The organism is Streptomyces sp. 1114.5, assembly GCF_003635085.1.
Lineage (GTDB): Bacteria > Actinomycetota > Actinomycetes > Streptomycetales > Streptomycetaceae > Kitasatospora.
The window spans coordinates 744102-801772 of record NZ_RBXE01000002.1; the positions used below are offsets into that span (position 1 = coordinate 744102).

At 72.5% G+C, this 57671-nt stretch carries 28 protein-coding genes and 2 pseudogenes (2 of these 30 cut by a window edge); 16 read left to right on the forward strand and 14 right to left on the reverse strand.

The genetic code is table 11. The features are described 5' to 3' along the window. From BX285_RS26705 to BX285_RS26720, 4 genes are all read left to right on the forward strand, one after another. Positions 1 to 1975: the 3' portion of an AMP-binding protein gene (locus BX285_RS26705; RefSeq protein WP_121178449.1), read on the forward strand. Its footprint begins 1049 nt before the window's first position; only the last 1975 of its 3024 coding nucleotides appear in the window; its start codon lies beyond the left edge, outside the window; the stop codon is at positions 1973 to 1975. A gap of 158 nt (positions 1976 to 2133) precedes the next feature. After that, complete coding sequence (locus BX285_RS26710; protein ID WP_179852700.1) at positions 2134 to 2931, forward strand: alpha/beta fold hydrolase; 798 nt, start codon at positions 2134 to 2136, stop codon at positions 2929 to 2931. Between the two features lie 58 nt (positions 2932 to 2989). Then, a complete protein-coding gene (locus tag BX285_RS26715; RefSeq protein ID WP_121178451.1) occupies positions 2990 to 8905 on the forward strand; it encodes a type I polyketide synthase in 5916 nt (1971 codons plus the stop codon). An 8-nt stretch (positions 8906 to 8913) separates the two neighbouring features. Then, positions 8914 to 14061, forward strand: a complete 5148-nt coding sequence (locus BX285_RS26720; protein WP_121178452.1) for a non-ribosomal peptide synthetase — start codon at positions 8914 to 8916, stop codon at positions 14059 to 14061. 56 nt (positions 14062 to 14117) lie between these two features. Here the strand turns inward: BX285_RS26720 and BX285_RS26725 are convergent. Next, positions 14118 to 14427: pseudogene (locus tag BX285_RS26725) on the reverse strand (alpha/beta hydrolase fold domain-containing protein); the annotation flags it as partial. Positions 14428 to 14446: 19 nt separating this feature from the next. Continuing rightward, a complete protein-coding gene (locus tag BX285_RS36905; RefSeq protein WP_147465236.1) occupies positions 14447 to 14647 on the reverse strand; it encodes a hypothetical protein in 201 nt (66 codons plus the stop codon). Between the two features lie 725 nt (positions 14648 to 15372). Between BX285_RS36905 and BX285_RS26730 the strand changes: the two genes are divergently transcribed. The 5 genes from BX285_RS26730 to BX285_RS26750 all read left to right on the forward strand — a co-directional run bounded on the left by BX285_RS26730 (position 15373) and on the right by BX285_RS26750 (position 28244). Continuing rightward, a complete protein-coding gene (locus BX285_RS26730) occupies positions 15373 to 20070 on the forward strand; it encodes a helicase-related protein (RefSeq protein WP_147465237.1) in 4698 nt (1565 codons plus the stop codon). Beyond that, positions 20055 to 21968, forward strand: a complete 1914-nt coding sequence (locus BX285_RS26735) for a UvrD-helicase domain-containing protein (RefSeq protein ID WP_147465238.1) — start codon at positions 20055 to 20057, stop codon at positions 21966 to 21968. The genes BX285_RS26730 and BX285_RS26735 overlap by 16 nt, the downstream gene beginning before the upstream one ends. Next, entirely contained in the window at positions 21965 to 25204 is a 3240-nt protein-coding gene (locus tag BX285_RS26740; RefSeq protein WP_121178455.1) for a helicase-related protein, read from the forward strand. Before BX285_RS26735 ends, BX285_RS26740 begins: the two co-directional genes overlap by 4 nt. 1 nt (position 25205) lies before the next feature. Then, positions 25206 to 27044 carry a DUF1998 domain-containing protein gene (gene drmB / locus BX285_RS26745; RefSeq protein ID WP_121178456.1) on the forward strand — a complete coding sequence of 613 codons (1839 nt, stop codon included), beginning with the start codon at positions 25206 to 25208 and terminating at the stop codon, positions 27042 to 27044. 186 nt (positions 27045 to 27230) lie between these two features. Then, positions 27231 to 28244 carry a DNA cytosine methyltransferase gene (locus BX285_RS26750; protein ID WP_259470802.1) on the forward strand — a complete coding sequence of 338 codons (1014 nt, stop codon included), beginning with the start codon at positions 27231 to 27233 and terminating at the stop codon, positions 28242 to 28244. An 83-nt stretch (positions 28245 to 28327) separates the two neighbouring features. Here BX285_RS26750 and drmB (BX285_RS26755) read toward each other — a convergent pair whose 3' ends face one another. From drmB (BX285_RS26755) to BX285_RS26770, 4 genes are read right to left on the reverse strand one after another with little or no spacing between them, the layout of a single operon-like run. Further along, the gene (drmB, locus tag BX285_RS26755; protein ID WP_121178458.1) at positions 28328 to 30193 is read right to left on the reverse strand and encodes a DUF1998 domain-containing protein; all 1866 of its coding nucleotides are present in this window, start codon (positions 30191 to 30193) and stop codon (positions 28328 to 28330) included. Beyond that, positions 30190 to 33462 (reverse strand): helicase-related protein, encoded by a 3273-nt coding sequence (locus BX285_RS26760; RefSeq protein WP_121178459.1) that lies wholly within the window; start codon positions 33460 to 33462, stop codon positions 30190 to 30192. Before BX285_RS26760 ends, drmB (BX285_RS26755) begins: the two co-directional genes overlap by 4 nt. Next, a complete protein-coding gene (locus BX285_RS26765) occupies positions 33459 to 35375 on the reverse strand; it encodes a UvrD-helicase domain-containing protein (RefSeq protein WP_183107235.1) in 1917 nt (638 codons plus the stop codon). Before BX285_RS26765 ends, BX285_RS26760 begins: the two co-directional genes overlap by 4 nt. Then, a complete protein-coding gene (locus BX285_RS26770; RefSeq protein WP_121178461.1) occupies positions 35372 to 40135 on the reverse strand; it encodes a DEAD/DEAH box helicase in 4764 nt (1587 codons plus the stop codon). The genes BX285_RS26765 and BX285_RS26770 overlap by 4 nt, the downstream gene beginning before the upstream one ends. A 432-nt stretch (positions 40136 to 40567) precedes the next feature. Here BX285_RS26770 and BX285_RS26775 point away from each other — a divergent pair, with 432 nt between their 5' ends. The 3 genes from BX285_RS26775 to BX285_RS26785 are packed head-to-tail and all read left to right on the forward strand — an operon-like array spanning position 40568 to position 44582. Continuing rightward, positions 40568 to 42709, forward strand: coding sequence for a helix-turn-helix domain-containing protein (locus BX285_RS26775; RefSeq protein ID WP_121178462.1), 2142 nt, complete (start codon positions 40568 to 40570; stop codon positions 42707 to 42709). Further along, complete coding sequence (locus BX285_RS26780) at positions 42706 to 43710, forward strand: hypothetical protein (RefSeq protein WP_121178463.1); 1005 nt, start codon at positions 42706 to 42708, stop codon at positions 43708 to 43710. The genes BX285_RS26775 and BX285_RS26780 overlap by 4 nt, the downstream gene beginning before the upstream one ends. Next, entirely contained in the window at positions 43707 to 44582 is an 876-nt protein-coding gene (locus BX285_RS26785) for a DUF6339 family protein (protein ID WP_121178464.1), read from the forward strand. The genes BX285_RS26780 and BX285_RS26785 overlap by 4 nt, the downstream gene beginning before the upstream one ends. Before the next feature lie 214 nt (positions 44583 to 44796). Here the strand turns inward: BX285_RS26785 and BX285_RS26790 are convergent. From BX285_RS26790 to pstS, 3 genes and pseudogenes are all read right to left on the reverse strand, one after another. Continuing rightward, a pseudogene (locus tag BX285_RS26790) lies at positions 44797 to 45840 on the reverse strand (DNA cytosine methyltransferase); the annotation flags it as partial. Between the two features lie 11 nt (positions 45841 to 45851). After that, entirely contained in the window at positions 45852 to 46328 is a 477-nt protein-coding gene (locus tag BX285_RS26795; protein WP_121178465.1) for a very short patch repair endonuclease, read from the reverse strand. Positions 46329 to 46449: 121 nt separating this feature from the next. Then, positions 46450 to 47577: a phosphate ABC transporter substrate-binding protein PstS gene (gene pstS, locus BX285_RS26800; protein WP_121178466.1), complete on the reverse strand. Its 1128-nt coding sequence runs from the start codon at positions 47575 to 47577 to the stop codon at positions 46450 to 46452. 351 nt (positions 47578 to 47928) lie between these two features. Between pstS and BX285_RS26805 the strand changes: the two genes are divergently transcribed. Further along, positions 47929 to 49389: an APC family permease gene (locus BX285_RS26805; RefSeq protein ID WP_121178467.1), complete on the forward strand. Its 1461-nt coding sequence runs from the start codon at positions 47929 to 47931 to the stop codon at positions 49387 to 49389. Between the two features lie 70 nt (positions 49390 to 49459). Continuing rightward, on the forward strand, positions 49460 to 51097 hold the full coding sequence (locus BX285_RS26810; protein WP_097235548.1) for an amidohydrolase: 1638 nt from the start codon (positions 49460 to 49462) through the stop codon (positions 51095 to 51097). Between the two features lie 212 nt (positions 51098 to 51309). Here BX285_RS26810 and BX285_RS26815 read toward each other — a convergent pair whose 3' ends face one another. From BX285_RS26815 to BX285_RS26825, 3 genes are all read right to left on the reverse strand, one after another. Next, the gene (locus BX285_RS26815) at positions 51310 to 52029 is read right to left on the reverse strand and encodes a TetR/AcrR family transcriptional regulator (RefSeq protein WP_121178468.1); all 720 of its coding nucleotides are present in this window, start codon (positions 52027 to 52029) and stop codon (positions 51310 to 51312) included. An 86-nt stretch (positions 52030 to 52115) separates the two neighbouring features. Next, complete coding sequence (locus BX285_RS26820) at positions 52116 to 53456, reverse strand: helix-turn-helix transcriptional regulator (protein WP_121178469.1); 1341 nt, start codon at positions 53454 to 53456, stop codon at positions 52116 to 52118. 125 nt (positions 53457 to 53581) lie between these two features. Continuing rightward, positions 53582 to 54319 carry a DUF4232 domain-containing protein gene (locus BX285_RS26825; RefSeq protein WP_121178470.1) on the reverse strand — a complete coding sequence of 246 codons (738 nt, stop codon included), beginning with the start codon at positions 54317 to 54319 and terminating at the stop codon, positions 53582 to 53584. Between the two features lie 149 nt (positions 54320 to 54468). Between BX285_RS26825 and BX285_RS39555 the strand changes: the two genes are divergently transcribed. Then, the gene (locus BX285_RS39555) at positions 54469 to 54864 is read left to right on the forward strand and encodes a response regulator transcription factor (protein ID WP_398901552.1); all 396 of its coding nucleotides are present in this window, start codon (positions 54469 to 54471) and stop codon (positions 54862 to 54864) included. 92 nt (positions 54865 to 54956) lie between these two features. On the opposite strand, the gene BX285_RS26840 is transcribed toward BX285_RS39555, so the two are convergent. Next, entirely contained in the window at positions 54957 to 55523 is a 567-nt protein-coding gene (locus tag BX285_RS26840; protein ID WP_259470803.1) for a nucleoside deaminase, read from the reverse strand. A 243-nt stretch (positions 55524 to 55766) separates the two neighbouring features. Here BX285_RS26840 and BX285_RS26845 point away from each other — a divergent pair, with 243 nt between their 5' ends. Continuing rightward, a complete protein-coding gene (locus BX285_RS26845; RefSeq protein WP_121178472.1) occupies positions 55767 to 57086 on the forward strand; it encodes a YhgE/Pip domain-containing protein in 1320 nt (439 codons plus the stop codon). A 188-nt stretch (positions 57087 to 57274) separates the two neighbouring features. On the opposite strand, the gene BX285_RS26850 is transcribed toward BX285_RS26845, so the two are convergent. Then, positions 57275 to 57671 carry the 3' end of an FdhF/YdeP family oxidoreductase gene (locus tag BX285_RS26850; RefSeq protein ID WP_183107272.1) on the reverse strand. 1871 nt of this gene lie beyond the right edge of the window, so the window shows 397 of its 2268 coding nt (coding positions 1872-2268); its start codon lies off the right edge, out of view; it ends in the stop codon at positions 57275 to 57277.

Consider the following 57671-nt stretch of genomic DNA (forward strand, 5'->3'; position numbering starts at 1 on the left):
CGCGGCCTCGCTGCACGTCGAGAGCGCCGGCCCGGAGCAGCAGGACCGCCTCGCCGCGGTCCTCGCGATGTGGAGCGCCCTGCTCACCGACCTGGTCCACCGGACCGACGCCCCGCTCGCCGCACTGCGGCTGCTCCCGGAGCAGGACGCGGCCGAGCTCGCCGAGCGCCTGCAGGCCGGTCTGGCCGCCCCGGCCGCCGACGGCCTGGTCGCCCGCTTCCGCGCGCACGCCGCCGCCAAGCCCGGGGCACCCGCCTGCCGACAGGGCGACCGGGTGTGGACGTACGCCGAACTCGACGCCCGGGCCGCCGCGATCGCGGGCCGACTGGACGGCCTGCCGGTGGGCGGCGTCGTCGCCGTCCTCGCCGATCTGGACGCCGACCTGCTCGCCGCACTGCTGGCCGTCAACGCGCTCGGCGGGGCCTTCCTGCCGCTCTCGCCGCAGGAGCCCGCCGCGCGGATCGCGGACGCCCTCACGCGCTCCGGGGCGCACACCGTCGTGGTCGGCGCCGGCGCCGAGCCCGCGCTGCTCCCGGCGGACTGCCGGGCGCTGGTGCTGAGCGAACTGCCGGGCGAGCCGGCGGACTCCGTGACGGCCGGCGCGACGGGCGAGGTGACCACCGGGGCGACGGCCGGCCTGGCCGAGCCCGTCGCCACCGGGCCCGACGCCCTCGCCTACCTCCTGCGCACCTCCGGCTCCACCGGTGTGCCGAAGCTGGTCGGCGTGCGCCGGAGCAGCCTGGAGAACTACCTGCGCTGGGCGGACGAGGACCTGCGCGTCGCCGCCACCCCGCTGCCGGTCGTCTCCAGCCCGCTGTTCGACGCCTCGTTCAAGCAGACCCTCGGCGTGCTGTACGCCGGCGGCTGCGTCCGGCTGCCGGCCGCGGACCGCCTGGACCTCGCCGCGGTGCGCGCCGAACTGGCCGCCTCGGCCGAGCCGGTCACCCTCAACTGCGTGCCCAGCTACCTCTCCGCGCTGCTCGCCGAAGAGGAGAGCGCCGGCCCGGACACCCGGATGAACCTCGCCCGGGTGCTGCTCGGCGGCGAGCCGCTGGACACCGACCTGCTCCGGCGGATCTGGACCCGGCACCCGCAGGCCGAGGTGTGGAACCTCTACGGCCCCACCGAGGCCACCGCCACCGCCACCGCGGGCCGGATGACCCCGGGCGGCGGCGTGCACGTCGGCACCGGCGTCGCCGGTGCCGGGCTCGCCGTGGTCGACGAGCAGGGCATGCCGGTGCCCGACGGCGTCCTGGGCGAGGTCGTGGTGACCGGTCCCGGCCTGGCCGTCGGCTACCTCTCCGGCCACCAGGGCGACTCGCCGTTCCGGACGCTGGAGATCGCCGGCCGCCGCGTCGACTGCTACCACACCGGCGACCTCGGCGTGCTCGGAGCGGACGGCACGCTGCGGCTCTTCGGCCGCGGCGACAGCCAGATCAAGCTCAACGGCTGGCGGATCGACCTGCACGAGATCGAGCACGCCGCCCGGCGCGGCGACGGGGTGCGCGACGCCGTGGTCGTCCTGGACCGGCGGGCCGAACGGCCCTGCCTGCGGGCCTTCGTCACCGGCACCGCCGACGCGGACCAGGTGCGCGCGGAGATCGCCGCGATCCTGCCGCAGCCGATGGTGCCCGACTCCGTCACCGTCCTGGAGCGCTTCGACCTCACCGCCACCGGCAAGGTCGACCGTACGGCGCTGCTCGCCCGGGCCGTGACCGCGGCCGAGGCCGACCCGAAGGACTACGACGCCGAGCAGCTGGTCGTGGCCACGGCCTGGCGCGAGGTGATCGGCGGCGGCTGGCCGCGCCCGGACGACGAGTTCTTCGCCTGCGGCGGCCACTCGCTGCTGCTGGCCCGGCTGGTCAACCTGCTGCGCGCCCAGGGGTACGAGCAGCTGTCGCTGCGTCAGGTGGTGCGCCGGCCCACCGTGCAGTCGATCGCGGGCTACCTGCGCCCGCAGTCGAACAGCGCCTGATCAAGGCCGTCCGACCAGGCCGTCCGATCCGGGCCGCCTGATCCGGGCCGCCTGATCAAGGCCGTCCGACCAAGGCCGCCGGGCAGTTGGCCCGGCGGCCTTCCGGCACCCCGGGGGCGCGCCCCGCGCCCCGGGCCCCCGACCACGAGAGGAACACCGTGATACGCGGCAATCTGCTCAGCCTGCGTGCCGCGGGCCCCAGCGGCGACTCGATCGCCTTCGTCCACCCGGCCGGCGGCAGCGCCGGAGGCTTCCGCAGGCTGTTGCCGCACCTGCCCCCCGGCCCGGGCGTCCTCGCCTTCGAGGCCGATGCGGACGCCCCCGCCGACCGCTGCTCGATCGGCGCCATCGCCGCCGACTACCTCGAAGAACTGGCACCGCAGGCCGACCTGCGCCGGACGGTGCTGGTCGGCTGGTCGCTCGGCGGCGCGGTCGCGGTGGAGATGGCCCGGCTCTCCGAGCAGGCCGGCGCCGCGCCGCGCGCCGTGCTGCTGCTCGACAGCGCGACCCCGGCCGTCCTCGGCGTCCGCCCCCGCCGGCCGGCCGCGGAGATCGCCGCACTGTTCGGCGTCGCGGAACCCGACCTGCCCGCCGACGCCGACGACGCGCAGATCCTCGCGGCCGTCGCCCGGGCCCTGGAGGAGCGCTCCCCGGGAGCCGGGTTCACCCCCGCCGACCTGGAGCCGTACGCGGCCACCTACCGCTGGCACCTGCGCGCCGCCCGCGCCGAGTTCACCGTACGGCCCTGCGCCGCGCCCGTCGTCCTGGTCCGCGCGCTGGACGAGAGCGGCTGGGGCGACGCACCGCAGGACCTCGGCTGGTCCGCGGTGTTCGGGCGTGCCGTCCCGCAGCGCTGGACCCCGGGCACCCACCACACCCTGCTCGACCCCGCGCACGTGGCCGCCGCCGCGGCGCTGATCGAGGACTGCATACCGACCGAGCGGGTCGGCGGCTGAGCCCGACCGCCGGACCATTCCCGCCCCGACTCGGCAGAACCCCAGGAGCCACCCCATCATGTCGCTGACCCCGCCGGACCACCGACCGGACCACGAACCCTACGACGGGCCCGACCACGGGCCCTACCAGGACTCGGACATCGCCGTGGTCGGCATGGCCGGCCGCTTCCCCGGCTCGGCCGACCTCGCCGAGTTCTGGCGGCACTGCCTCGACGGCGAGGACCGGGTGACCCGCTGGGAGCCGGGCGCCGGGTCCGGCGGTGCGTCCGGCGGTGCGTCCGGCGCGCGGGTGCCGGCCGGTGGGCTGCTGGCGGACCCGGACCGGTTCGACGCCCCCTTCTTCGGACTCACCCCGCACGAGGCGGAGTTGCTCGACCCGCAGCACCGCGTCTTCCTGGAGGTGGCCTGGCACGCCTTCGAGGACGCCGCCGTCGTCCCGGGCGAGGCCGAGCGGACCGTCTCGGTGTACGCGGCGGCCGCGCCGAGCCGCTACCGGATCTCCGGCCCGGTGGACGGGCTGGACGAGAACGAGCGCTACCGGCGCATGATCGCCAACAGCCCCGACTTCCTGGCCACCCGCGTCGCCTACCTGCTCGACCTGCGCGGCGAGGCGGTCAACGTGCAGACGGCCTGCTCCTCCTCGCTGGTCGCCGTGCACCTGGCGGTGCAGAGCCTGCGCGGCGGCCTGACCGACGTGGCCCTGGCCGGCGGCGTCTCGCTCGACCCGGACCAGGACCTCGGCTACGTGTACCAGGAGGGCATGATCGCCTCCCCGGACGGGCGCTGCCGCCCCTTCGGCGCCGCCGCCAACGGCACCGTGCCCGCCAACGGCGCCGGCGCCGTGGTGCTGCAGCGGCTCGGCGACGCGCTGGCGCAGGGCCGCACCGTGCACGCCGTGATCCGGGCCACCGCGACCAACAACGACGGCCGCGCCAAGAGCAGCTTCATGGCCCCGAACGTCCAGGGACAGGCCGAGCTGATCGCCACCGCGCTCGCCCTGGCCGACGTCCCCGCCGAGACCATCGGGTACTTCGAGGCGCACGGCACCGGCACCCGCCTGGGCGACCCGATCGAGATCGAGGCGGTGCGCCAGGCGTACGAGCTGTTCACCGAGCGGACCGGCTTCTGCGCCCTGGGCTCGCTCAAGGCCAACTTCGGACACCTCGACCGCGCCGCCGGCGTCGCCGGGCTGATCAAGGCGGTGTGCGCGGTCCGCGAAGGGCTGCTGCCGCCGCTGGCCGGCCACGAAGCCCTCAACCCCGACCTGGACCTGGCCGCCACGCCGTTCCGGATCCCGCAGGCCGCCGAGCGGTGGACCGAGCCGGTGCGCCGCGCCGCGGTCAGCTCCTTCGGTGTCGGTGGCACCAACGCCCATGCCATCGTCGAGAGTTACGCGGCCGAACCGGCCCGCCCGGCGGCCGACCGACCGCTCGCCCTACCGCTCTGCGCCCCCGACCGGGCCGGGCTCGAACGCCACGCCCGGGCGCTCGCCGACAGCCCCGACCTCGCCGCGGCCGCCCTCGCCGACACCGTGCACACCCTGGCCCGGGGCCGCTTCGCCCACACCGGCGCGCGGACGGTGCTCGTCGCCGCCGACGCCGAGCAGGCCCGCAAGTCGCTGCGCGCGCTGCCGGCGGTCGCGGACCGGCTGTCCGCCGACCGGTACGGCGGTGACGCCCCGGTGGTGTTCAGCTTCCCCGGGCAGGCGGGCCGGGCCGGCGGGCACGCCGCCGACCTCTACCGGGCCCACCCCGTCTTCCGCGCCGAGATCGACCGGTGCGCCGAGGCCCTGGACCTGACCGGGCCGGACCTGCTGGAGCAGCTGCTCGGCCGCGGCAACGGCTACGGCAACGGTGATGGCGAGGGGCCGGCGACCGCGGGCAACCCGTACCAGCCGGCGCTGGTGGCCGTGGAGATCGCCTACGCCCGGCTGCTCGAACACCTCGGCGTGCACGCCGACACGTACCTCGGCAGCAGCCTCGGCGAGTACGCCGCCGCCCACCTGTCCGGAGTCTTCGAGCGCGCCGCGGTGATGCGGCTGCTGCACACCAGGGACACCCTGATGCGCGGCTGCGAGCCGGGCGCGATGCTCACCGCCAACTGCGCACCGCGGGACGTGGCCGAACTGCTGGGCGAGCGCCTGGCCTTGGCCGGACACAACGCGACCGACCGGCTGGTGCTCTCCGGCGGCGTCGCGGAAGTGGAGGCCGCACAGCGGGAGTTGACCGCCCGCGGGATCAACTGCCGGATCCTGCCCGGTGCGATCGCCTTCCACTCGCCACTGATGGACCCGATCCTGGACGCCTACCGGCAGGCCGTCGCCGCCGCCGACCCGCGACCGGCCCGCGCCGCGATGCCCTCCACCCTGACCGGAACCTGGGCCGAACCGGAGGAGTGGGCGGCCCCCGACTACTGGGTGCGCCACCTGCGCGAGCCGATCCGGTTCGCCTCCGCCGCCGGGTGCCTGCTGGAGGCCGACCGGCTGCGCTTCTGCGAACTCGGCCCCGGCACCGCACTCACGGCACTCGTCTCCCGTGCCACCGCGGAGGGCACCGGCCGCACGGCCGAGCTCGCGGTCGCTGTCTCGGCCGGCGCCGACGACGGCTTCGAAGCGCTGGCCACCGCGCTCGGCCGGCTCTGGGCGCTCGGCACCCCGGTCGACTGGGACGCGCTGAACCAGACCGCCGACCGTGCCTTCGTCCGCCTCCCCGGCTACCCCTTCGCCGCACACCGCTACTGGCGGCACGAGCGCACCACCGCCACCGCCCCCGCCGCCGAAGGGCTGCGCGGCGCCGAAGAGTTGAGCCTGCCGGTCGCGCGGATCTCCCCGCGCGGCGCCCTCACCCCGCCGGCCGAGGCACTGCGCGTCGCGCTCCTCGTACCGGCGGCTGCCGCCGGCTCGCCGTCCTCCTCACTGGTTGCCGAACTGGCGGCCCGGATCGAGCGGGCCGGCCACCAGGTCGAGCTGCTGGCGCCCGGAGACTCCCCGCGCTCCCCGGCCCAGCACGTCGTCGACCTCACCCTCGCGGTGGCCGCCACCGGCGTACCCGCCGACCCCGCCGAGCCTGCCGAGCCCGCCGGGCCTGCCGAGCCTGCCGGGCCCGAGGCGCTGGCCGCCTGGCTCGAACGAGGCCTGCTCGCCCCGGCCCGCGCCCTCGCCGCCCACGGCACCACCGTGCGCTCGGTGCACCTCGTCACCCGGGGCCTGCTCCCGGTCACCGCCGGCGAGCAGCCGGACGCCTCGGCCGCGGCCATCCTCGGCCTGGTCCGCTGCGCCCCGCACGAGCTGCCCGGCGTCTCCGCGCACCTGGTGGACCTGGACCCGGCCCCGGACGCCCGCACCGAAGCGGCCGACGACCTCGACGCGCTCGTGACCGAGATCCTCGCCCCGAGCCCGGAGGACGTCGCCCTGCGCGCCGGCCACCGCTACACCGTGCGCTACGAGCCCGCCCCGGCCGACCGGCCCACGCCGGTCCGGCGCGGCGGCGTCTACCTGCTGCTCGGCGGCAACGGCCGGATCGGCGCCGCCGCCGCCCGGGCGCTGAGCGAGGAGGCCCCCTGCACGCTGGTGCTCGCCGGCCGTACGGTGGGCCGCCCGGCCGCCCCCGAACACGCGGCGATCCTCGCCCAGGTGACCGAACTCGGCTCCACCGTCGAGGAGTTGGTCCTGGACGTCACCGACGCCACCGCCGTCCGGGCCGCCGTCGCCGAGCTCGTCGCGCGGCACGGACGCCTGGACGGGGTGCTGCACCTCGCCGGGCACACCGACACCAGCGAGTTCCGCGAACTGACCGACACCAGCGCGGAGAACGCGCTCGCCATCACCGCCGCCAAGGTCCGCGGCGCGGCGATCCTCGCCGAGGCGCTGCACGGCACGGACTGCGACTTCGTCCTGCTGTACTCCTCGATCTCCACCGTGCTCGGCGGATTCCGGTTCGGCGCGTACGCGGCGGGCAACGCCTACCTGGACGCCCTGGCGGCCCGCCCGCGGCCCGCGGACGGCCCGGTGTGGCGCAGCGTGCGCTGGGACGGCTGGAGCGCCGACGGCACGCCGGGGCCCGACGCGCTGGGCACCGACGCGGGCGTCCGGCTGCTGCGCCGGGCGCTGCGCTCCGACGCCCCGGTGCTGGTGGCCGCCGCCGGAGACCTCGCGGCGCGCCGCCGCCGGGTCGCCGCCGGGCTGGCCGAGGTGGCCGGTGCGGCCGGGACGGGCGCCGCCCTCGACGGCGGATCCGTGCTCGCCGCGGTGGCCGCCACCGTCGCCGAGGTCACCGGTCAGGCCTGCGCCGACCCGGAGCAGAGCCTCGCCGGCCTCGGCGTCGACTCGCTGCAGATGATGCAGATCGCCGCCCGGCTGCGCACCGCCCTGGGCACCGCGGCCTCGCTGGCCGAGATGCTGCGCGCGAGCACGCTCGGCGCGCTCGCCGAGCTCTGCGCCGACGGCACCGCCACCGGCCCGTCCGGCCCGTCCGCCACCGGCCCCGCGACCCCCGCCTTCGAGCCCTCGGACGCGCTCTCCACCATGCAGCAACGCCTCTGGTACCTCTGGCAGTTCGACCCGGACTCGAGCCACTACAACGTCCCGTTCGGCTGGCGGCTGCCGCAGCTGGACGAGGCCGGTGCCCGCGCCGCCGTGGCGGCCCTCCTGCAGCGGCACACCGAACTGCGCACCCGGTACCTGCCCGGGCCGGACGGCGCACCGCTGCGCGTCACGGCCCCGGTGGACGCGGTGCCCGTCGACACGGTCGACCTGGGGGCCGACGGGGGCGCGTCCGCGGGCGCGGACGAGGCGGAGCTGGAAGCCGCCTTCCAGCGCGCGGCGCTGCCGTTCGTCCGCCGGCCCTTCGACCTCGAACAGCACGCCGTCCGGGTCCTGATCGCCACCGAGCCCGCAGCCGTACGCGTCCTGCTGGTCTGCCACCACGTCACCATGGACGCCTGGTCGGTGGACATCCTCCGGCGCGACCTCCTCGCCCTGGCCGACGGCACGGCGCCGGAACGACTCGCCCTCCCGCCGGCGGACTACAGCGACTTCGTCGGCTGGGAGCGTTCCCTCGCCGCAGAGGTCCGCGAACGCGACCTCGCCTACTGGCAGGAGGTCATCCGCGGGCTCGACCCGTCCGCCCCCGTCGCCGACAGCGCGGCCGAGGGCGTGCCCGGCGAGGCCGCCGCGCTGCGCCGGCTGCTGCCCACCGAGCTGACCCGGCAGCTGCGCCGGGTCGCGAGCGAACAGGGCACCACGCTGTACGCGCTGGCGCTCACCGCCGCCTCGGTGGCCCTGGCGGAGTGGTCGGGCCGCGCGGAGGTGGTCGTCGGATCGAACCTCGCCAACCGCGCGCTGCCCGCCTTCGAGTCGGTCGTCGGCATGTTCGTCGACCCGGTGGTGCTGCGGCTGCGCCCGCACGCCGCGGGCGGACGGCTGCGCGACGCCGTCGGCCATGTGCGCGAGGTCTTCCTCGGCGCCCTGGAGCACGCCTCGACCCCGTACCAGGAGGTGGTGAACCGCTCCGGGCTCGGCGGCCAGGAGCAGCGCAACCCGCTCTTCTCCGTCGTCGTCACGATGTTCGACGGCGAGCAGCACCCGGCCGGCCCGGACGAGGTGACGGCCTTGCGGCTGCCGCCGCCCGGCGCGGTCAAGTTCGACCTGTGCATCGAGTTCCTGCCCCACCCGGACGGGCTGACCATCCACCTCCTCTACGCGCCCGACCGCTACCTGCGCGCCACCGTCGAACGCTTCACCACGCGGCTGGCCGAGCTGCTGACCGCGCTCGCCGAGGGCCGGGACGACGAACCGCTGCCCGCGCCGCAGACCGCGCGGTTCGCGGACGGCAACCGCTTCGCCCGCCGCTTCGCCCTGGCCGCCGCTCCCGCTGCTGCCCCCGCGGCCCCTGCGACTGCCCCGGCCCCCGCGACCGTCCCCGACCTCGCGACCGCCCCCGCGACCGTCCCCGCCCAGACCTCTTCCGTCTCGTGAGGCACGCCATGACCACCACACCCGACACACTGGCCGCCGTCCTCGCCGCGCGAGCCGCCGAGGCCCCCGACCACCCGGCGCTCACCGACCGGTCGCGCCGGTGGACCTGGGCCGAACTCGACCGCAGGGCCCGGCAACTGGCCCGGGCCCTGCGGGAGGCCGGAGTCCGGCCGCGCGACCGCGTCGCCGTGGTCGGCGGCCGCAGCGCCGAGACCGTGCTCGGGCTCCTCGGCATCCTGTACGCGGGCGCCGCCTACTGCGTCGTCGACACCGCGTTCCCGGCCGGGCGCCGCGCCGCGGTGCTCGCCCGACTGCGGCCCGCCGCCGTCGTGGAGGCCGCCCCGGGCGAAACCCCCGGCGGCCTCGACTGCCCGATCGTCCCGCTCGACGCGCACACCGTGCTGTCCGAGGCCCCGGCCGTGGACGGGCCCGCCGAGGTGGACCCGCAGGACCTCGCCTACGTGCTCTTCACCTCCGGCTCCACCGGCACCCCCAAGGGCGTGCAGATCGAGCAGCACTCGGTGCTCAACATGGTGCGTGCCGTCAACGAGTTGGCGCCGTGCCTGAACCGGCCGGTCGGGACCATGGTCGGCAGCCCCGGATTCGACGTCACGGTCTGGGAGGTGTTCAACACCCTCGTCAACGGCGGCACCGTCCACGTCCCCGACGACGAGGTGGTGCGCGACCCGGAACGGCTCTGGGACGAGCTCTGCGAGCGCCGGGTCAACCACGCCTACCTCCCCGCCGGGATGCTGGCGGAGCTGGTCGACATCGTCGAGCAGCGGGCCGCGGGTGGCGAGCGGGTCTCCGGCGGTGACCAGGCCTCCGGCGGTGACCAGGGCGCCCGGGCCTGCGTGCTGGACCGCGTGCTGGTCGGCGTCGAACCGCTGCCCCAGCAGCTGCTCGGCCGACTGGTGGCGGCCGTACCGGGCCTGCGCCTGATCAACGGCTACGGCCCCACCGAGTCCACCGTCGTCGGCGCGATGCACCTGTTCGACCGGGTCGAGGACCCCTGGCGCCGCACGCCCATCGGCCGCGCGGTCGCCGGCATGGCCGTCCACCTGCTCGACGACGAGCTGCGCCCGGTGCCCGCCGGCGAGGTCGGCCAGATCGTCCTCACCGGCGCGGGCCTGGCCCGCGGCTACCTCGACGCGCCGGAGCTCACCGCGGCGGCCTTCGTCCACCTGCCGGACTCCGGCGAACGCGCCTACCTGACCGGCGACTACGGCAGGCTGCTGCCCGACGGGGCCCTGGAGTTCGCCGGCCGCCGCGACAGCCAGCTCAAGATCGACGGGGTCCGGGTCGAACTCGGCGAGACCGAGGCCGTGCTCGGCGCGCACCCCGCGGTGCGCCGCGCCCTGGCGATCGTCACCCCCACCCCCGTCGGCCCACGGCTCGCCGCCGCGATGGAGGTCGAGGATCCCGAAGCCCCCGGCCTCGCCGAGGAGTTGGGCTCCTGGGCCGCCGACCGGCTGCCCGCCGCCGCCCGCCCCACCCGGATCATCCTGACCGCGGCCTTCCCGCTCACCGCGAACGGCAAGGTCGACACCGCAGCCCTGCTCGCCGACCGCTCCCGGCCCACCGCGCTCGGCCCGGCCACCGCCGCCGAGGGCGAGCGCGAGCAGCTGGTCCTCGACGTCTGGCGGGAGGTCCTGGACGCCCCCTGGCTGGGCGTGACGGACCCGTTCCCGGCCGTCGGCGGCGGCTCGCTGGCGGCCATGCACATCGCCTCCCGGCTGCGCCGGCACGGCCTGGCCGTCGGCGCGACCGACACCCTGACCGCCGGGACGGTGCGCGAGCTCGCCCGGAGGACCGCCACCGAGCAGCCCACCGACGAGCCCGAGGCACCCGGCAGGGCGACGCAGCCCGGTGCCCGCCTGGGCCGCAAGCCGGCCGCCCGCAGCCAGGAAGGGCTCTGGGCCTGGCGCGAACTGCACCCGGAGAGCTCCGACACCACCGTCGTGCACGCCGTCCGGCTCGACGGCGCGTACGACCGGGACCGCCTGCGGCGCGCCGTGGCCCGGGTCGCCGCCCGGCACGAGGCACTGCGCACCGTCTTCGCCGCCGGCGAGGACGGCCGGCCCGTCCAGCTCGTCCAGCCCGCCCCCGGCGCGGACCCTGCCCCGTCCGGCGCGGACCAGGTCCCGTTCGGCGTCCACGCGGCGGCCGACCGGGACGCGGTGCAGGCCCGGATCGACCACTGGCTGCGCCACCGCTTCGACGTCTCCCGAGCCTGCTGGCACGCCGAGCTGGTCACCGCGCCCGGCACCGCGGCACTCGTCCTGGCCGCCGACCACCTGGTGTTCGACGGCTGGTCGGCGGAGCTCTTCGAGGCCCACCTCGCCGAGGCCTACCAGGACCCCGACGCGGAACCCGCCCTCGCCCCCGGCGCCCACCCCGCCGATGCCGCCGAGGCGCAGCGGCGCCTGCTCGCCGGGCCGCAGGGCACGACGCTGCGTCAGTACTGGTCCCAGGCACTGGACGGCTTCACCGACACGATGCTGCTGCCGGAGCCCTTCACCGCGGGGCCCGCGCCGGCCCGCCGCACCAGCGTGCTGGAGCAGCGCCTGGACGCCACCGCCACCGCCGCGCTGGGCCGGCTCGCGGCCGCGGCGGGCACCACCCGCTTCACCGCCGTCACCGCCGCCTTCAAGGCCTACCTGCACCTGCGCGGCCTGGGCCCGGACAACACCGTGAGCATCGCGGCCTCCACCCGGGACACCTTCGACGCGCACAGCGCCATCGGCTACTTCGTCAACCTCGTGCCGCTGCGCGACCGCGTCCGCGAGGACCAGTCGTTCCCCGCGTACCTGCGCGAGCTGGCCGCCCTGGCCGGCCGGGCGCTCGACCACGCGGCGCTGCCGTTCGAGGAGATCATCCAGTCCCTCGACTTCACCGGCGGCACCCCCGGACCGGCACGCGTCGTCGTCGCGCAGCACGTCGCGCCCGCCGGCCCGCGCACCGCCGCCGGGCTCACCTTCGGCCGCTGGCCGTCGATCCCGAGCAACGCCGTGTACGACCTCGCGCTGTTCGTCGAGGACGGTCACGTGGCCGAGGGTTTCGGGGACGAGGACGAGCGGATCCGGCTGCGCTGGCTGTGCGACCCGGCGCAGTTCCTCGACGGCACCCGCGAACGGCTCGCCGACGGCTTCGCGGCCTTCCTCGCGGCGCTCGCCGAGCACCCCGAACTGCCGCTCGGCGAACTGCCCGCGATGGGCGCCGCCGAGCAGCTGACCGTCCTCGGCGGGCCGGGCCGGCCCCTGCCGCCGCCGGCGCCGCGGGAGACCCTGACCGCCCTGGTCGACGGCCACGCGGCCCGCGACCCGCAGGCCACCGCCGTCATCGACGGGGACCGCCGGCTCGGCTACGCGGAGCTGGTGCGCCGGGCCGAGGCCATCGCGGCCGGACTCGGCGCCGACGCGGACCAGCAGCACCCGGTCGCGGTGGTGCTGGAGAAGTCGGCGGACCTCGTCGCGGGCCTGCTGGCCGTGCTCAAGGCGGGCTCCTGCTACCTCCCGCTGGCCCCCGAGCACGCCGCCACCCGGCTGGCCGACCTCGCCGGCCGCTCCGGCGCCCGGGTCGTGCTGACCCGCGAGGGCCTGCTCGACCCCGCCGAACTGCCGGACGGGATGTCGCTCGTCCTGGTCGACCGCGTCGCCGACCGCGTCGCCGACAGCGCCGCCGGTGCCGCCCGGGTCGCCGACAGCCCCGCGCACGACGCGCTGGCCTACGTGATGCCGACCTCCGGCTCCACCGGCGTCCCCAAGCTCGTCGGCATCCCGCACCACGCCGTCGTGCGGCTCGTCCGCGAGAGCAGCACGCTGCCGCTGGGCCCGCAGGACCGCACCCTGCTGGTGGCCAACTCGTCCTTCGACGCGGCCACCCTCGAAGTCTGGGGCGCACTGGCCAACGGCGGCACGGTCGTGGTGCCGACGGCGCGCGAGCTCAAGGACCCGCTGCTGCTGTGCCGGGCCATCGAGCGCCACCGGATCACCGCGGGCTTCTTCACCGTCACCCTGTTCGCGCGGATGGTGGAGGCCGCACCGCAGGCCCTGGCCGGGATGCGCCACCTGCTGGTCGGCGGCGAGGCGGTTCCGCCCGAGCTGTTCGCCGAGGCCGCCCGCTCGGTGCCGCGCTCCGTCCTGATGAACGGTTACGGCCCCACCGAGAACACCACGTTCTCCTGCTGCCACCGGCTGGACCGGGATCCCGCCGCCGGTCGCTCGGTGCCGATCGGCCGCGCGATCCACGGGTCCACGGCGCACGTCATGGACGAACGGCTCCGGCCGCTGCCGGTCGGGGCCGTCGGCGAGATCGTGGTCGGCGGCCCGGGCCTGGCCGTCGGCTACCTCAACGACCCGGAGCTGACCGCGCAGCGGTTCCCCGCCCACCCCTGGGCGCCCGGTGAGCGGGTCTACCGCACCGGCGACTACGGCCGGGTGCTGCCGGACGGCGCCCTGGAGTACCTGGGCCGCCGGGACAAGCAGCTGAAGATCCGCGGTTTCCGGATCGAGGCCGGCGAGGTCGAGACCGCCCTCGCCGCCCACCCCGCCGTGCGCCACGCCGTCGCCTTCGCCGTGGACTCGCCCACCGGCCGCCAACTCGCGGCCGCCGTCGAGACCGTGGCCGACTCCGCCGTGACGCCCGAGGACCTGCGCGACTGGCTCGGCAGCCGGCTGCCCGGGTACCTGGTGCCCGCCCGGGTGGGCGTCCACCGGGACCTGCCGCTCACCGTCAACGGCAAGGTCGACACCGGCGCACTGGCCCGGCAGCTGCAGGGCGCGGGCCCGACGGGGGCGGGAGGCCGGCGCCCCGCCGAGCGGGCCGGGACGCCCGTCGAGGCGGTGGTCCTCGACGTCCTCGGCGACGTCCTGGCCGCGCAACTGGGCCCCGACGACAACGTGTTCCACCACGGCGCCGACTCCATGGCCGTCCTGGCCCTGTGTGCCCGCCTCGCCAAGCGCCTGGACCGGCCGGTGCCGTCGCACGTCGTCTTCGAGTACCCCACCGCCCGTTCCCTGGCCGCCCGCCTCACCCCGCCGGCCGAGACCCCGAAGGCCTCGCCCGGCTCGCGGACTCCTCAGCCCGAGGACCCACAACGCCGCGCCCTGCTCCGACGGGTGGCCGCCGCCCGGGCGGTGCGAACGCCACGCTGAGCCCCGCGCCGGCACGCCCTGCACGGCCCGGTTCTCACCAGCCGTGCAGGGCGTCGCGCGTCGCGCAGGGTGTCGCCGGCGAGCTTGAGGGCGACGTGGTTGGCGGCGGTGTCGCGCAGGCTGTCCGGCATCATGAAGTCGTGGACCATGCCGAGCACGCGCACGGCGGTGACCCGCACGCCTGCGGCGCGCAGCGTCGCGGCGTGGGCCTCGCCCTCTTCGCAGAGCACGTCCGCCTCGTCGGTGATGACCAGGGTCGGCGGCAGCGCCGCGAGTTGTTCCGGCGAGGCGTACGGGTGGGGCGCGCTCGGCCGGGCCGGTGGTGTATTCGTCCCAGAACCACTGCCCCTCGCGGGTGAGGAAATGAGTCGACCGGCCGATCCGGCTACGTCAGGTCGTCCCAGACGTGGTGGCCGACCGTTCCGCTTCCTTTGCTCCTCGCGCGTGTGCGGGCGGCATCGAGATCGAGGATGGCGCGGTTCCTCGGATCCCCGAGCAGCTTCTTGAGGTGGGCCTTCAGCTCGCGTTGCCGTTTCTCTGCGGTGGCGGCGTCCACCGTGCGTCGTGGTGCGCGACGCTTGTTCATGACGGCCGTCCCTTCGGATCGTTGTGGAACGGGTCGTTCAGGGGCTGGTCCCGCGGCTCCCAGAGTCGAGGCCAAGGACCCGGGACCGGAATTCGCCCCGTTCCGGACCGTTTGCTTCCGCTCCGAATCTCTCCCGATTCCCCTCGGCGCAGTGAATTCTTCGTCTCTCGCAAGATCGACATCACCTCTCGAATGCGATCGGCCATGGGTACGGAGCCGCTTGGGATCGAGAGTCCCATCGGTATCGAGTGATGGCAAATCAATCCCCGGTAATTCCCATTGCTCTTCGCGGGTGTCGGTCTTGTGGTATGGCGATTCTTGTCGAGGGCATTTCAATCGAGACTGGCGGATCAGAGCGGGGACGATCTTCTCGATCGTCACCAATGCCGTAGCATCGGCAAAGGTGTCGATTCCCCGGTGAACAGGCAAATCGGGCTGGTCGTCGCAAAGGGCGCAATTCGGCGAAGGTGGCGATCCGGTGGGGTTTGCGTCGGTCGGCCCGCTGTCCACCGGTTTCCTTGTGCGGCCCTGTGGGGCTGGCTATCGTGTGCATCCTGGACTCCGACTTCGACCGGCGAGTCGACCACGGGTCGGGGGGTTTGCTGCGCGGATGTGTCCGTGCGGATGTTCGACGGTCGGGGAATCGCCCCGGCGATCGCGGTCCGGGCCGTCGTCTCCGTGTCGATATTTGTCGCAGCAATGTCAATCGGAGGGGTGTCCTGTCCATGCCTGTCTCGCGGCCACACGAAAACGACGTCGTCGCCGTCGTGGAAGACCTCTCGCGTCGGGTGCTCGACGTCTACCGGGTCGATCCCGGTCACGTTCGGGAGCACGCGAACAACGAACGCCGCATCACGCAGGGCGGCTACGGAGAGCGCCAACTGTACGAGTTGGTCCAGAACGGCGCCGACGAGAATCTGGAGTGGGAGACCGGCGCCGACACGAAGATCCATGTGCTGCTGACGGAGACGCACCTCTACTGTGCGAACACCGGTACGCCCATGACGCCGGACGGCGCCGACACAATCCTGCGCATGGCCGTGTCGAGGAAGCGCACCGGCAAGATCGGGCGCTTCGGTGTCGGCGTCAAGTCCGTCCTGAGCGTGTCGGACACGCCGCGTTTCTACAGCTCCACGGGATCCTTCGGCTTCGACAAGCAATGGTCGGCGCAAAAGATCCGCGATACCGTTCCGGAACTCACCGATTTCGACCCGACTCCGGTTCTCCGGATGGCGCAGCCACTCGACCTGGAGGCGGACCGGAGTTCGGACAGGTATCTCGACGGGCTCATGCAGTGGGCGTCGACCGTCGTGATGCTGCCCCTGAACGAGGGCGCACACGAGCGCCTCGGGCGGGACATCGTGAATTTTCCCGCGCATTTCATGCTCTTCTCGGCGCACCTCGACCGATTGGTGCTGGAGGATTCGCGTCCTGGGCACGAACTGCGAAGGGAACTGACCCAGGCGGTCGATCGGGGTGAACATCGCCTCGTCGAGCGTTGCAATGACGATCCGCGTCCCGGTGAGCGGTGGTCAGTCTTCAGTTGGGACCACCGGCCGAGCGAGGAGGCTGCTGCGGCCGCCGGCGAACTCCACGACCGGCCGGTCGTCACCATTTCCTGGGCCGTTCCCGCCAAGGGGCACCCACTGCGCCTGAAGCGCGGTAATTTCTGGGCGTACTTTCCGACGCACTACGACACGACTCTCACAGGAATCCTGAACGCGCCGTGGCGTACACCGGAGGACCGTCAGAATCTCACCAAGAGCATATTCAACGAGGAACTGGTCCGGAAAGCCGCCGAACTCGTCGTCACTTCGATTCCGGAATTGATCGAGCCGACGGACCCCGGTTCGTACCTCAGCCTCCTGACCGCGCGAGGCCGTGAGGCGTCCCAGTGGGGCGATGCCCTGCTGAGCGATCGTGTGCTGGCGACCGCGGCTCGCCTCCCGTCCCTGCCGGACCAGGAGGGCATGCTTCGGCTCCCGCGCGAACTCAAGCTCCATCCGGAGGGTCTCGACCCGGAGTGGTTGCGAATGTGGGCCGACCACCCCGGACGTCCCCGGAACTGGTGCCACCACAGTGTCGAGAACCGTGAGCGGCGCTCTCGCGCCAGGGACATCCTCGTCGAGGCCGGCGGTGCAGTGGCCTCGCTGCGCGAGTGGTTGGAGGCCCTGGTGGAGGACCGATCCGTCGACGGGGCGAAGCGCGCCCTGGCGATCGCGGCCGCCGTCACCGAGGGCGGCAACGCGGCGCAGGCCACCGACGCCCGCGCGGCGGAGATCCTCCTCACCGAACGAGGGGACTTCCGGTCCGCGGCCGACGGGACGGTCTACCGCCGGCACGGCGGCACGCGCCTGCCGTACGAGAGCACCGTCTACCTGCACCCGTCGATCGCCGAAGACCCCGATCTGCTCGAAGCGCTCGGGCACCTGGGCATCCAGGAGGCGAACGCGGCAGGGCGCCTCAGGGCTGCCGCGATCACGGGCTTCACCCGCTACCGCAACGGCGACTGGGAGGAGTTCTGGCAGCTGGTCCGCACCGTGGATGCCGGCAGTGCGGCCGAGATCCTCCGGGAGATCCTGCCGGACCCGCTCAGGTTGCTGAAGGTCCGCACCGCTTCCGGGGTGTTCCGGCCCGTCCACCAGACCCTGCTGGCCGGCCCGGTCGTCCCCGCGGACGGGCAGCGCGACCGGACCCTGCTGGTCGACCCCGTCTTCCACACCGGCGACGTCGAGCTGTTGCGCGCGCTGGGTGCAGTCGACCGCCCCATGGCGAACACGGCGCCCCACGCGGCGGAGTGCTACGGCGAGTACAGCAAGGTCATGTACCACCAGTACTGTGCGTCCCTGCCCGCGGACAGCACCCGTCCCCGTTCGGGGTCGGTCAGCCTCATGGGGACGTACCCGCCCGGCCCCATCGACCTGCTGCGGGACCTGTCACGCGAGGGGAAGGCGGCGTTCGCCCGGGAGCTGCCGCCGGAGGGCAACACGGCGGACTGGTCCTGCGCCCGCACCAACGGTACTGGTCGACGGCTGAGCGTCGACTCCCCGTTGATCTGGATGCTCCGCCAGGAGGGCTGGTTGGCGACGACGTTGTCCCACCGCCGCCCGGGCGACTGCGTCAGCCCGGAACTGGACGTCGACGGCGCCTTCCTGCCCAAGGCCGACCTCCCGGTCCGGTACGCCCGCGCCCTCGGTCTCCCCGCGCGGCTCACGGACGTGCCCCCGGCGCTCTGGAACGAACTCGTCGAGCGGATCGATGCCGCGACCGACGCCCTCTTCGTCGGGGCGGCCTACACCTTCCTGTTGCGGTCCGCGCCCGCGGGCATCGTGGACAGCGTCACCCACGCATTCCGGTGCGGGGCCGGGGACGAGACGGCCACGAGCAGCGACATCGCGGTCACCGCAGACCGTGGACAGTACGACGTGCTGGTGCGTGAGAGGGTCCCCGCACTCCTCGTCCCCACCGACGAGGACGCGGCGTTCCTGATCGATCGCCATCGCTTCCGGCTCCCCTCCGACCTGTTGGTCGAGGAGATCCACGCGGTGCTGTCGGAGACCCCGGTCCCGCTCACCGACCTGTTCCCGCGCCTTCGTCAGGTGCTCCCCCGCGGGACCGCCTGGAAGCTGGCGCACTGCTCGGACCTGATCAAGATCGTACGAGGGCGGCCCGAGGGACGGCGCGAGGAGCCGCTGTCCGAGGCGCTCGACGGCTACACCGTGCTGCTGGCGGAGGAGCAGGACGAGGAGGCGACCCTGCAGGCCGTCGACCGCCTGGTGGGGTTGCGCCTCGGTGCGGAGGGCTGCCGGGACCTGCTGCGCCAGCAGGCCAAGGACCGGGAAGGCGAGCGGTTCCTGCGAGTGCGTCAGGAGGATGACCAAGCCAGAAAGTTGCTTCTGGCCCTCGGGGAAAGGCGGCTCCTCGACGAGCTCCCCCCGGGGCTCGCCCTCGCGGATGCGGAGATCGGAGGCGTCCCCATGGACGGTCTCCGCGCCGCACAGCTGCTCATCGAGGCGCACGGCGAGGACGTCCTGCGAGTCCTCTCCTCGGCGTTGACCGAAGCCGGCTTCCAGGTGCCGCACTCCTGGACCGGCGGTGCGACCGCGCAGCGGTTCGTCAGCTCCTACGGTTTCCCCGAGGCCTGGGCCGGCGACCCGGAGACGCCCGCCTCGCCCGCGCCGTACGAGACGGTTCCCGGCCCCCGTCGGCCGCTCGCCCTGCACGACTACCAAGCGGCCCTGGTGGAACGGATGTACGCGCATCTCGCCCAGCACGAGGAGAAGCGCGCCATGCTCCAGGTCCCGACCGGCTCGGGCAAGACCCGGATCGCCGCCGAGGCCGGTGTCCGGGCGATCCGCGACGGCCTGTTGAAGGGGCCGGTGCTGTGGATCGCCCAGAGCCAGGAGCTGGCCGAGCAGGCGATCGAGACGTGGGCCTACGTCTGGCAGACCGAAGGATCCTCGCAGCCGCTGCGGATCACCCGCATGTGGGGCGGTCTCCCGGCGGCCGTCCCGGTCGCCGACGGGCCGCAGGTCGTGGTGGCGATCGACGACACGGCCGTGACGAGGCTGCCGCAGGAGAACTACGCCTGGCTACGGGACTGCTCGCTGGTCGTCGTCGACGAGGCCCACTTCGCCGTACCCCGCACGTACACCCGGATCTTCGACGCCCTGGGCATCGATCAGCGTCGGACCTCGCGGCACCTCGTGGGCCTGACCGCCACCGCCTTCCGCGGTGACAACGAGGAGGAGACCAAGACCCTGGCCTCCCGCTTCGGGCACAAGCGCCTCGACCAAGGCGTCTTCGAGGACGACGATGCCTACACTCACCTGCAGTCGATTCGCGTGCTGGCCAAGGTCGAGCACGAGGAACTGCTCGGCGCCTCCTGCGTACTGGACGAGTCCCAGGTGCGCGAGATGGAGCGCACCCACGCGATGGCGCTGCCGGCGGAGGTCGTCCGACGCCTGGCGCAGGACGTGGAGCGCACGCGTCGCATCGTCGACCGGATCGGGCGGCTTCCGGTGGACTGGCCGGTCCTGGTCTTCGCCACCTCGGTCGAACACGCGCAGGTGCTGGCCGCGTTGCTCCAGGACCGTGGCATCACGGCCGCGTCCATCGACGGCCAGACACCCCCGAGCACCCGCCGCAGGCGCATCGCGGCCTTCCGGGACGGGCGCATCCGGGTCCTCACCAACTTCAAGGTGCTGACGCAGGGCTTCGACGCACCCGCGGTGCGTGCCGTGGTGGTCGCTCGTCCGACGTTCAGCCCCAACACCTACATCCAGATGATCGGTCGCGGCCTGCGAGGCGAGCTCAACGGTGGCAAGGACTCCTGCCTGATCCTCAACGTTGCCGACAACATCGAGAACTTCGGCCGCGGACTGGCGTACACGCGCATGGAGCACCTGTGGCACAAGGCATGACGGCGTCGATCGCGGGGCCCACCGTGGTCCAGCAACAGGTGATCGAGCAGCCGGTCGACCGGAAGACGCTCGTCACCGCCGGCGCGGGCACCGGCAAGACGTTCACGCTGGTGCGACGGATCGAGCATCTCCTCGCCGAGCGGCTGGACAGCGGAGCCCTGCTCGTCCTCACCTTCTCCCGAGCCGCGTTCGCCGAGTTGCGGGGGCGGCTGCATGCCGCGGGTGGTGGCGCCGCCCACGTGCGGGTCGCCACCTTCGACGCGTGGGCGCTGCAACTCCTGCGGGAGGGAACGGGCGACGAAGCGTGGACCGGACGGACCTTCGACGAGAGGATCACGGCGGCCACCGGACTGGTCGAGGACGAGAGCACCGCGCCCGAATCGCTGGAGGACGTCCTCCACGTGGTGATCGACGAGGTGCAGGACCTGGTCGGCGTGCGACGGCAGCTCGTGCAGACCTTCCTGGACGCCTACGAGTGCGGGTTCACGGTCGTCGGCGATCCTGCCCAGGCCATCTACGGGTTCCAGGTGCCGGATCCGCAGGAGCGGGCCGCCGAGACGGCGCGCTTCTTCTCCTGGCTCCGTACCCGTTTCGAGGGCGAGCTGACGGAGTTCACCCTGGACGACGACTTCCGTGCCGTCACCGACGAAGCCCGCTGCGCCCGCCCCCATGAGGCCGCGGTACGGTCCGCCGCCACCTCGGCGCAGGGCCGGGACGCGTACGAGGAACTGCGTCTGGAACTCGCGGCCCGCATGGATTTCGGCGATCCGCAGGTGGCGTACGTGCGCAGGGCGCTCGAATCGCCGGACCTCGAAACCGCGGTGCTGTGCGCGACGAACGGCCAGGCACTGCTCGTCTCACGGTGGCTCGCCGATCTCGGTGTCCACCACGTCGTCCGCCGCGGGGCCCGTGAGCTGGCTGCCCCGAGCTGGATCGCGCTCGTCGCCCGAGCCCTGGGAGGAGCGCGTACGGCGACGCAGGGCGACTTCCTCCGGGCCTGGGCGGCCGTGCACGGCCCCGCCGCGCCCGAGGACGGCGAACGGGCGTGGCGGCAACTGCTGCGCGTGGCGGGGGACCGGGGGCGTCGTGGCGTCGACCTGAGCCGGCTCCACCGGGCGGTGGCCTTCGGCGACCTGCCCGACGAGCTCGGTGCACAGGCCCCTGGTGCCCTCGTCGTCTCGACCTTCCACCGTGCCAAGGGTCTCGAATTCGACCGGGTGCTGATCGTCGATCCGGGACAGCCGGACGACCGCCCCGAGACGGTCGCCGCCGAGCGTTGCGATGCCGCACGGGCGCTGTACGTCGCGATGACCCGTGCCCGCGAGGAGCTCTACCGACTGACACCACCGGAGGAGTACCTCACCCGGCCCGGCGGGTTCGCCCTCGTCCGAAAGGTCAAGGGCAGCGAGCGCTGGGGCCGCTACGGCTACAAGGCGTACCAACGGTCGGGCCTGTCCGCCCTTGAGGGTGACGTCCACCGGGCCCACCCCGCCGGACTGGAACAGATCGACTGCGACCCGCAGGAGACACAGGACTATCTGGCCGGTCGGGTCGGGCCCGGAGACGAGATCGTGTGGAGCCGACTGGACGACACACCTGTCGACCACGACGACCGTACGGCGCCCGGGTACGCGCTCCTGCACGAAGGTCGGGCGATCGGGGTCGCCTCCGAGACGTTCCGGCGGGGCCTCTACGGCTTCATGCAACAGCGGTACACGAGCCGGCCGTCCGGTTGGCCCCGCACCATCAGCGGCCTGCGCGTCGACGTCGTGGAGACAGTCGCCGGAGAGCACGCCGCCGCCTCCCGGGCCGGTCTCGGACCCCGGGGACTCTGGCTGGCCCCCCGGCCGACGGGGATCGGCCGATTCGCCTACGACCGCGAGGACAAGGACGCATGACGGACGACCACTCCCGGCACTACGACTTCCGGGCCGGGCTCGCCGAGAGGCTCAAGTCCGACCTCCTGGGCCCCCAGGGCGGGGCCGACGAGCTCCTCGACGACTGGCCGGCCGGCACGTACGCGACCGGTGTCCTCTTCCCCCGGACGCTCCGCCGGTCCGCCGAGGAGCCCGAGGACTTGGATCGACTCGCCCTCGACCACGACGAAGCCGACACGACGACCGCCGTCGACGAGAGCCCCGACCCGGGCGTCGCCCTGGCCAGGTCCGCCCGGCCCTCGGCGACCGGCATCACCTTCGCCGTCGACCCGGCCCGCAGCCGGCACATCGTCATCCAGGCCCGCGCGGCGGTGTACGAGCCGTTCAACACGGCCGGCGACCCCGTCGTGCCCGAGCGCGTCGAACAGCGCAGCACCGAGCAGCCGGACCTGCAGTGGCGCCGCAGATGCCTGGAGCTCCGTCCGGTCCCCCTCGACGTGCTGGCCCCGCCGGACACGAAGGAGGGCCTCCGGCTCGCCGAGGGGCTGAAGCTCCGCCTGCAGGTACGGCCGGCCGGCCCGCGGGGGGCCGTCGCCGTGACGGCGACGCTCGTCAACGGGCACAGCGTGGCGGCGCAGGACCTCAAGGACCCCAAGTGCTTCTTCCAGGTCGGGCTCCACGTCTCCGTCCCCGACGGGATCCCGGCGCTCGTGGAAAGGCCGTCGGTCCGCGACCTCGACGACGAGAGCGGACTCACGCGTCTGTTGTACCGCCACGCGCCGACGTTCGCGGTCGGCCACGGCTGCGCGGCCGATTGGTCCTGGACGCCCACGCCCGTCGGTAGCCCGGACCGGCTTGAGGTGCCGGAGGGCGTCGCCGCCGTGTGGACCGAGCACGTGCCGGTCAGCGAGGTCCTCCTCGCCGACTCGAACCCCGACATCCCGGTCACCGGATTCGGCATGCAACGCCTCGCCGAGGCATCGACCCCGGAACTCCTCCACACCCTGAGGGAGTTCGTCGCCGGATACGAGCAGTGGATCGCGGCGCGGGTCCGAGACGCGGAGCTGCTCCGCGGAGGAGTCCACGGTGACGACCGGTCCATGAGGCTGGCGGCGGAGCAGGTCGAGCGCTGCCGGACGGCGCAGGCACGGATGAGCGCCGGGATCGACCTGCTGGAGCGCGACGCGCAGGCCCTGGAGGCGTTCCGGCTGGCCAACCACGTCATGGCCCTGCAGCGCGGCAGAGGACTCTGGATACGACGAGGGCGTGCCGGCACGCCCGCCCCCGAGGGCGAGTGGCGCCCGTTCCAGCTCGGGTTCGTCCTGCTGTGCCTGAACGGCATCGTGGACGCCGACCACCCCGAGCGCGACATCGCCGACCTCCTCTGGTTCCCGACCGGTGGCGGGAAGACCGAGGCCTACCTCGGTCTCATCGCCTTCACCACCTTCCACCGCAGGCTGCGTCTCGGTTCCGAAGGAGGTGGGGTGACCGTGCTCATGCGCTACACCCTGCGGCTCCTCACCCTCCAACAGTTCGAGCGTGCGGCCCTGTTGATCTGTGCGATGGAGCGCGTGCGGGCACGACACCCACAGCGTCTGGGCAGCGAACCGATCTCGATCGGCATGTGGGTGGGGAAGGCGGCCACCCCGAACACGCTCAAGGACGCCGAGGGGTCGCTGGCACGGCTTCGAAGGGGGGAGACGCTGCAGGAAGAGAACCCCGTCCAGCTCAAACACTGCCCCTGGTGCGGAACCCCGTTGATGGTCCGCAACCACGAGGCCGACGCATCCCGCAGGCGGATGGTCATCGGCTGCGACGACGACGGATGCGACTTCGCCGATGGTCTCCCGGTGCACGTCGTCGACACCGAGATCTACCGGATCCGACCCACGCTGGTCATCGCGACCGCCGACAAGTTCGCCCGCGTCGCCTGGCGCGAGGACACGGCTGCCCTGTTCAACCGCGACGAGGCGAGGCTCGCCGGGCGCACGCCGCCACCGGAGTTGGTCATCCAGGACGAGCTCCATCTGATCTCCGGACCGCTCGGCACGCTCGCCGGCCTCTACGAGGCGGCCGTCGACATCGCCTGCGCCCGACCGAAGGTCATCGCCTCCACAGCGACGATCCGCCGCGCGCAGGACCAGGGTCGAGCGCTCTTCGACCGCGCCGTGGAGCAGTTCCCGCCGTCGGGTCTGGACGCCCGCGACTCGTGGTTCGCGGTCGAGGCCCCCGCGGATCGGAAGCCGTCCCGCCTCTACGTCGGACTTCTCGCGCCGGGCCTCTCACAGGCGACGCTGCTCATCCGTGCCTATGCCACGCTGCTCCACAACGCCAAGCACCTCGAATGCGCCGACGACGAGGTGCGTGACACCTATTGGACGCTGCTCGGCTACTTCAACAGCCTCCGTCTGCTGGGGGCAGCCGAACTGCAGGTCCACGCCGACGTCAACGAGCGGCTGCGGACCCTGGCGGTGCGGGACGCAGTGGAACCGCGACAGGTCCTCCCCACCGAGATCACCAGCCGCGTCCCGTCCAGTGCCCTGCCGGACCTGATGGCCGCCCTCGGTCTGCAGGCCGGAACCCCGGGGGTTCTGGACGTCGCACTCGCGACCAACATCATTTCCGTGGGCGTCGACTTCGACCGCCTCGGCCTGATGGCCGTCACCGGCCAGCCCCAGACCACGGCCGAATACATCCAGGCCACCAGCCGGGTCGGCCGCGCCCACCCCGGCCTCGTCGTCACCCTCTTCAACGCGGCCCGGTCCCGCGACCTCTCCCACTACGAGGGTTTCGTCAGCTACCACAGCGCCCTCTACCGGCAGGTCGAATCCACCAGCGTGACACCCTTCTCGCCCCGCGCCCGCGACAAGGCCCTGCACGCCGCGTTCGTCGGGCTGCTGCGCCTCCTCCACCCCGAGACCCGGAAGAACTCGGCAGCCAACCGGCCTGCCGAGTTCCGAGCCCGGCTCGACTCGGTGCGCGAGCAGTTGGTCGAACGCATCCGACGGATCTCACCCGAGGAGGCCGATCACGCGGACGAGGAGATCCGCGCCTTCGTCCGGAAGTGGCACCGACTCGCGGTAACGAACGGGGACTTGGTGTACGAGGCGCCGTACGAGTTCAAGGCCGCCCCCAGGCGCAGGGCCGACTTCGCGCTGCTGCGCACCCATACGGATCGCGACCTCACCGAGGGCCGCTCCACCCTGTGGAGCCTGCGTGACGTCGACGTCGAGTCCCACCTCTACCTGGAGAGCTGACATGCCCCGCAGAACGTCCACCGATTCGGCCGCGCCCGTCGACGCGCGCAAGCGTCCGGCCGTCGGCTCCGTCCGCCGGGCACAACTGATCACCACGTACGGCGTGGGCGGACTCATCGCCGTCGCCGACCAGTCGTACATCGTCAGCGGCCTCGACAGCTGGGACGTTCCCGCCGAGCCGAGTCTCCGGGACCAGCGGCTCGAACCGCTGCTCGGTGTCAGGGGTTTCCACCGCCCGCCCGCCACACGTGTTCCCACGGGGCGGGGTGTGCGGGTCCGACGCTTCCCGGTGACGTACTCCTGCCCGGAGTGCCTGACGCTCGACGGTTTCCGTCGACTGACCGGAGGTCGGGACGACAACAGATGTGCCCGGTGTGCCGGACCGTTGGTCCCCTCCCGCTTCATGGTCGCCTGCGAGGACGGACACCTCGACGAGTTCCCCTACTGGGACTGGGTCCACCGGGACCCGAAGGGGCGCCGCGGTACCGGCGGTTCCTGCACCCGGGACGGGGCCGAGCTGACGATCGAGGCCGACGGGCGGACGGCGAGCCTTCGCGGCATCGTCATCAAGTGCAGCTGCCGTCGGGAGGCTTCCATGGAGGGGGCCTTCGGCAGGACGGCCTTGCTCACCCTCGGTATCGGCTGCCGGGGCCGACGTCCCTGGCTCGGACGCGATGCCGCGGAGAGCGGCTGCGCCCGTCTGCTGCGGACGCTTCAGCGTGGTTCCTCCGCGGCCTGGTTCGCCGACCTCAAGTCGGCGCTGTCGATCCCGCCGTGGCACACCGAACTCATGGAACTCGTCGATGCGGACCGTCGACACCTGATCGGGAAGAGCGACCTCCGGGTCGAGGAGTTCGCCGAGGACGAGGGCTGGTTGGCACCGGGGCGTTACAGCCTCGACCAGGTGCTCCGGACCGTGCGCGCCCTGGAGAACGTTCGAGCCGTCGAGCCCGACGAGAACGGGGACGAGGAGTTCCGCTTCGTGGCGGGTGACGTGCTGCGACAGGAGGAGTACGAGCAACTTCGCAAGGTCACCGAGGACTCTCCCGAGAACAAGCACTTCGTCTGCGAGCCGCCCGTGGGAGACTCCCCGGACATCCCAGGAGTCGACCGGGTGATGCTGGTCAAACGACTCCGCGAGGTGCGCGCGCTGGCCGGCTTCACCCGGATCCGGCCGTCGCAGGGGTCGAAGGCGGACCGTGACCGGGTGGCACGCCTGAGCACCGATCGGGAGATCGGCTGGTTGCCGGCGATCGACGTCGTCGGCGAGGGCGTCTTCCTGGCCCTGGACCGGGAGTCCCTGACTGCGTGGGAGGACGCGGTCCGTGCGGTGCCCGACCGCGTCGCCGGGATGCGGGCTGCCCACGAGGATCTGCTGCGCGACCAGGGCTGGGAGAGCCCCCGTTCACCGCTGACCTCGCGCTTCGTCCTCCTGCACACGCTCGCGCACGTCCTGATCAACGAGTGGAGTCTGGACTGCGGCTACCCTGCGGCATCGCTGAGGGAACGCCTCTACGTGAACGACAGGATGGCCGGAGTCCTCCTCTACACGGCCACCAGCGACTCCGCGGGCAGTCTGGGCGGCATCGTCGCCCAGGGCGAACGGGCGCGACTCGCGAGTTCCCTCGCCCAGGCCCTCGAACGGGCGTCGTGGTGCTCTGCCGATCCCCTGTGCATGGAGGCGGAAGCGGGAGGGACCGACGGCCTCAACCTCGCGGCCTGCCACAGTTGCGTCCTCCTGCCCGAGACCAGTTGCGAGCTGAACAACACCTTCCTCGACCGTGCCCACCTGGTCGGCACACCGGACGGGGACTTCCCGGGCTTCTTCACCGTCACCTGAAACCCGGCGACCCGGTGCGGTTCGGGGTGGGCGTGGCCGGTCGGCCCCTCACCCCGGACCTGCCGTGACGGGGTGGTGCGCTGCCGTGCGTATCCTGACCATCGACTCGGGCGGGTGGGGATGCGATCATCGATGGCTCAAGGCCTCGGCCCTCGCCGAGTTTTCCGACAAGCCCAAATGGTGATCATGGAAGAGTCCCGCCACGAACGCCTGAGCTGCCTCGCCGTGTGCGCCGGGGCGGGCGGCCTCGCGCTCGGCCTCGAACAGGCCGGTTTCGATCCGGTGCTGCTCCTGGACAACAGGCCCGTGGCCTGCGAGACGTTGCGGCTGAACCGCCCGGACTGGAACGTCCTCGAAACCGACCTTCTCGACTTCGTTCCCGAGGAGCACCGGGAGGTCTACGACGTGGATCTCCTCGCCGCCGGTCTCCCTCGTGTGAAGGCGAGTGCCGCACGGGTGCGCGAGAACAGCGCCGAGGAACTCCGGCTGCTCGAAGCGACCGTCATGCTCCTGCACGGTGTGCAACCACGTGCCCTGCTCGTCGAGAACCTCTCCGAATTGGCCGACAGACCCGCTTACGAGCCCATCCGCACGGAGATCGAGACCGAGCTGGAGCACCTCGGGTACCAGCACCGTTGGTTCGTCGTCAATGCGATGGAGCACGGTGTGCCCCAGGACCGCAAGCAGGGGATCCTGGTGGCGTTCAAGGGGGACGTCATCCACGACTTCGTCCCACCGCTGCCCGATACCGGGCCGCCGTTGACGGTGGGCGAGGTGTTGGGTCCTTCGATGGCCGCCCGAGGCTGGCCGCACGCCGCGGCGTGGGCCGCCCAGGCCGATCGCGTCGCCCCGACCCTGGTCGGGGGCTCCTGGAACCGCGGCGGGCCGGATCTGGGGATGACCGGGTCGAAGCGCTCCTGGGCCCGGATGCGGGTCAACGGCGCCACCGTCGCCGATGTGGTTCCCGGGCCGGAGGACCCGTGGGACGCGTCACCGGACGGTACCGAGATGGTGAAGCTGACCGTGGAACAGGCGGCACGGCTGCAGGGCTTCCCGGACGATTGGTCCTTCGCCGGGACCAAGACCTCCCGTTACCGCCAGGTGGGCCACGCGACGCCGCCTCCGGTGGGTCGGGTCCTGGGATTCGCGATCCGCGCCGCCCTGGGCCGTCCGGCTCCCGCACCGCCGGTCCGGCGGTGATCTGGGCGGCGGTGCGCAGCGTGTGACGCCGGGGCGGGACGGCACCGGGTGTGTCGTTCCGCCCCGGCGGCACAGGCCGCCGCTCAGGGGGCGAGCAGGTGGGAGAGGAAACCGATCGAGGGATCCTCCGGGGTGCCGACGATCAGGGCCCGGTCGAGCAGTCCGTTGTTGTGCTCGCAGCTGGTCTCCGGGAGCATCACGCAGGCGTGACAGGCGGCCAGGTTGGTGCCGCCCGCCCCGGAGACCTCACTTTCGATGCAGAGCGGGTCGGCGGAGCACCACTCGGCGCGGTGGACGGCCGAGCGCACGGCCCGATCGAGGCGGTCGATCTCGCCCTGGGCGACCAGGCCGCCGAGGCTGCCGGCCGAGTCGCTGGTGGCGGTGTAGATCAACACCCCGGCCATGTCGTCGCCCGCGTAGATCCGTTCGCGCAGCGATGCGGCCGGGTAGCCGGAGTCCAGGCTCCACTCGTTGATCATCACGTGCGCGAAGGTGTGCAGCAGGGCCATGCGCGGGGTGGCGGGGGAGAGCGGGATCCGGGTCGGGTCGGAAGCCCGATCGGCGAGGACCCGCTGGTGGCGCTCGCGGATGCGCGCCGCGCGGGCGGCGACGGCGGGCAGTTCGGCCCAGGCGTCCACGAGTTCCTCGTCGAACCGGAGGAACACGCCCTCGCCGTGGACCTCCATCGCCGGCAGCCAGTCGGTGGGAGCGAGTGACAACGCCGCCTCGTGGCTCTCGGAGGAGGTCTCGGGATCGACGACCCGGGTGAAGGACGTGAGGGCACGGACCTCACGGAGCTTCTTCACCAGCATCGGGGTGACCAGACCCAGCCCGGTCAGGGGCTTCTCGTCGCCGATCGGCGGTTCACAGACGAACTCCTCGGTGTGCCGACCGGAGTCCTCCGGGTTGCCCGCGCACAGGCGCCGGTACTCCAGGTCGCGCAGGGCCCGGTAGCGCTGTTCCTGGTCGCGGTCGGGAGAGTCCTCCCCGGACGGATCCTCGGCGTCCATCGCGGCGATCAGGTCCAACACCTGCTGCGGGCTCACCGGGGAGGGAGCCCCGTCGAAGATGTACTTCAGGTGGATCTCCACCTCCGCGAGGCCGGTGCAACCACGGAGCTTGTCCCAGTGCCGGTCCAGGGCGTGCACCCGGGTGTCGCTCCAGGGCGGGATGGACAGGGCCGAGCGCAGCACCGGCTGCCAGACGGCGGAGGAACCGCGCTGGAGGGTACGGGGCGTCAGAGAGCAAGAGAGCCTGGGGGCGTCCTTCAGCCAGGGACGCTCGCCCCGGCAGCCGATGTTCAGCTCCCGGAGGGCACCGGCCCGGAAGGAACCCTCCATGGACACCTCGGGCACTCCACAGGAGCAGGACAGGACCACCGAACGGAGCGAGGAAGTGTGGCCCGACGAGCGGAGACTCATCCGGCCGTCGCAGGAGAAGGACACGCCCTCGCCGCGCCGCCGCCGGTGCAACCAGTCCCGATAGGGGAAGTCGGAGATGTGCCCGTCCTCGCAGGCGACCACGAAGCGGGACGGCACCAGGGACTCGCGGCACTCGCCGCACTCGTTGCGGCCGGGCGGAGAATTGAACTTCGCCACGTGGTCCAGCGCGTGGCACCCGGGGCAGTGGTGCCAGAGCGGGAAGCGGCGCACCCGGATACCGTCCCGACTGTCGTCGCCAGAGGCGGGCGGCAGACGGAAGTGCCGCACCCCCAGCACCCGGGCGAGGCGGGGCTCGCGGATCACGGGAGCCTCGTCGAGGGGCCACTGCTCCGCCGCGGAATCGATGCCCGCCACGATGAAGGACTCCTGGTCCACGGCGACCAGCGACCCCACGCCGTAGGTGGTGATGGCCTGGGCCCGACGGACCGCACCGCGGCGGGGCAGGTTGCGGGTCGGTGCGGCGGACCCGGTGGTGCCGCGCCGGCGACGGGACGGGGGCGGGGTCATCGGGATGCCTCCATGAACAGGGCGGACTCGGCGTCGACGTCGCGGAGGGACCACAGGGTCTCCCACGCCTCGACGTCCTCCAGGGCGTCGTTGTAGGGCTTGAGCAGCGAGGGGACGGAACGCCCGCGCCTAGGTTCGTAGTACAGGCCGCCGTGCGCTTCGGCCTCGTCGTGCCACCAGTCGACGAACTCGTCGAAGGCGGCGGCGACGTGGGCGACCTCCTTGGCGGCGGTCTCCTCCGGGGACACGCTCTCGACCCGGGAGAGGATCAGCGGGCGGATCACCGTCCGCAGCTCGTCCCGGAAGTGGCCGATCCTTCCCGCGTCCTCGTCCCTGCGGGCCGCAGGGATCATGATGCGGGCCAGGGCGACGATCACGGCGTGCAGACCGCGGGCACGGGCCCGGGCCGAGAACGGGGTCACCGAGGTGGACTCGACCTCGCGGTACAGCGCGGAGTGGAAGTGCTGGAAGTTCTCGTAGTGCGAACGGTCCCGGGGGCGGACCGCGTTGAGCATCACCGCGACCAGGCCCGGGTGGGCACGGCCCACCCGGCTGGTGGCCTGGATGTACTCGGCGGTGGTCTGCGGCTGGCCCATGACGGCCATCAGGCCGAGCCGGTCCACGTCCACACCGACGGCGATCATGTTCGTGGCCAGGAGCACGTCCGTCACGTCGGCCGCGTCACCGTCCGTCAGCCTGCGCTCGATCTGCTTCAGGCGGGCCGGGATGTCACTGGCGTCGACCCGGCTCGTCAGCTCGGACTGATTGCCGACGGAGCGCGGATCGCAGCCGTCGCGTTCGGCCAGGTGTTCCAAGTGGGCGACGACGTCGTCGTGGACCTGGAGTTCGGCGGCGGACAGCAGTCGAAGACTGTTGAAGTAGCCCACCAGCGTCCAGTACGCGTCGCGGACCTCCGGGCCCGCGTCGCCGCGCAGTGCCTGATGGAGCAGTGTGGCGTAGGTGCGGACCAGCAGGGTGGACTGGCTGGTGCCCGGGGCGAGCAGGCCGACGTAGCGGCGGGACGCCTTCTCGCTCGCCGGGGTCTCCACGGCGAACCAGGAATCGCGGGCGTCCAGACCGGCGGGCGGGAACTGTCGTACCTCCCGGGAGAACAGGGCCTTGCCCTGGTCGGCGGCCCGGCGGATGGTCGCGGTGGAGGCGATCACCTTGGGGCGGTCGGCGAGCACGTCGACGGCCGTCTCGTACAGGCCGGTCAGGGTGCCAAGCGGTCCGGAGATCAGGTGCAGCTCGTCCTGGACGATCAACTCCGGAGGAGGGGTGGAGTCCTCACGGTCCCGGTTGAACAAAGCGGCGGTCCGCTCGCGCCACGGCATCGAGGCGAACTTGTCGACGGTCGCAATCACCACGGTGGGCCGGGCCGCGTACACGGCCTGGTCGACCAGGTGCACAGGCAGCCCGTCGGAGAACGCACAGTCCGTGCCGGGGCAGCGCACGTCCATCCGGTCGGCCTCCTCGTCCACCGCGTAGTGGTGGGCGTCGAGGGCGGTCCCGCACCACGGGCAGGCGTGCAGCTGGACGGGGTTCTCCTTCTGGAGCACCCGGCCGGAGCGGGCCGCGGCGAGCTGCCGGGAGGCGACGTCCAGGGTGTTCGGGGTGGCGGAACGTCCCACCCACATGCCGATGGAGATCTCCTCGTGGCCCAGTTCCCCGGGGTTCTCCAGACGCAGCCGTTCCATGGCGCAGATCAGGATCGCGGCACGCTCGAACTGCTGGAGGGTCAGGAGGCGCAGCGTGTAGCGCATCAGGACGGTCACTCCACCGCCCGCCGCTCCGAGCCGCATCCGGCGCAGGAAGATGGTCAGCGCGATCAGGCCCAGGTACGCCTCGGTCTTGCCGCCACCGGTGGGGAACCACAGCAGGTCGGAGACGCCACGGTCGGCATGCTTCGGGTCGTCCACCCCGGCCAGGCACAGCAGCACGAAGGCGATCTGGAAGGGACGCCAGCGCGCCGAGGTCGGGTCCGGCTCGCCGATCCGACCGCCCTTGACCCAGGCACTGCGCGCCCGCTGGCTCGCCATAGCCCGGTTGGCCAGACGGAACGCGCGCATCAGATCGGGCTTGTCGCGCAACAGTGTGATGCCTTCCCGGATCCGCTCCAGGGCCTCGCCGCACGCGCGGACCCGGTCGGCTGCGGCCGCCTCGTACGAGGTGCCGAGGAGCGCGTCGGCCTCGTCCCGCTTCCGTTCGATCCACCGCTCGTAGCCCTGGGCCAGCCCCTCCAGGGCGGCGATCACCGCGGAGTCGTCGGCCTCGGCGAGGCCGAGCATGGTGAGGGCACTTGCGTCGATCGTCGGGTTGGAATCGGTGAGCAGCACCTCGTGCGTGGGCACGAACTCGGTGCGTACCTCGGCCACGCCCGCCCGCACCACGTCGGTGAGGCCGATCGGGGGCGGGGTCCAGTCCCACACCGCCGCGCAGCCGTGTCCGGCCGCGAAGGTGGGGGCGTGCCGGTGCAGCAGCCGGCTGCTCTCCAGCTCGGCGTCCACGGCGGACAGGGAGGTCGGGCGCTCCACGAAGGCGCTCGACCCGTTGGCGGCACGGACCGTCAGCCCGCTCTGGAAGAGTGCGAAGGCATCCTGGAGCTCCCGTTCTCCCACCTTCTGGATGTTCACCAGGGTGACCGTGACGGTGACCGTGCCGGTTTCCGGTGACGGGCGGCGTACGTGCACCTCCAATCGGGCCGTGCGATCGATCAGGTCGCGCGAGGCTCCCCGCCCCGGGTACCTGAGGTCGACCGTCGTGTCCGGCAGGTCAAGCTCCACCCGGCGCCAGCGTTCCCGCTGGTCGGAGGTGGTGCGGGCCTCGCTGCGCCGGGCCGAGACGGTGCGCCCCTCGGCGTCCTGCGGTTCGTACACGGCGGCGCGGGCCGAGACCACGATCTCCTGGCACACGGCGAGGTCGACCGCGAAGGTCAGGCCGACACCGGACGGCCGTCGGTCGCCGGAGCCGGCGCGGTCGGCGGTCGGGCCGGCCTCGTCGAGGCTGTCAGCCCTGGTCAGGGGCTCCTCGTCGAGACCCTCCTGCTCGGCGACGTCCTCCCGGAAACGAAGGCCGGCTTCGGCATCCGCCGGACGCGGGTAGAGCACGCCGACGGGATAGCGGGTGATGGGAGCGTCCTGGTCCAGGACCTCGGCGCGGCCCTCCGCGGAAGCTTCGGCGTCCGGGCCCAGCAGCTCCCTGCGGAGCCGGGCCACCAGGTCCTCACGGACCGCGTAGTGCGCGGCGTGCCGCCCTGCGTGGATGGTCATTCCTGTTCCTCCTCGATTCCGGTGATGCGCCGGAACCGTCCGATTCCGCCGATGCGTGGGGCGATCCACACTCCGTGGTCGCTCAGGCCGGCGTTGGCCCCGGCGGCCGGGCTGCCCGCGACCGACTCCAGACAGTCGATCCGCAGACCGGAGATCTCCTCGGGCCAGTGGATCTCCCAGGTCGCGCCGACCTTCAGGACGGCGTGCAGTTGGCTGCGGAACGTCTCGGAGGCCTCGCCGATCTCCCGTCCCTCGTGCAGCAGCGCGTACCGGGGGCTCTGCTCGGCGCCCATCGGGAGGGTGTCGCGCAGCCGGAAGGTCACTGCGTCCCCCGGCCGCACCCGTTCCAGCAGGTACGCCTGAGCGGCCTGGGCGTCGATCGGGGCGTCGGCCGGTTCCAGGGTGTCCACGTCGCCGGCCCGTACTTCGACTCCGTCGCGCCGCCACCGGTGGCGCGGGTTCGGGACGCCCCGGTACCACCGGCCGGTCGGATTGTGCCGGAGCACCGTCACCGTGTCGGGGGCGGGGATCCGGTACAGGTCCTCCCTGGCCCGGGTCATCGCCACGTAGAGGGCGCGGGCCTCGGCGGGTACGTCGAGGTCGTCGGTGCGACGACGCAGTTCGGTGGTGGTCGGCGGAGTGAGCAGGACCACCCGGTCGAACTCCAGTCCCTTGGACCGGTGCACCGTGGACACGACGAGCCGGGCCGGTTCCGGATCGGCCAGCTCGTCGGGGAACCGGCGCTCGGCCACCAGCCTGCGCAGCCGTGCGACGTCGAGCGTGCCCCGACCGGCGCCGCGCGCCGCAGGTCGCAGGGATCGCCACACCCGGTCGAGGTCCGTGCCCTCGGGCAGCGGGATCGAGGCGAGCAGCTCGCGCAGCCGCTCCTCGGCGAGTGTGGCGGCCCGGGTCCGGCGCAACACCTCGGCCACCCAGTACGGCACGGGCCGGTCCTGGAGCGAGCGTCGCAGGGCGTGCGGGACCCCCTCGGTGTGCAACAGCTCCGAGACGACCAGGGCCTGGCGGTTGTCCCGGCACAGGATCGCGCAGGTGCCGGGGAAGGACCGCAGCGTGTCCAGGGTGAACGCGTCGGTGAGCGCACCCAGGTCGGGAAGGTCGAGGAGCAGCGCGCGCAGCTCCTCGTGGAGGCGGGCGGCGGTCGTGTCCGCGCCCTCGGGCGCGCTGCCGATGCCCTGGACTGCCGGGCCGAGCGCGAGTGCGGTGCGCGCCTCGGGGGTGACGGCCCGGAAGTTCCGGGTCAGGCGCAGTTCCACCAGGTCGTCGGCGTAGGAGATCCGCACCCACCGGAGGAAGAGGTCGGCGCGGTCGGCGTACTCCTCCGGATCGCGGATCTGGAAGTCGTAGACGGCCTGCGCCGGGTCGCCGACCAGGGTGAACCCGCACGAGTCCTGGAGCCGGTCCAGGAGCGACTCCACCATCTCCCGGCGTGCGCCCACCAGGTCCTGGACCTCGTCGACGATCACGTGCGTGGGCGGGCCGGACTCCAGGGACTCCAGCGCGCCCTTCTCGATCGCCTCGGTGGCCGCACGGATGCGCTCCTCGAAGGAGAGCGCCGACCACTGCCCGTCCGGGTACGCCTGCAGCAGCAGGGAGTGCGCCCAGGAGTCGAAGGTCTGCACCCGCACCCGCCGCGCGTGCTCGCCGTACCGGGCGATCCGGTCCCGCAGCTCGCGGACCGCGGCCCGGGAGAAGCTGAGGACCAGCAGCTCGGAGGCTTCCAGCGCCTCGTCCGGGTCGGTGTGGCCGACGAGCGCGTCCATGCGGCGCACCAGGGTGTGGGTTTTGCCCGTCCCCGCCCCGGCGGTGACCAACAGCCGGGTGTCCCACGGCCGGTCCACGACGGCCTGCTGTTCGGCCGTGAGGACGGGGCCGTCATCGGCGGAAAAGGTCACGAGGCGCTCCACAGGTGCTCGAACCGGGTGAAGGCCAGGGCGGTGTCGAAGTTCCGGATGTTGTCCCGGACGTTGAGGATGAGGCAGGTGTCCTTGCCGCCGTTGCGGGGGCCGCGCAGGCCGCGTCCGATCATCTGCTGATACACGTTCGGGCTGTAGACGGGCCGAGCGACGACCACCGCGCGGGTGGCCGGGGCATCGAAACCCTGGGTGAGGACGCCGTAGTTGGTGAGCACCCGCACCCGGCCGTCGCGGAACTCCCGGACCCGAGCCCGGCGGTCGTTGTCGGAGGTGGTGGAATCCACCGAGGACGCGGAGATGCCGTGGTCCTTCAGTCGGGCCGCCAGGTACTTGGCGTGCTCCACGGAGGTGGCGAACACCAGCACCGGCCAGCTCTCGTCCATCGCCGCGATCTCCGAGACGATGCGACGACTGCGGTCGTGGTCGTCGGCCAGCCGCTGCTCGGCCGCCTTGGACAGCAGACTGAACTGTTCGGCGTTCTCCCGCTCCTGGCGGGACAACTCGATGGTGCCACCGGTCAGTTCCCGGTGTTCGACCCGCGCCAGCACGCCGATCTCCTGGAGGTGCCCGTAGGCGTCGTCGGCAGGGAAGACGCCCTCGTCCAGGCGGCGTGCTCCGAACCTGTTGACCAGCCGGCGCGTCTGCTCGTCGCTGCTGCGGAACGGGGTGGCGGTGAGGCCCAGAAGGTGTCGTTCGGTCCGGTGTTGGGTCAGTCCGAGCAGGCCCAGGATCTCGGTGTAACGCGTGCCGTCCGTCAGGTGGGCTTCGTCCCACACGACCAGCGCCGCCTCCCGCAGCCAGGCGTACCGGTCGGTGCCCAGACATGCCTGGAGCTTGGCATCGGTGGCCACGACGAGCTGCGGCCCGTCGGTGACCGGAGCCGCCTCGTTCGAGGTCCACAGCCGGTTGATCGTCAGCCGCGCCTTCGCGCCGGCCTTGCTCCAGACGAATTGCCAGCTCTGTACGGCCTGTTCGCACAGCTCCTCGGTCTGGGCGATCCACAGGATCGGGCCCTTGGGTGTACCGGTCTGCTTGACCCAGCGGATGACGGCCTCGGCCGTCACCCGCGTCTTGCCGGCACCGGTGGGCAGGGACAGCATCGCGCGCTGCGGAGTGAAGCGGTCCAACATCTCGAAGATGTTGACGGCGAGCCGCTCCTGGTAGTCGTGCAGGTGGGGGAAGTCCCGGGGGCCCTCGACGGTCAGGCTCTGTTCGAGCGTCGGGGCCCGGTACCCGGCGAAGGGGGCGGGCAGGCCGAGCTCGGCGACGAAGGAGACGGCCGCCGAACCGCCGGTATAGGACGACGGGGCGCTCGGGAAACGCTCCTGGATGTCACGGACGTGGGTCTTGAGCACGGTGTCGCCGTGCGCGTTGAATGCCATCTGGGCGATCCGGCGGCCGGTGGGCTCCTGCCCGTCCGAATCCTGGCGCTCGGCGTCCAGCAGCCCGGCGGGGAGCCGGTCGCGCAGGGCCTGCGCGCCGATCAGCAGCTCCAGCTTGGCCGTCACGTCGGTGGCATCGCGGATCTCCTTCAGCGCCGACCGGACCTTCTCGTCCTGCTCCTGGCGGGTCTGGGCCTCCAGGGCCGCCCGGCAGCCGGCCTCTCCCATGCGCAGACCCAACTCGCGGTCCACGGCCCGGAGCGCGCCCAGCCGGTCCAGCGAGTCCACGACCTTGATCACGTTGCCCTGGCGGGCGCTCTCCAGGGACCTGGCCCGAGCGCCGTTCGGAGTGCGGACGACCTCCTCCAGCGTGGAGCAGCGCAGCAGGGAGTAGGTGGCCACGGAGCTGCCCATCTTCTGCCGCAACGTGGGGAATTCCTCGACCAGCGGGACCGGTTCCACGGTCGATTCGTGCCGGGTCTCCCGGCTGACGACGTCGTCGTGCCGCAGCATGCCCCACTGTTCGACCATGAGGTCGGCGGCTTCCTGGTCCGGCATCAGCAGCGCGGGAACTCGCTCGGCCTGCAGGGAGCGGTATTCCTCCGGGTTCGCTGCTACGGCGATCTCGCCGTCCGCTCGGGTGTCCCAGCCGTCGCCGATCCGGCAGCGAGTCAGCGAGTCCTCGGGGAAGGAGATCTCCAACCGGGTCAGCAGAGCGTAGGTGGAGCCGACGAACGCGTCGTCCTCGCTCTCCTGAAGCTTCTCCAGGAGCCGGCTCCACTGCTGCGGGCGGACCTTCTCGACGCTCTCCGCGAGCCCCAGCTTCCGGGCCTTCTCCGCGCTGAGCGAAGCCACCGGGAGCACGTCACGGTAAGCGTCGAGCTGGGGCCCCACGGCCTCCTTCAGGGGCTTGAGGCCCTGCGAGGTCTCGACCCGGCCGTGACGGGCGAGCATCCAACGGATCGGGGAGGACACCGATTGGCGTGTGTTGGCCTGCACCCCGATCTGCAACGTCCAACTCTGGACCACCGCCTCCTCGGGCAACACCCGGAGGAAAGCCGCGCGGGCTTCCTCCGAGAGCCGTGGCAGCAGGTGCAGCGGCCCACCGACAGGTGAGCCGTCGATCCGGGTCCTGTTCAGGGCCGGCCGGCTCGCCCGGTCGTCGAGAGTGCGGCAGTACGCCTTGTGCATGGCTTCGCGGTACTCCTGGAACCAGGCCTCCTCCTCCGGCCTGTGACGAGCGGTCGGAAGGTCATGCAGACCCAAGTCGCGGAAGAATCCCGCGTCGTCGGAGTGGAAACGCATGTCCACCGCGATCTCGGGGTCGCTCTCCGCGGTGACGACCATCCCGGGCATCATGCAGTCGCGCATGAGACGGAAGCGGCCGTCCTCGGTCCGCACCATCAGGGTGCGGGTCGGCTCGGGCACCCGCTCGGTCACCTCGTGGCCCACCACCGAAGCGCCCGCCCGGTGGAACAGCTCCCAGAAATGCGTCCACTCCTGGGGGCCGTACGCGTCGAAGCCCTGGTCGATGACGCTCACGAAACGGCCCCGGACGTCTGCTTCCCGGATGCCGAGCGCGGTGAGGGCTGAGGAGAGCGACCGGTCGTCGGACAGGGCGCGGTCGACGTAGACCAGCGACTCCGGCAGACCGTCCTCCTCGGTGCGTCGGTACACGACGCTGCGCAGTGGGGCGACCAGACCGTGCTCCTCGGTGAGCACGATCCTGGCCTTGCGGGCCTCGTCGGAGGAAGGGGCCTTCGCGGCGATCATGTCCGCGACGATCCGGATGGCGGCCGCAGAGGCCTCCGCCGAGCCGTCGGAGACCAGCGCTTCCAACCACTCGACCACCGAGGCTCGCTGCCGGCCGGCGGCGGCCAGGATGTGCTGGACCTTGCCCGCCCGCAGGTCGGTGGCCTCGACGGCGGGGTGCACCCAGTCACGGGGACGGCCGGCGTAGGAGTGCCACGTCCGCAGCAGACGGTTGACGGTGGTGCCGTCCTTCCCCAGATCCGGGTGGATGTTCAGCTCGCCGGGGGTGCGCAGGATGCCGTCCTGGTCGGGCAGCGACGGGCGCACCGCGGTGGCGGCCCAGATCTGCTCGGTAAGCAGGCGGTCGGCCCAACTGATCGTCTCCACGCCCTTGGCGCGACCGGGCAGCAGCGGGAGGTACGCGCCGGGATCCTCGGCCGGGGCGAGCTCGGGCAGCGACTCGACCACGAGCCGGGCCGCGACCTGGATCATCTCGATGTTGAACGGCGAGGAGTCCAGCAGGTTCTGACGGTCCTCGTTGGTCTTCCAGGCACCGTTCAGGATGCCGCTGAGGGTCATCTCGTACTTGGTCGGGAAGAAGGACCAGAACCTGCCGCGGCCGCGGGCGTCGGTGGCGGCCAGCAGGCCGGTCCGCTCGTCCTCGCGGTAGGCGGGCACCGCCCACGCCACGTCGACGGACAGTCGGTCGTGCAGTTCGCCGGCGTCGCGACGGGCGGCGTCGGTGGGCGTGTGGGTGCGGGTGAAGACACGCCACCGCGAGTCGGCCGGCGGCCTGCCGACGCGCTCCTCGTGGATCGTGTGCAGGCTGTCGTCCCGCTCGGAGTACAACGCCCGGCGGGCGATCGGGCGGGGCCGGCGGTCCTCCAGGACCACCTGGCCCACATGCGGGGAAAACAGGTGGAAACCGGCGGGGAATTCCTCGCGGGTGTCGTGGCCTGCCACGCCCTGGTGCCCGTGCATGTCCTTGCCCAACCGGTCGGCGGCACCGGGCAGCAGGGGCAGCCGGACCACCGTGGTGGCCCACTCCAGGAGTTCGTCCAGCACCCGGTCCCGAAGGCGCTCGGCCGCCATGTCCAGTTCGCGGGCCATGCGCAGTACGGGCGCCTCGAAGGTCTCACCGAGCCGTTCGCGCACGCCGGGGACGTTCCGGATCAGCTCGTACGACCAGGCCCGGTCGAAGCCGAAGCTGCCGTCGCGACTGAAGAACTCGGGTGCGTCGGTCACCACCAGGACCGACTTCACCCCCACGCCGAACCGACCGATCTGCCCCCCGCGCTTGCGGGACATGCTCATCCGCAGGATGGTCTCCGCGCCCTCGGGTGTGACCGCGTTGCCCTGGTTGGCGCAGTACAGACGGGCGTCGGTGAGGACGACGTGGATCCGTCCGCCGGGTTCGTCGCGCAGCTCGTCGGCCGCGTTCTGGACGAGCTCGAAGAGCTGTCGGTCACCGTACCCGCCCTGGGTGATGCGGCGTTCGCCGTTGGCGTGTTCGGGGATCAGGCCGGGGTCGATACCGTAGGTCTCCAGGACGCGACGGGACTGTCGGACGACGGTGCGGATCACGGGAGACTGCGTATCGGCCACGAATGGTTCCACTTCGGGTACGGGAAGGCGGATCGGGGAGACGGTGGTGCCGTCAAAGGGCGCACCGCGGAACGCGTGCGTGGATCAGGGAATTCAGGAATCCGTAAGAGGATTCAGGGAAGGCCGAATGAACCGGCATCGACGTGCTCGGCTGCTTTCCGATGAAGCTGACGCGCAGTCAATCATGCGTCCCTGACTGCACACAAGGGGCGGTGGTGGAAATTTGATGTGCGATCAAGTCGGGGCTTTCCGAAGGAAATCGGGCACGTCGGAAAGGCTTTCGGGTCCTGGGTTTTCGGCTGCATCGACAGTCTCCCGTGCTGGACGCGGCGCTCGTCAAAGGTCAGTTGACAAGGGGGTGTCACTGTCAACAGCGATGCGGTAGCGTGGCTCACGCCTCGTCAGACAAGCGATGCGGGAAGCAGGTGGGACGTGAAGGCGGCTGAGGACTTCGGCCCCTGGCTGGCGCGCCAGCTCAGGAACGCCGGGAAGAGCCAGACCGATCTGGCGGAGGAGCTGGGCGTGACCCGGGCCGCCGTCTCGGCCTGGATCGTCGGCCGCTCCGTACCCCGAGACGAGACCATCCGGCGCATCGCCGAGGTACTCAAGACCGACCTGGAGACCATTCACACCCGCAGCTCCGACGCCCAACTCGGGCTGCCCGTCCAGTGGTACCACCGGCCCGCCCACGCCGACGGCGGCCGTGAGTACGGCAATGCCGCTGCATTCGCCTTCGAGGCCGACGTCTCGGTCCTGGCCCGTGAGGCCACCCAGAACAGCCTCGACGCCCGCCTCGACCCGGCCGAGCCCGTCCGGGTCCGCTACACCCTGCACGAACTCACCGGCGAGGCCCTCGCCCGGTTCCGCGAAGCCATCGAGTGGGAGCGCCTGCGCCCGCACTACGAGGCGCTGACCGCCGACGGCGGCAAGCAGAGCAAGGTCTCGCGCACGATCGCGGCCGGGCTGCGCGACATGTACCAGCACGACCGTCTGGTGCTGCTCCGGGTCGACGACTACAACGCCACCGGTCTGACCGGCGGCGACTACGAGGACGGGCTCTTCGCTGCCGTGGTGCGGCGTCAACTCGACAGCCAGAAGCGGGACCTGGGGGCAGGAGGTTCCTACGGCCTGGGCAAGGCCACCCTGTGGGCGACCAGCCGACTCGGCCTGGTGCTGATCAACTCCACCCTCTCCGAACCCCACGAGGGCCGCACCGAGCGCCGCCTCGTCGGACGCCTCGATCTTCCCTGGCGTGAGGTCGACGACCGAGCGTGCGCCGGTCCGGCCTGGTTCGGACGGCCCGACCCGACCACCGAGTCCGCGGACGTGGTTCGTTCCTGGTGGGCGGACGAGGAGACCGTCGAGAAGCTCCACCTGACTCGTGAGAGTGCGGCTCCCGGCACTTCCTTCCTCATCGTCGGCGCCCACGACGTCGCCAGTCTGGTGGCCGTCAACGGTGCCGTGGACGAGGAGGAGTCAACCGAGGACGACGACTCCGTCCACCGCATGCATGCCCGACTCGTCGACGCGCTGGGCCGCAACTTCTGGGCCGCGATGACCGGTGGCGGCGACCACAAGCCGCACCTGGAGGCATCCGTCCGCACCTACCGCAACGGAGAGGTGCTGATCCCCGAGGAGCACGTGGACCCTGCCGCGGCCCAGCCGTCCCGCACCCGTGCCCTGCGGGCCTTCCTGGAAGGCGCCACCGTCGACCGGCTGACCGGCCCCGGCCAGGTCGCCCGGACCACCGTGCCGCTCAACGTGCCGCTGCACGGCGGGCAGGCGCGCGGCGGAGTGTCGCACGAGGCGGTGCTCCTGGTCACCAACGCCGAGGATGCCGACGGACGCCCCAATCGACTGGTGTCCATGCGGGGAAACCGCATGACCGTCAAGGACAGCGCCGTCACCAACATCCCGATCGGCACCAACCCCTTCCAGGCCATCCTGCTCACCGGCCGCGCGGCGGGCCCGGACGCCCCCGGTGCCGAGGCCGCCGAGGAGTTCCTCCGCGCCTCCGAACCGCCGGAGCACAACAAGTGGGGTCAGACGGAGGAACTGCGGCTGTCCTACTCGCCCTCCGCGCACCGGCGCATCGCCGCCCTGACCGCTGCGGCGAACGGTGCCGTGCGCGAGCTCGTGGCGGTGCCCAAGGCCAAGCGCCGCAACGGGGGAGAGGCGAAGATCGCCGGTCGGCTCAAGGTGGGCGGCGGCGCGAAGAAGCCGCGTCAGGCGGCCGCGGCCCTGCCCGAACTGGACAACGTGGACGCGCTGATCGACGAGACCGGAGCCTGGTCGGTCACCGTCGACCTGCGGGTGTCGCCCGGGGTGGACACGGACCGGCCGGTCACGCCCGTCGCCAAGTTCGACGTGCGCTCCGGCCCCCGTCCCCTCGCCCCCTGGAAGGACCTGGTCGCCGTCAGCGGCTGCGAGGTCGTCGATGGGGCCCTCCAGTTGTCGCCGGGCAGTCGCAAGGCCGTCTTCCGGGGCGTCACCGACGTGTCCCGGCATCCGGTCCGAGCCCAACTCACCGGGCTCGTCGTCGAACTCCGTAACGGAAAGGGAGAGCAGGCGTGAAGGTCTACCCCTACCGGCGGCTCACCGGCAACGTGTCCTGGCGCGTCGACAGCGTCCAGCTCAAGGCCGAGGGTGAGCCATGGGAGGACGTGGAGAGCAAATACCTCTCCACCGTCGAACGAGTCGTCGCCCTCGGGCCCGACGAGGATCGTCCCGACTGGAGCGAGGCCAGGCTCCGGCTCTCCGCCGGCATCCCGGCCAAGGCGCTGGACCCCAACGGACCCTGGCAGAACGTCAAGGTCGTCGCCGTCCTGACGGAGCGGGCCACCAACACCCGTGCGACCGTGGAGTTCTCCTCGGTTTCCGTGGACGGCCGCGAGCGGACGGCCGAGCTGTACCTGAACCGCTGCGACCTCCTCGATCGTGCCACCCTCGCCGTGCACGTGGTGGCCACCGTCGACGGTGTCCCGGGGCGGGTGATCGCCACCGCCGACACGGAGTGGTTCGTCGACGTCATCGAGGTCGTGCCCTCGCTCGCCCGCGAATTCGATGTCAAGATGATCAAGTTCGGGTCCGGGGCGAGTCGACTCCAGCGCTTCAAGGACGCCCCGTGGCTGGTCGACACCACCGGTCGCCTTCCGGCCGTGCGCATCAACACCGACTTCGACGGGCTCGGCGACCTGATGGGTGCGGACGGTGGGAGCAGCGCGGAGAAGACCGTCCGGGAACTCCTTCTCGTCCAGATGGGCTCCGAGGTCTGGACAGCCGTCTTCCACTCCGCCGTCGGCGACCTTGAGGTCGAGGAGGACGGCGTCCCGGTGTTCCCACACGGCTGGCAGGGCGAGGTGCTCCGGGAGATGCTCCCCGACGTGTATCCCGACCGCGAGCCGGAGCAGGCCCTGCGGGAGGTCCATGCGGCACGCACCGGATCCTCCGCCGCCGGATGGGGGGAACTCCAATCCCGGATCCACTTCGCCGCCTCCCGGCGCGCCGGCGTCCCCAGGACGCTCTCCACCACCATCCACGACCTGGAACGCCTCACGCAGGGGGACGACGCATGACCGACCGGCCCAGCTTCCTCCCGGAGCGCTTGGCCCTGCTGCCGAACGCCGAGGTGGCGGAGTTCCTCACCGAGGGACTGCTCACCGGGCGCGAGGACGCGCTGAGCATCAAGCTCAACGACGTCACCGAACCGCTTCCGCACGCCGATCGGCGCGGTGAACTCCGGCCGATCCGGGAACTGGCCGAGGACGCCATGGCCTACTGCCGGAGCAACGGTTTCAAGGCCACCCAGGCCGACGCCTGGCTCGCCCCGCGCCTCCACGCGGCGCTGCGGCTCACCCGCCGCGAGGCGGCCGACCCCGGGTTCTGGAACTACCTCGCCCTCGGCGTCGCCCCGGACTACGTGGTCTGGCGGCACCTGGCGGAACCCAAGGACGGCAAGGCGGCCAAGGTGGCGGCCGTACGCTTTCGCGGTCCGTACCACACACAGGCTTTCGCCCGGCTCTGGTGGGCAGCCGAGCTCTTCCGCAACGGCCCGGACTACGGACCGGTGGTCACGGCCTGCGGCAACCAGGACATCTTCAACACCGCGCTCCGGATGTCTGTGATCAACCACCGGCCCACCGCGCAGGCGATCGTCCGACTGGTCGCGAAGGGCGATGGTGCCACCGGCCGAGAGGCCAATGCCTTGGCGGGAGCCGTCAACGCCTCGGCGGCGACGCTCATGTACGACGTGATCGCTCCCGACCACCCCGAGCGCGACCCCCGTCCGCTGCTCGACTGGATCGCGGAGGCCGAGTCCGCCCGTCAGGTATCAAGGAACGTGCTCCCCGCGGGCCCCGACGAGGAACCCGCGCCTGAGCTTTCGGTGAGCGTTCTTGCGGACTACTTCGCCGACTTCCTCGCGGATGCGCCGGAGGCAGGGGCCTGAACCTCGGGTATCGGGCAGCCGGTGCCGCAGTCGTCCTCGGCGTCGCAACCCTCCCGGCGGAGGGCCCGGTACTGGTCCCCCCCTTGTCGAGTCGGGGCCAGCTCTCCCGCAGCACCTCCTCCGGCGGGAGTGGCCTGGCCAGCGCAGCCGCCAGCACGTGCATGCCGAACAACGGGGGCACGGCGTTGCCCACCTGCTGGGACTGGTCGCCGCCCTCCCAGGGGTAGTCGGGCGGGAAGGTCTGGAGGATGCCTGCCTCGCGGATGGTCAGTCGGTCGGGGTCGAGTTCGGGGCCGTTCGGATGCCGTCGGACAGCGTTGCGCGAGACCTTCCCGGTGACGGTGAACGACGGCTGCCGGTACGTGCGGATGCCTCGGTTCCTGGGGTCGCCGCCGCTGCCGTAGTTCGACACGATCTCGAACGGGGTCTCTCGGCCCGTGAGCACGTCCTCCATCGCGACCCAGGGCCTGAGCGGCGCAGCGGTCCCGTCCACGGGCAGTGCGATCTGGGCCTCGTCGGGACTGCCCTGCTCCGGCTTGCGCAGGTTGAAGACGTGGTGGGTGGGAGCGGGGATCGCAGGAGCCTCGTGCTCGTCGAGCCGCGCGATCAGGATCGTGCGGCGACGGGTCTGCGGGACGCCGTACGCCTCGGTGTGCAGAGTCCTGACCTCGGCGACGTTGTACCGGGCCCTCGTTCCGTCCTCCCGGGGCAGTCCCTTCTCCAGGGCCGCCTTGTAGACCTCCCAGAGTGCCTTGACCGCGGGCACCTGCTCCAGGACGATCACGTCGAACGGACGCCGGTCCCGGTTCGGGGAACCCAGAGCCTTGATCGCGTATCGGAGCGGTTCCAGGACCAGGGCGGTACGAGGGTCACCGCCCAACTTCTCCAGCTGCGCGTCGACATCGTCCTCGTCGGCCCCGTCCACCAGCCGGTGGATGAGCTTCTTGACCTTCTCCAAGGCTTTGCGCCCGGCACCGTTGCCGGCCACTGAGTACGTCTGGCAGGGCGGACCGCCCGCCAGTACGTTCAGGTCCGCGTCGAGCTCCTCGAAGCGCTTGCGCCGGATGTGGCTGACATCAGCGTGCCACGTCCTGAGCCCGGCCGCGTAACGCGTCTCACAGGCGTCCTTGTCCCACTCGATCCCGAGTGACCTCACGCCCAGCATCTTCGCGGCCACGTCGAGACCGCCCGGACCGGCGAAAAGATCCAGAATGTGCGGTTTCGCGAGGAATGGAGCGGCTGCGTCCGTGCTGGTCATGTGGACAGAGTCTAGCCAGGGACGGGACGTGTGATGTACTCGGTCGTCGGTTCCGCCGGGCTCAACCCGCGCCTCGGCCGCCGCTCGTGGACCAGGACGGCGATGCGCTCGGCGGCTTCGGCGGCGCTCTCGTGCTCCCAGACGCGGACCGACAACCACCCCGCCGCCGCGAGCCGCGAGTCCGTGTCCGCGTCCCGGGCGCGGTTCTTCTCGATCTTCTCCCGCCAGAAGTCGGCGTTGTTCTTGGGCCACGTCGCGTGCTCCGGGCAGCCGTGCCAGAAGCAGCCGTCGACGAAGACCGCGATGCGCGCCGGGCCGAAGAGAATGTCGGCTTCGCGGCGCACGCCCTTGAGCGGCTTGCGGTGGACGCGGTAGCGGAACCCCGCCGCGTGCAGGGATCGACGGAGGGTGACCTCGATACCCGTGTCGTGACTGCGCTGCTTGCTCATCCGGGCGCGGATCTTCGGCGTGGTCTCCAGGGAGGGCATGATCCCATTCTGGCTCCGGGCACCGACATCGGTCCTGTGCATCCGCCGGTCCGTGCCCTCGCCGGGGGCACGGACCGGCGCCGCCCCCCGGTGGTGGGGGCCGGCGCCGGGGGTGGGTGGGTCAGGCGAGGGTGGACACGGCGGTCTTGACCTTGTCGGCGATGGTGGCGGGGAGGGGGACGTAGCCCTTCTCGCCGATGGCCTGCTGGGCGGGGTCGCCGATGGTGTAGGTGAGGAAGGACTTGAGGGTGTCGAGGGTCTCGGCCTTGTTGCCCTTGTCGCAGACGACCTCGTAGGTGACGAGGACGATCGGGTAGGCGTTGTCGGCCTTGGTGCCGTAGTCGAGGGAGAGGGCGAGGTCGCCCTCGGTGCCGACGACGGTGGAGGTGGCGAAGGTGTTGGCGGCGTTGGCGGCGGTGGCCTCGACCGGCTTGGCGGCGCCGGTGCTGATGGCGGCGCTCCTGAGGTTGTTGATCTGGGCGTAGGACAGCTCGGCGTAGCCGATGGAGTTCTTGACCTGCTTGATCTGGGCGGAGAGGCCGGCGCTGCCGTTGGCGGACTGGCCGCCCTTGCCCTTCCACGCCTTGTCCGGGGCCGCGCTCCAGGCGCCGCCGGAGGTCTTGGCGAAGTAGGAGGTCAGGTTGAAGGTGGTGCCGGAGTCGTCCGAGCGGTGGAAGGACTGGATGTCGGCGTCCGGCAGCTTGGCGCCCGGGTTGAGGGCGGCGATGGCCGGGTCGTTCCACTTGGTGATCTGCGAGTCGAAGATCTTGGCGGCGGTCGGGCCGTCCAGGACCAGGTTGTCGACGTTGTCCACGTTGTAGACCAGCGAGACGAGGCCGCCGACCATCGGCAGGTCGATGGCCTTGCCGCCGGAGCAGACCGCCTTGGAGGCGTCGACGTCGGCGGCCTTGAGCACGTAGTCGGTGCCCGCGAAGGCGACCTTGCCCTGGGTGAACTGCTGGACGCCCGCGCCGGAGCCGCCGCCGCTGTAGTTGATCGTGGTGCCGGAGCAGGCGGCGGAGTAGGCCGTCTTCCACTGGTCCATCGCGTTGCCCTGCGCCGTGGAGCCCGCGCCGAGGAGGGTGCCGCCCTTGCCGCAGGCGACCGCGCCGCCGCCGCTCGCGGAACCGCTCGCCGCGGTGTTCCCCGTCTTGTTGTCGTCGCTTCCGCACGCGGTGAGCGACAGGGCGCCGGCCAGCGCCACCGCGCTCAGGGCGAGGGTGGTGGACCGGCGGTTGCGCTGGAGCATCTGTGGGTTCCCTCTCGTCGACACGGTCCCGGTGACCTTCGGCGGAAAGAACGTAGACGTCCCGAATGAACACGGTTCCGGACGACAGGTGAATCCGTGGTGAACCACAGGCGTGCGGTGCGGAAATCATCGGCTTCGCGCTTATGACAACAGCATTGACGTGTGACGGCGGCGCCGGTTTCATGGCTCGCACTTCCGCACGCGCCTCCCCCTCCGGCGCGCGCGTTCCCCCCACACGTGCACCCCACGAACCACGTGCACCCCCACGACCAAGGCGGTGATCCGTTGGCATCGACGGTGAAGGACCCGGGCAGCGCTCCGAGAACGGACGCGAGCGCCCCCCACGTCGTGATGCGGCAATCCCTCGGCCTGCTGGACGGCGCGGTGATCGCCGCCTCCAGCACGGCCGCCACCAGCAGCATCGGCATCGGCCTGGGCCTGATGGCCGGAGTGGTCGGCCTCCACCTCCCGGCGATCATGCTGCTGGCCTTCCTGCCCGTGCTCGCCATCGCGGGCGGGTACGGACGGCTGAACACCGTGGAACCGGACGCCGGCAGCAGCTACCGGTGGGTCGGACGCACCCTCAGCCCCTGGCTCGGCTTCCTCACCGGCTGGGTCAACACCGTGGGGACCGTCGTCTTCATGGCCTACACCACGACCGTCACCGGCTCCTCGGTCATCCAACTGCTCGACCAGGCCCACCTGCGCAGCATCGCCGGCCTGCGACTGGACGCCGACTCGACCGTCCAGTGCACCCTGCTCGGCCTGGTGGTCCTGATCGGCGCCGCACTGATCGCGGTACGCGGCCTGGACCTGGCGGCCCGACTGCAGAAGGCCCTGCTGGTGTTCGAGTACGCCGTGCTGCTCGGCTTCTGCGGATACGGGCTGTTCGCGGGCGACCAGCCGTTCTCGCTCCAGTGGTACAACCCCTTCGACATCCCCTCCTTCGACGCCGTCGCCCAGGGCATGGTGCTGGCGGTGTTCTGCTACTGGGGCTTCGAGTCGGTGTTCAGCGTCGGCGAGGAGGTCCGCGACCCACGCGACGCCTCCCGCGGCGGCATGCTCGCCCTCGTGGTGATGCTGCTGCTCTTCCTGCTCGCCGGCACCGCCTTCCAACGCGTACTGCCGATGGGTGAGTTGGCCGACAACGGCGCCCACGGGCTGACCTACTTCGGTACCACGCTCGCCCACCAGCCGCTCGCCGCACTGCCGTTGATCGCCCTGATGTTCTCCGCAGTCGCCTCGCTGCAGTCCTCGGTGATCCCCACCGCCCGCGGACTGTACGCGATGGGACGCGACCAGGCACTCGGCCCGGTCTGGACCCGACTGCACCCCCGGCACGCCACCCCCGCCGTCGGCACACTGCTGATCACCGGCGTCGCCGTCCTGCTCGCCCTCGCCTCGCTGGCCATCCCGACCGTCAACGACCTGATCTCGGCCGCCGTCAACGCGATCGGCATCATCGTCGCCCTCTACTACGCGCTGACCGCCGTCGCGGCCGCCGTCCGCTTCCGCGGCCTGCTGCGCACCCACCCGGCGCAGGGCCTGCGCGCGGTGGTCGGCCCGCTGCTGGGCGCGGCGGCGCTGCTCGTCGTCGGCGGCTACCTGGCCTGGAGCTTCTACGACTCCACCGACCACTTCGAACTCGCCGCCGACAACGGATGGTTCGAGCTGACCGTGGTGGTGCTGATGGTCGTCACCGGACTCCCGGCGGCGGCCTGGGCCCGCTGGCGGCGCCGCTCGCCGTACTTCCTGGAACGGGCCAGGCCCGTCCCGGAACGGCCCAGGCCCGCCACGGAGCAGGCGGGCTGAGGACGCCCCCCATGCCCAACCCCATTGTGGGACAAGAGATTCACCGGACCCAGGAACGGAGCACCACCCCATGACCGAGGCCGATCTGGTCTTCACCGGCGGACCCGTGCACACCGGCGACGCCGCCCGCACGCGGGCGACCTCGCTGGCGGTGATCGGCGAACGGATCGCCGCCGTCGGGCACGACGAGGTCCGGGAGTTGATCGGGCCGCGAACCGAGGTCGTGGACCTCACCGGCAAACTGCTGCTGCCCGGCTTCCAGGACGCGCACATCCACGCGGTGTTCGGCGGCACCGAGTTGGCCGTCTGCGACCTCACCGGCACGGTCGGCGTCGCCGACTACCTGGAACGGATCCGGGCGTACGCCGAGGCCGACCCCGGGCGGGAGTGGATCACCGGCAGCGGATGGTCGATGGAGAGCTTCGGCGGCGGCCTGCCGACCCGTCAGCTGCTCGACTCCGTCGTCCCCGACCGGCCGGTGTACCTCACCAACCGGGACCACCACGGCGCCTGGGCCAACACCCGGGCGCTGGAACTCGCCGGCCTCACCCGGGACACCCCCGATCCGGCCGACGGGCGGATCGAGCGCGAGCCCGACGGCACCCCCAGCGGCATGCTCCAGGAGGGCGCCACCGCGCTCGTCGCCCGGCTGCTGCCGCCGTCCACTGCCGCCGACCGGCTGGAGGGGCTGCTGCGCGCCCAGCGGCTGCTGCACTCGCTCGGCATCACCGGCTGGCAGGACGCCCTGCTCGGCGAGTTCAACGGCCAGCCCGACCCGTCCGACGCCTACCTGGCCGCGGCGCGCTCCGGCGCACTGACCGCCCGGGTGACCGGCGCGCTCTGGTGGCAGCGCGACCGCGGCGCCGAACAGATCCCCGAACTCGTCCGGCGGCGCGCGGAGTCGAGCCACGGACGGTTCCGGGCCGGCTCGGTGAAGATCATGCAGGACGGCATCGCGGAGAACTTCACCGCCGCGATGACCAGCCCCTACCTGGACGGGTGCGGCTGCGCCACCGCCAACTCCGGCCTCAGCTTCGTCGATCCGGCCGCGCTGCGCGGCTACGTCACCGAACTGGACGCGCTCGACTTCCAGGTGCACTTCCACGCGCTCGGCGACCGCGCCGTCCGCGAGGCGCTGGACGCCGTCGAGGCCGCCCGCACCGCCAACGGCCGGCGCGGCGCCCGGCACCACCTCGCCCACCTCCAGGTCGTCCACCCGGACGACCTCGCCCGCTTCGCGCAGCTGGGGGCGATCGCCAACATCCAGCCGCTGTGGGCCGCCCACGAACCGCAGATGGACGAACTGACGATCCCCTTCCTCGGGCCCGAACGCGCCGCCTGGCAGTACCCGTTCGGCGCCCTGCAGCGCGCGGGCGCCACCCTGGCGGCGGGCAGCGACTGGCCGGTGAGCAGCCCGGACCCGCTCGCGGGCCTGCACGTGGCGGTCAACCGGATGGAGCCGGGGGCCACCGACGGCCGGGTCTTCCTGCCCGAGCAGCGGCTCGACCTGGGCTCGGCGATCGCCGCGTACACGGCCGGGTCCGCATACGTCAACGGGCACGACGACGCGGGGGTGCTGGCGGCCGGGCGGCTCGCGGACCTGGTCGTGCTCGACCGGGACATCCTCACCGGGCCGGCGGAGGAGATCGCCGAGGCGCGGGTGCTGCGGACCTACGTGGGCGGGGAGTCGGTGCACGCGGCGGACTGAGCGGGGCGGGTCTCCCGGGCCGGGGCCTCCGGTTTCCCGGGACGGGCCTCCGGGCGGGGTCTCCGGTTTCCCGGGACGGCCCTCCGGGCGGGGCCCTCGGGCCGGGACGGCCGCCGGTGGTGCGCGCACGGGGGCGCACCACCGGCGGCCGCGTGCGTCCGCGAGTCGGCCGCCCGGCCCGCGTGCCGCCAGTCGTCCCGGCCGACGTGCCGTCAGCCGTCCGGTCCGGTGTCCGCCGACCGGAGCCGGGCCGCGGCGGCGTCGAGGAGCAGGTCCAGCGCGTACGGGTAGCCGCTGCGACGCATGTCCGAGGTGAGCAGGTGGGCGGTGGCGGCGATGTGCGGGTGGGTCGCGGCGTCGAGGCGGGCGTAGGAGGCCTGCCAGACCTGGAGGTCCGCAGCCGCGGCGGGCGCGGGCAGGGCGAGGGCGGCGGCGTCCAGGGCGGCGAAGGCGAGGCTCTGGTCGACGAAGGCGTGGTAGACGCGGACGGCCTCCGCGTCCGGGAAGCCGGCGGTGCGCAGGGTGCCGAGGATGGCCTCGACGGCGGCGATCTCGTGGGTACGGCCGGTGGTGCGGTGGGCGGCGAGCAGCGCGGCCTGCGGGTGGGCCTGGTAACTGGCGTGGATGCGCAGGCCGATGGCGCGCAGGTCGGCCCGCCAGTCCCCGGTGGGCTGCCAGCCGTGCTGGGCGCGGCCGATGAGCTCGTCGGCGATCGCGAGCAGCAGGTCGTCGGTGCTGTGGAAGTAGCGGTAGACCGCGCTCGGGTCGGCGCCCAGTGCCGCGCCCAGCCGCCGTACGGTGAGCGCCTCGGCGCCGTGCTGTCCGATCAGCCGGATCGCGGTGTCGACGATCAGCCCGGCCGAGAGGACGACGCCCTGCTTGGTGGGGCGCCGCCGCCTGCGCTGCGGTTCCGGGACTACGCGATCGCTCATCCCGGCAGGCTATGTCAACCACGTTGACGTGGAGAAGACCCCGGACGGGCACCGGACTCGCCGGCCGTGCGCACCGCCCGGGGTGCTCAGCCGTCGACGGGGGACGGGGCCCAGGCCTTGCCGTTGTAGAAGTAGCCGGGCGCGCCCTGCAGGCCCACGGTGCGGAAGGGGCGGCCGTTGTCGTCCACGGGCAGCGTGCCGTGGCTGAGGCCGCTGTTCCACTTCAGTTCGAGGTACCAGGTGACGTCCTGGGAGAGCGTGGTGGCGTCCACGTCGATCACCTGCGGGTCGGTGTCCGAGACCCGGTAGGGGAAGTCGGTGACCGGGGTCTTCTTCGTACCCTCCCGGCCCGCGACGGGGACGGCGTGCGGTGAGGGCGAATCGAGGTCCACCGCGAAGGACGCCGGGACGAGGGCCCCGCCGCAGCCCGCGCCGGGCGTGTAGGCGTTCCACTTCGGCGCGGGCTGGGTGCTGACGATGTGCACGTACACGTCGTTCAGCACAACCGGGGTCGGGTTCTTGCCCAGGGCGGTCAGCTCAAGGCGCAGGTGCCCGGCCGGTACGGCGTGCTGCCCGGCCGCCCAGCTCCCGGTGCGGGCGGCGGAGTCCGGGGGCGGGGCCACCTGGGAGGGGGTGCGGGAGGAGAGGAACCACTGGCCGCAGGGGCTGCCCCAGTTGTCGGCGAGGACGTTGACGTGGAACGGGGCGGTGTTCTCCTCGGGCGAGGGGGAGGAGGTGGGAGAGGCGGCGGCGGGGGATCCGGCGGTCGGACTGCCGGTGGCGTCCGGGGGAGCGGCCGCGGGTGCCGTGGCGGGCGTCGTGGCGGGCGTCGTGGCGGCGGGCCCGCTGCCGGGGGTGGGAGCCGCTGCGGCCGTCGGGGAGGTGGTCGTGTCCGTCGCGCCGCCGCCCTCGCGCAGCACGAAGACCGAGACCAGCGCGGCCAGGGCGGCGACGGCCACGGCGCTCAGCAGCACGCGGGTGCGGGTACGGCGGCGCGGCTCGACGGACGGGTCCACGGGGCGCACGGGTTCCACCTCCTCTGCGGGTGCGTTTGCGGGTCCGTTGGTGTTTGCGGTCACGGGCACGGGTGCGCTTGCGGGCTGTGGCGCGGGCGCTGGCGCGGGCTCCGGCTTGGCGGCGGCAGCCTGGGCCGTTGCCGTACCGGCCGCACCCGCCTCCCGCCGCCGGGCCGCATCGGCCAGGATCCAGCGCCGGTGCAGCTCGACCAGTTCCTCGGCGCGTGCCCCGCAGGCCCGGGCCAGGCGCTCCACGGGCGCGTACTCCGCCGGAACGGCAGCGCCGTTGCAGTAGCGGTGCAGCGTGGAGGTGCTGACGTGCAGCCGGGTCGCCAGCGCGCCGTAGCTGCGGCCGGAGCGTTCCTTCAGCTCCCGCAGCATCGCCGCGAACTCGTCGGTCTCCACACCCATGCGCCGTCCACCCCTCGCCCCGGACCGGCCCCGGATCTGCTCGAAGCCGCAGCTCACGGTACCGGCTCGGCGCCGGAGCGCTCGGGGGAGGGGCAGCACGGCGGCCTCGCGACGGACCGCGCCGCTCAGGACTGCCGGTCCGCGGTGGCCGCCGAGGCGGCCGCATCCGCCACGCTGTCGCGGTACAGGCCCAGCTTCGGCCTGAGCACCTTCGCGCCCTGCCCGAGCGGGAAGTTCAGCGTCTCGGCGGCGGGCATGTGGTCCCCGTCGGCCAGGACGTTCACCTCGTCGACACCGGACACGGTGCCGGAGCCCGCCCCACCCGGGTTGAGGTCGAGCACCGCGTACGCCGTCCGGCCGGGCGCCACCGGGTACGCCGGGGCACCGCCCAGCCCGCTGGGCACCAGCGGCCTGACGTCCTTGCCGCGGTCGGCCGAGTGCGAGTCACCGAGGCTCAGCAGCGGGTAGTAGCCCAGACCGCAGGCCGTCGTCCCCTGGTTGCGGACCTCGATCACCCGCTGGCTCGGCGCCCCGGCCCGGCTGGTCACCCGGACCGACAGCTTCTTCGACTCGCAGGGGTGGGAGTACGCGTAGCTGTCACCGCCGCCCCCGCCCGGGGCAGCGGGCGCAGCGGGCGACTCGGCGCGCCCCGGAGCGCCGTTGGCGGCAGGCGTGGCCGAAGCCCCTGACACCGGTGCAGCCGAAGTACCGGCCAGCGGCGCCGAGCCGGCCGGGGCCGCCTGGGTGGGCTTCGCCGACTGCTGCGCACCGCCCGAACCGCCACCGGACTGGCAGGCGGTCAGGCTGAGCGCGGCCCCGAGGGCGAGGGCAGCCGGGACGAACAGAACACGACGAACGGACATGGAGGTTCCCCCGTGACAGTGGTGGATGAACGAGCAGACCGGGCGGCCGGGCCAACGCCACCGGCCGCCGACCACCACAGTGGCCCCCCGCCCGTCCCACCCGCCAGACCTCCCCACCCAACCGGGACACTGGAACGGTCCCACCCCCTCTGACCTGCCCTTTCTCCCTCACCTGGAACGCCCCACCGGAACGCCCCAGCGCCACCGGAACGCCCCGGCAGCATCGCCTTCCCCCGACCAGGGGGTGGGCCCAGACCCACCCCGCACCGGAGGACAGGGCCTGTTGCCGCTGCGCGGGCTGCTCGGACCGCCCCCTCGGCCTCCTCCCGGCGTCCGCCGGCCTCGCCCTCGCCCGCGACGTCCTCGCGATGATGGCCGGGGGCCGCTCCAACGCCGCGATCGCCCAACGCCTCCACTTCAGCGAGGGCGCGGTCAGCAATCACACCTCCACCATCTTCGCCAAGCTCGGCCTCGGCGCCTCCGACGACGACAACCGCCGCGTCCTGGCCGTACTCGTCTACCCGGACGGAGCCCGCCCGGCGTAGGAACCGGGGGAACCGGAAGTGGGTGGGACCGACGTCCGGTGCGGGCACGCAGGTCGTCGGTCGGCGCCCTTCCCGCGGTGCGATCTGCTGTCCTACGACCCGTCCTCGCTGCCGCCGTCGCGGATGACCTGGGCGCGGCGGAACAGCTCGTCCGTCTCGGCGGCGAGCACCCCGCCCAGCAGCAGGCCCGGGTGGTAGAAGGATCCGGCGGCCTTGGCCACGGCGGTGGCGGACAGGTCGATCTGGTCCACGCCGGTGCGGCGCAGCCCCTCGATCGAGGTCGCCCAGACGACCTGGCCGATGCCGGCCCAGGCGCAGGCGCTCATGCACATGGGGCAGGGTTCGGCGGTGGTGTACAGGGCGGTGTCGGCCCATGCGGGACCGCCGTAGGGCTGTCCGTAGTCGTCGATGGCGACCATTTCGCCGTGCTGGGTCGGGCTGTCCGCGGAGGCGGTGCCCCGGGCGACCACCCGGCCGGAGCGGACGATCACCGCGCCGAAGGGGTAGCGCGCGTTGCGGCGCCCCTCCTCGATCGCCGCCGCCATGTGGTGCTCGTGGCTCCGCGGCGCGGCGGCAGTCACGGCGGCGGCCGCCGCCGGTGCCGCGTACGGCGCGAGCCCCACCGCGCCGGCCGAGCCCATGAAGTGACGCCTGCTCAACACCGCGGTGTGCTCCGTCCGGTCGGAGTACGGGGGTTCCGCAGCATTGTCCGCGGCCACGTCCCTCCAGGCCGGCGTTCCTGCCCGTTCGCGTGGTGGTGGCCGAACAGGCCCGCTTGGCGGTCCCGGTCGTTGGGGCGACGGCCGCCCGGGTGACGCGGGGTTTGTCCCTCCGGCTGCCACGGAACGACTTCCCGCCGTACCTGACGCGGCACCAGGTTGTGCCCGAACCCGAGGGGTGGCATGGCGACCGCAGGCTCCCAGGAGGCTCCCCGGCAGGCCCGGGCGCTCTCGCTCGTCCGGCGTCCGAAGCTGTGGCTCTTCCCCACCGTCCTGTGCGGCCTGCTGGCCGTCGTCCTCTCACTGCTCTACATGGGCGGCATCGTCAATCCGACCGGCCATCTGCACCGGCTGCCGATCGCCCTGGTGAACGCGGACCGGGGCGCACCGCCGCCCGGCCAGCCGGAGAACTTCGGCACCCGGCTGACCAAGGCGATCGTGGCCGGCACCCCCGGCCGCACCGTCGACTGGCGGCAGGTGGACCAGGCCGGGCTCCGCGAACAGCTCGCCGCCGGTAAGGTCTACGGCGCGCTGGTCGTCCCCGAGGACTTCACCGCCGCCGTCACCGCGCTGGTCACCGGCGGGGCCACCGAACGGCCGACCCTGACCGTACTGACCAACCCCGGCCTGGGCAGCCTCGGCTCCTCGTTGGCCTCCCAGATCGCCCAGAACGCCGCCCACCAGGGCTCCCAGGCGGCAGGCCGTGAGCTGCTGGCCGCCCTGCCGGCCACCCCCGCCCCGGGCTCGGCCACTCCCGCGGGCCCGGACACCGGAGCCACCGCCCGACTGCTGCTCGCCGACCCGTTCGCCGTCGCCACCCAGGTCGGCCACCCGATCGGCAGTCACAGCGGGCTCGGCCTGAGCGCCTTCTACTTCACCCTGCTCGCCGTCCTGACCGGCTTCATCGGCGGCAACATGATCCACAGCGGTGTCGACACCGCCCTCGGCTACAGCGACAGCGAGATCGGCCCCTGGCACACCCGCCGCCCGACCGTCCCGATCGACCGCACCCAGACCCTCCTGCTCAAGATGGTCATGACGGCCGGGATCATGTTGCTCACCACCTCCCTGGTGATGCTCTGCACGGTCGGCATCCTCGGCATGGACGCCCCGCACCTGGCGATGCTCTGGCTCTTCGCCTACTGCGCCAGCCTCGCCGTCGGCCTCGGGGTGCAGGCGATCAACGCCGCGTTCGGCGGGATCGGGCAGCTGGTGTCGATGTTCGTCTTCATCGCGCTGGCCCTGCCCTCCTCCGGCGCGACCGTCCCGCTGCAGGCGGTGCCCGGCTTCTACCGCTTCCTGAGCGTCTTCGAGCCGATGCGCCAGCTCAGCGACGGCATCCGGGCGATCCTGTTCTTCGACGCCCGGGGGAACGCCGGGCTGGCCCGCGGCTGGGTCATGATCGCCATCGGCGTGGTGCTGGCCCTGGCGTTCGGCTTCGGGATGACCCGCTACTACGACCGCAAGGGCCTGCACCGCTGGACGCCCCAGCCGAGCGACTGAGCGGTCGGAGGGCCGCATGAGGTCCGCTCATGCCTTCGCGCATGAGCGGACCTCATGCCGTGGTGGCCATGAACAACTCTCATGCCGCCTTGCGTATGAACAACTCTCATGCGGAGGTCATGAACAACTCTCATGCCGTGGCCATGAACGACGCTCATGCCGTGCTGCGTGAGCCGAGCTCATGCCCCTCATGACTTCGTCACGGTCACCTTGAGGTGCTTCATGATCGGCTGGTCGCTCTGGGTGCTGTAGTCGCCGATCGCGCACAGCACGTTCATCTCCGGCATGTACCCGGCCGCGCAGCCGCGCGGGATGTCGTACGGGACGGCCAGGTAGCCGGTCACCGAGCGGGTGCTGCCGTCCCGGGCGGTACTGGTGACGTCCACCCGGTCGAACTCGTCGATGCCGCGCTCACGCATGTCGTCCTTGTTCAGGAAGACCAGCGTGCGCAGGTTCTTCACGCCCCGGTAGCGGTCGTTGTCCGAGTAGATGGTGGTGTTCCACTGGTCGTGCGAGCGCATGGTGCCCAGTGCCAGGGTGCCGGGCTCGGGGACGACGTCGGGCAGCGGGGCGGTGGAGAACTCG

Excerpts from the sequence above, each read along its gene's own strand:
- drmB (WP_121178456.1), top strand. The coding sequence starts at position 25,206 with ATGCCCCGCAGAACGTCCACCGATTCGGCCGCGCCCGTCGACGCGCGC.
- BX285_RS26820 (WP_121178469.1), bottom strand. The coding sequence starts at position 53,456 with ATGGGTGTGGAGACCGACGAGTTCGCGGCGATGCTGCGGGAGCTGAAG.
- BX285_RS36905 (WP_147465236.1), bottom strand. The coding sequence starts at position 14,647 with ATGAACAAGCGTCGCGCACCACGACGCACGGTGGACGCCGCCACCGCA.
- BX285_RS26730 (WP_147465237.1), top strand. The coding sequence starts at position 15,373 with ATGCCTGTCTCGCGGCCACACGAAAACGACGTCGTCGCCGTCGTGGAA.
- pstS (WP_121178466.1), bottom strand. The coding sequence starts at position 47,577 with ATGCTCCAGCGCAACCGCCGGTCCACCACCCTCGCCCTGAGCGCGGTG.
- BX285_RS26715 (WP_121178451.1), top strand. The coding sequence starts at position 2,990 with ATGTCGCTGACCCCGCCGGACCACCGACCGGACCACGAACCCTACGAC.
- BX285_RS26825 (WP_121178470.1), bottom strand. The coding sequence starts at position 54,319 with ATGTCCGTTCGTCGTGTTCTGTTCGTCCCGGCTGCCCTCGCCCTCGGG.
- drmB (WP_121178458.1), bottom strand. The coding sequence starts at position 30,193 with ATGACCCCGCCCCCGTCCCGTCGCCGGCGCGGCACCACCGGGTCCGCC.
- BX285_RS26760 (WP_121178459.1), bottom strand. The coding sequence starts at position 33,462 with ATGACCATCCACGCAGGGCGGCACGCCGCGCACTACGCGGTCCGTGAG.
- BX285_RS26810 (WP_097235548.1), top strand. The coding sequence starts at position 49,460 with ATGACCGAGGCCGATCTGGTCTTCACCGGCGGACCCGTGCACACCGGC.
- BX285_RS26795 (WP_121178465.1), bottom strand. The coding sequence starts at position 46,328 with ATGCCCTCCCTGGAGACCACGCCGAAGATCCGCGCCCGGATGAGCAAG.
- BX285_RS26740 (WP_121178455.1), top strand. The coding sequence starts at position 21,965 with ATGACGGACGACCACTCCCGGCACTACGACTTCCGGGCCGGGCTCGCC.
- BX285_RS26750 (WP_259470802.1), top strand. The coding sequence starts at position 27,231 with ATGGAAGAGTCCCGCCACGAACGCCTGAGCTGCCTCGCCGTGTGCGCC.
- BX285_RS26805 (WP_121178467.1), top strand. The coding sequence starts at position 47,929 with ATGCGGCAATCCCTCGGCCTGCTGGACGGCGCGGTGATCGCCGCCTCC.
- BX285_RS26815 (WP_121178468.1), bottom strand. The coding sequence starts at position 52,029 with ATGAGCGATCGCGTAGTCCCGGAACCGCAGCGCAGGCGGCGGCGCCCC.
- BX285_RS26720 (WP_121178452.1), top strand. The coding sequence starts at position 8,914 with ATGACCACCACACCCGACACACTGGCCGCCGTCCTCGCCGCGCGAGCC.
- BX285_RS26845 (WP_121178472.1), top strand. The coding sequence starts at position 55,767 with ATGGCGACCGCAGGCTCCCAGGAGGCTCCCCGGCAGGCCCGGGCGCTC.
- BX285_RS26785 (WP_121178464.1), top strand. The coding sequence starts at position 43,707 with ATGACCGACCGGCCCAGCTTCCTCCCGGAGCGCTTGGCCCTGCTGCCG.